58 protein-coding genes, 2 tRNA genes and 1 pseudogene (1 of these 61 only partly in view) are annotated in these 54,636 nt (G+C 63.8%); 24 read left to right on the forward strand and 37 right to left on the reverse strand.

The genetic code is table 11. The annotated features are described in order from the left end of the window. Positions 1–349, reverse strand: a pseudogene (locus tag BLR85_RS00005) (hypothetical protein); the annotation flags it as partial. On the opposite strand from BLR85_RS00005, the gene BLR85_RS00010 reads away from it, so the two are divergent. Continuing rightward, positions 327–545 (forward strand): hypothetical protein, encoded by a 219-nt coding sequence (locus BLR85_RS00010; protein WP_139188272.1) that lies wholly within the window; start codon positions 327–329, stop codon positions 543–545. The pseudogene BLR85_RS00005 and the gene BLR85_RS00010 overlap by 23 nt on opposite strands. A gap of 64 nt (positions 546–609) precedes the next feature. Here BLR85_RS00010 and BLR85_RS00015 read toward each other — a convergent pair whose 3' ends face one another. Continuing rightward, positions 610–1,089 (reverse strand): component of SufBCD complex, encoded by a 480-nt coding sequence (locus tag BLR85_RS00015; RefSeq protein ID WP_093147820.1) that lies wholly within the window; start codon positions 1,087–1,089, stop codon positions 610–612. 218 nt (positions 1,090–1,307) lie between these two features. On the opposite strand from BLR85_RS00015, the gene hemB reads away from it, so the two are divergent. Both hemB and BLR85_RS00025 read left to right on the forward strand, forming a co-directional pair. Continuing rightward, the gene (hemB, locus tag BLR85_RS00020; RefSeq protein WP_093147029.1) at positions 1,308–2,309 is read left to right on the forward strand and encodes a porphobilinogen synthase; all 1,002 of its coding nucleotides are present in this window, start codon (positions 1,308–1,310) and stop codon (positions 2,307–2,309) included. A gap of 413 nt (positions 2,310–2,722) precedes the next feature. Beyond that, positions 2,723–3,292, forward strand: a complete 570-nt coding sequence (locus tag BLR85_RS00025) for a lipid-binding SYLF domain-containing protein (protein WP_093147031.1) — start codon at positions 2,723–2,725, stop codon at positions 3,290–3,292. Positions 3,293–3,309: 17 nt separating this feature from the next. Here the strand turns inward: BLR85_RS00025 and BLR85_RS00030 are convergent, their stop codons facing one another. The 4 genes from BLR85_RS00030 to BLR85_RS00045 form a co-directional block, all read right to left on the reverse strand. Continuing rightward, positions 3,310–4,278 carry a DUF3179 domain-containing protein gene (locus BLR85_RS00030; protein ID WP_093147033.1) on the reverse strand — a complete coding sequence of 323 codons (969 nt, stop codon included), beginning with the start codon at positions 4,276–4,278 and terminating at the stop codon, positions 3,310–3,312. 94 nt (positions 4,279–4,372) lie between these two features. After that, positions 4,373–5,725, reverse strand: coding sequence for an NAD(P)/FAD-dependent oxidoreductase (locus BLR85_RS00035; RefSeq protein ID WP_093147035.1), 1,353 nt, complete (start codon positions 5,723–5,725; stop codon positions 4,373–4,375). 107 nt (positions 5,726–5,832) lie between these two features. Next, a complete protein-coding gene (locus BLR85_RS00040; RefSeq protein ID WP_093147038.1) occupies positions 5,833–6,450 on the reverse strand; it encodes a peptidylprolyl isomerase in 618 nt (205 codons plus the stop codon). Next, positions 6,440–6,943: a peptidylprolyl isomerase gene (locus BLR85_RS00045; protein WP_093147041.1), complete on the reverse strand. Its 504-nt coding sequence runs from the start codon at positions 6,941–6,943 to the stop codon at positions 6,440–6,442. Before BLR85_RS00045 ends, BLR85_RS00040 begins: the two co-directional genes overlap by 11 nt. Before the next feature lie 147 nt (positions 6,944–7,090). On the opposite strand from BLR85_RS00045, the gene BLR85_RS00050 reads away from it, so the two are divergent. The 4 genes from BLR85_RS00050 to ilvN all read left to right on the forward strand — a co-directional run bounded on the left by BLR85_RS00050 (position 7,091) and on the right by ilvN (position 11,561). Further along, positions 7,091–8,266 carry a phosphoglycerate kinase gene (locus BLR85_RS00050; protein WP_093147043.1) on the forward strand — a complete coding sequence of 392 codons (1,176 nt, stop codon included), beginning with the start codon at positions 7,091–7,093 and terminating at the stop codon, positions 8,264–8,266. Positions 8,267–8,565: 299 nt separating this feature from the next. Beyond that, positions 8,566–9,462: a cation diffusion facilitator family transporter gene (locus BLR85_RS00055; protein ID WP_093147045.1), complete on the forward strand. Its 897-nt coding sequence runs from the start codon at positions 8,566–8,568 to the stop codon at positions 9,460–9,462. A 196-nt stretch (positions 9,463–9,658) separates the two neighbouring features. Next, the gene (locus tag BLR85_RS00060; protein WP_093147048.1) at positions 9,659–10,588 is read left to right on the forward strand and encodes a class I fructose-bisphosphate aldolase; all 930 of its coding nucleotides are present in this window, start codon (positions 9,659–9,661) and stop codon (positions 10,586–10,588) included. A gap of 409 nt (positions 10,589–10,997) precedes the next feature. Then, on the forward strand, positions 10,998–11,561 hold the full coding sequence (ilvN, locus tag BLR85_RS00065) for an acetolactate synthase small subunit (protein WP_093147050.1): 564 nt from the start codon (positions 10,998–11,000) through the stop codon (positions 11,559–11,561). Positions 11,562–11,619: 58 nt separating this feature from the next. Here the strand turns inward: ilvN and BLR85_RS00070 are convergent, their stop codons facing one another. The 11 genes from BLR85_RS00070 to yajC form a co-directional block, all read right to left on the reverse strand. After that, positions 11,620–12,306, reverse strand: coding sequence for a fumarylacetoacetate hydrolase family protein (locus BLR85_RS00070; protein WP_093147053.1), 687 nt, complete (start codon positions 12,304–12,306; stop codon positions 11,620–11,622). Positions 12,307–12,337: 31 nt separating this feature from the next. Further along, positions 12,338–12,889, reverse strand: a complete 552-nt coding sequence (locus tag BLR85_RS00075; RefSeq protein WP_244520561.1) for a DsbE family thiol:disulfide interchange protein — start codon at positions 12,887–12,889, stop codon at positions 12,338–12,340. Continuing rightward, entirely contained in the window at positions 12,882–13,064 is a 183-nt protein-coding gene (ccmD, locus tag BLR85_RS00080; RefSeq protein ID WP_093147056.1) for a heme exporter protein CcmD, read from the reverse strand. The genes BLR85_RS00075 and ccmD overlap by 8 nt, the downstream gene beginning before the upstream one ends. Continuing rightward, positions 13,061–13,831, reverse strand: a complete 771-nt coding sequence (locus tag BLR85_RS00085) for a heme ABC transporter permease (RefSeq protein ID WP_093147058.1) — start codon at positions 13,829–13,831, stop codon at positions 13,061–13,063. Before BLR85_RS00085 ends, ccmD begins: the two co-directional genes overlap by 4 nt. 56 nt (positions 13,832–13,887) lie before the next feature. Further along, positions 13,888–14,544: a heme exporter protein CcmB gene (gene ccmB, locus BLR85_RS00090; protein WP_093147060.1), complete on the reverse strand. Its 657-nt coding sequence runs from the start codon at positions 14,542–14,544 to the stop codon at positions 13,888–13,890. Further along, complete coding sequence (ccmA, locus tag BLR85_RS00095) at positions 14,541–15,161, reverse strand: heme ABC exporter ATP-binding protein CcmA (protein ID WP_093147062.1); 621 nt, start codon at positions 15,159–15,161, stop codon at positions 14,541–14,543. Before ccmA ends, ccmB begins: the two co-directional genes overlap by 4 nt. A 302-nt stretch (positions 15,162–15,463) precedes the next feature. Continuing rightward, on the reverse strand, positions 15,464–15,829 hold the full coding sequence (locus BLR85_RS00100) for an Mth938-like domain-containing protein (protein WP_093147065.1): 366 nt from the start codon (positions 15,827–15,829) through the stop codon (positions 15,464–15,466). A 7-nt stretch (positions 15,830–15,836) separates the two neighbouring features. Next, positions 15,837–16,589: a sulfite exporter TauE/SafE family protein gene (locus BLR85_RS00105; RefSeq protein WP_093147068.1), complete on the reverse strand. Its 753-nt coding sequence runs from the start codon at positions 16,587–16,589 to the stop codon at positions 15,837–15,839. Next, complete coding sequence (gene secF, locus BLR85_RS00110) at positions 16,582–17,550, reverse strand: protein translocase subunit SecF (RefSeq protein ID WP_093147072.1); 969 nt, start codon at positions 17,548–17,550, stop codon at positions 16,582–16,584. The genes BLR85_RS00105 and secF overlap by 8 nt, the downstream gene beginning before the upstream one ends. Before the next feature lies 1 nt (position 17,551). Continuing rightward, positions 17,552–19,213, reverse strand: a complete 1,662-nt coding sequence (gene secD, locus BLR85_RS00115) for a protein translocase subunit SecD (protein ID WP_093147074.1) — start codon at positions 19,211–19,213, stop codon at positions 17,552–17,554. Positions 19,214–19,249: 36 nt separating this feature from the next. Further along, positions 19,250–19,579: a preprotein translocase subunit YajC gene (gene yajC / locus BLR85_RS00120; RefSeq protein ID WP_093147077.1), complete on the reverse strand. Its 330-nt coding sequence runs from the start codon at positions 19,577–19,579 to the stop codon at positions 19,250–19,252. A gap of 369 nt (positions 19,580–19,948) precedes the next feature. Here yajC and BLR85_RS00125 point away from each other — a divergent pair, with 369 nt between their 5' ends. Next, the gene (locus BLR85_RS00125) at positions 19,949–21,997 is read left to right on the forward strand and encodes an ASKHA domain-containing protein (protein ID WP_093147829.1); all 2,049 of its coding nucleotides are present in this window, start codon (positions 19,949–19,951) and stop codon (positions 21,995–21,997) included. A 51-nt stretch (positions 21,998–22,048) separates the two neighbouring features. After that, positions 22,049–22,122, forward strand: a tRNA-Gly gene (locus BLR85_RS00130). Between the two features lie 26 nt (positions 22,123–22,148). On the opposite strand, the gene BLR85_RS00135 is transcribed toward BLR85_RS00130, so the two are convergent. Beyond that, a complete protein-coding gene (locus BLR85_RS00135; protein ID WP_139188273.1) occupies positions 22,149–22,778 on the reverse strand; it encodes a TetR/AcrR family transcriptional regulator in 630 nt (209 codons plus the stop codon). A 139-nt stretch (positions 22,779–22,917) separates the two neighbouring features. Here BLR85_RS00135 and BLR85_RS00140 point away from each other — a divergent pair, with 139 nt between their 5' ends. The 8 genes from BLR85_RS00140 (at position 22,918) to BLR85_RS00175 (ending at position 29,609) form a co-directional block, all read left to right on the forward strand. Beyond that, positions 22,918–23,979, forward strand: a complete 1,062-nt coding sequence (locus BLR85_RS00140) for an ABC transporter substrate-binding protein (protein WP_170844400.1) — start codon at positions 22,918–22,920, stop codon at positions 23,977–23,979. A gap of 52 nt (positions 23,980–24,031) precedes the next feature. Further along, complete coding sequence (locus BLR85_RS00145; RefSeq protein WP_093147084.1) at positions 24,032–24,841, forward strand: ABC transporter permease; 810 nt, start codon at positions 24,032–24,034, stop codon at positions 24,839–24,841. Further along, the gene (locus BLR85_RS00150; protein ID WP_093147086.1) at positions 24,841–25,635 is read left to right on the forward strand and encodes an ABC transporter ATP-binding protein; all 795 of its coding nucleotides are present in this window, start codon (positions 24,841–24,843) and stop codon (positions 25,633–25,635) included. Before BLR85_RS00145 ends, BLR85_RS00150 begins: the two co-directional genes overlap by 1 nt. Before the next feature lie 11 nt (positions 25,636–25,646). Further along, positions 25,647–26,414 carry a creatininase gene (locus BLR85_RS00155; protein WP_093147833.1) on the forward strand — a complete coding sequence of 256 codons (768 nt, stop codon included), beginning with the start codon at positions 25,647–25,649 and terminating at the stop codon, positions 26,412–26,414. Next, entirely contained in the window at positions 26,414–27,181 is a 768-nt protein-coding gene (locus BLR85_RS00160; protein ID WP_093147836.1) for an SDR family NAD(P)-dependent oxidoreductase, read from the forward strand. Before BLR85_RS00155 ends, BLR85_RS00160 begins: the two co-directional genes overlap by 1 nt. Further along, a complete protein-coding gene (locus BLR85_RS00165; protein WP_093147089.1) occupies positions 27,178–27,885 on the forward strand; it encodes an SDR family NAD(P)-dependent oxidoreductase in 708 nt (235 codons plus the stop codon). The genes BLR85_RS00160 and BLR85_RS00165 overlap by 4 nt, the downstream gene beginning before the upstream one ends. Before the next feature lie 9 nt (positions 27,886–27,894). Continuing rightward, positions 27,895–28,848, forward strand: coding sequence for an agmatinase (gene speB / locus BLR85_RS00170; protein WP_170844401.1), 954 nt, complete (start codon positions 27,895–27,897; stop codon positions 28,846–28,848). An 80-nt stretch (positions 28,849–28,928) separates the two neighbouring features. Continuing rightward, positions 28,929–29,609 (forward strand): GntR family transcriptional regulator, encoded by a 681-nt coding sequence (locus tag BLR85_RS00175; RefSeq protein ID WP_093147095.1) that lies wholly within the window; start codon positions 28,929–28,931, stop codon positions 29,607–29,609. A gap of 1 nt (position 29,610) precedes the next feature. Here the strand turns inward: BLR85_RS00175 and BLR85_RS00180 are convergent, their stop codons facing one another. The 8 genes from BLR85_RS00180 to BLR85_RS00215 all read right to left on the reverse strand — a co-directional run bounded on the left by BLR85_RS00180 (position 29,611) and on the right by BLR85_RS00215 (position 37,417). Next, entirely contained in the window at positions 29,611–30,438 is an 828-nt protein-coding gene (locus BLR85_RS00180) for a sulfite exporter TauE/SafE family protein (RefSeq protein WP_093147097.1), read from the reverse strand. Positions 30,439–30,442: 4 nt separating this feature from the next. Beyond that, a complete protein-coding gene (locus tag BLR85_RS00185; RefSeq protein WP_093147100.1) occupies positions 30,443–32,029 on the reverse strand; it encodes a gamma-glutamyltransferase family protein in 1,587 nt (528 codons plus the stop codon). Between the two features lie 6 nt (positions 32,030–32,035). Beyond that, positions 32,036–32,392: a TRAP transporter large permease subunit gene (locus BLR85_RS00190; RefSeq protein WP_139188274.1), complete on the reverse strand. Its 357-nt coding sequence runs from the start codon at positions 32,390–32,392 to the stop codon at positions 32,036–32,038. Positions 32,393–32,716: 324 nt separating this feature from the next. Further along, positions 32,717–33,223 (reverse strand): DUF4405 domain-containing protein, encoded by a 507-nt coding sequence (locus BLR85_RS00195; protein ID WP_093147103.1) that lies wholly within the window; start codon positions 33,221–33,223, stop codon positions 32,717–32,719. A 66-nt stretch (positions 33,224–33,289) separates the two neighbouring features. Next, positions 33,290–34,264: an FAD:protein FMN transferase gene (locus BLR85_RS00200; RefSeq protein WP_093147105.1), complete on the reverse strand. Its 975-nt coding sequence runs from the start codon at positions 34,262–34,264 to the stop codon at positions 33,290–33,292. 45 nt (positions 34,265–34,309) lie between these two features. Beyond that, positions 34,310–36,454 carry a PepSY domain-containing protein gene (locus BLR85_RS00205; protein ID WP_342028762.1) on the reverse strand — a complete coding sequence of 715 codons (2,145 nt, stop codon included), beginning with the start codon at positions 36,452–36,454 and terminating at the stop codon, positions 34,310–34,312. A gap of 29 nt (positions 36,455–36,483) precedes the next feature. Then, complete coding sequence (locus tag BLR85_RS00210; protein ID WP_093147839.1) at positions 36,484–36,954, reverse strand: DUF2271 domain-containing protein; 471 nt, start codon at positions 36,952–36,954, stop codon at positions 36,484–36,486. 28 nt (positions 36,955–36,982) lie between these two features. Next, positions 36,983–37,417 (reverse strand): hypothetical protein, encoded by a 435-nt coding sequence (locus BLR85_RS00215; RefSeq protein WP_139188275.1) that lies wholly within the window; start codon positions 37,415–37,417, stop codon positions 36,983–36,985. 139 nt (positions 37,418–37,556) lie between these two features. Between BLR85_RS00215 and BLR85_RS00220 the strand changes: the two genes are divergently transcribed. The 5 genes from BLR85_RS00220 (at position 37,557) to BLR85_RS00240 (ending at position 43,493) form a co-directional block, all read left to right on the forward strand. Beyond that, the gene (locus tag BLR85_RS00220) at positions 37,557–38,216 is read left to right on the forward strand and encodes a response regulator transcription factor (protein WP_093147109.1); all 660 of its coding nucleotides are present in this window, start codon (positions 37,557–37,559) and stop codon (positions 38,214–38,216) included. After that, complete coding sequence (locus BLR85_RS00225; protein ID WP_093147113.1) at positions 38,213–39,583, forward strand: sensor histidine kinase; 1,371 nt, start codon at positions 38,213–38,215, stop codon at positions 39,581–39,583. Before BLR85_RS00220 ends, BLR85_RS00225 begins: the two co-directional genes overlap by 4 nt. Positions 39,584–39,825: 242 nt before the next feature. Next, entirely contained in the window at positions 39,826–41,010 is a 1,185-nt protein-coding gene (locus tag BLR85_RS00230) for a cytochrome c3 family protein (protein WP_212634999.1), read from the forward strand. A 94-nt stretch (positions 41,011–41,104) separates the two neighbouring features. Then, a complete protein-coding gene (locus BLR85_RS00235) occupies positions 41,105–42,871 on the forward strand; it encodes a multiheme c-type cytochrome (RefSeq protein WP_093147116.1) in 1,767 nt (588 codons plus the stop codon). Beyond that, positions 42,864–43,493 carry a cytochrome b/b6 domain-containing protein gene (locus tag BLR85_RS00240; protein WP_093147119.1) on the forward strand — a complete coding sequence of 210 codons (630 nt, stop codon included), beginning with the start codon at positions 42,864–42,866 and terminating at the stop codon, positions 43,491–43,493. Before BLR85_RS00235 ends, BLR85_RS00240 begins: the two co-directional genes overlap by 8 nt. A 42-nt stretch (positions 43,494–43,535) precedes the next feature. On the opposite strand, the gene BLR85_RS00245 is transcribed toward BLR85_RS00240, so the two are convergent. Continuing rightward, positions 43,536–45,611: a YjhG/YagF family D-xylonate dehydratase gene (locus BLR85_RS00245; RefSeq protein ID WP_280138455.1), complete on the reverse strand. Its 2,076-nt coding sequence runs from the start codon at positions 45,609–45,611 to the stop codon at positions 43,536–43,538. A 170-nt stretch (positions 45,612–45,781) separates the two neighbouring features. Between BLR85_RS00245 and BLR85_RS00250 the strand changes: the two genes are divergently transcribed. After that, positions 45,782–46,537: an IclR family transcriptional regulator gene (locus BLR85_RS00250; RefSeq protein WP_093147125.1), complete on the forward strand. Its 756-nt coding sequence runs from the start codon at positions 45,782–45,784 to the stop codon at positions 46,535–46,537. Positions 46,538–46,775: 238 nt separating this feature from the next. On the opposite strand, the gene BLR85_RS00255 is transcribed toward BLR85_RS00250, so the two are convergent. The 6 genes from BLR85_RS00255 to BLR85_RS00280 form a co-directional block, all read right to left on the reverse strand. Further along, positions 46,776–47,015, reverse strand: a complete 240-nt coding sequence (locus tag BLR85_RS00255) for a hypothetical protein (protein WP_139188276.1) — start codon at positions 47,013–47,015, stop codon at positions 46,776–46,778. 296 nt (positions 47,016–47,311) lie between these two features. Next, complete coding sequence (locus BLR85_RS00260) at positions 47,312–47,518, reverse strand: cold-shock protein (protein ID WP_093147131.1); 207 nt, start codon at positions 47,516–47,518, stop codon at positions 47,312–47,314. A gap of 167 nt (positions 47,519–47,685) precedes the next feature. Further along, positions 47,686–47,913: a hypothetical protein gene (locus BLR85_RS00265; protein ID WP_093147134.1), complete on the reverse strand. Its 228-nt coding sequence runs from the start codon at positions 47,911–47,913 to the stop codon at positions 47,686–47,688. A gap of 152 nt (positions 47,914–48,065) precedes the next feature. Beyond that, positions 48,066–48,314 carry a ParB N-terminal domain-containing protein gene (locus tag BLR85_RS00270; RefSeq protein WP_093147137.1) on the reverse strand — a complete coding sequence of 83 codons (249 nt, stop codon included), beginning with the start codon at positions 48,312–48,314 and terminating at the stop codon, positions 48,066–48,068. 88 nt (positions 48,315–48,402) lie between these two features. Beyond that, entirely contained in the window at positions 48,403–49,224 is an 822-nt protein-coding gene (locus BLR85_RS00275; protein WP_093147139.1) for a transglutaminase-like domain-containing protein, read from the reverse strand. A 588-nt stretch (positions 49,225–49,812) separates the two neighbouring features. Further along, positions 49,813–49,889, reverse strand: a tRNA-Arg gene (locus tag BLR85_RS00280). Between the two features lie 167 nt (positions 49,890–50,056). On the opposite strand from BLR85_RS00280, the gene BLR85_RS00285 reads away from it, so the two are divergent. Further along, positions 50,057–51,154 carry a ligand-gated ion channel gene (locus BLR85_RS00285; protein WP_170844402.1) on the forward strand — a complete coding sequence of 366 codons (1,098 nt, stop codon included), beginning with the start codon at positions 50,057–50,059 and terminating at the stop codon, positions 51,152–51,154. Between the two features lie 41 nt (positions 51,155–51,195). On the opposite strand, the gene BLR85_RS00290 is transcribed toward BLR85_RS00285, so the two are convergent. The 4 genes in view from BLR85_RS00290 to BLR85_RS00305 are tightly spaced (at most 10 nt apart) and all read right to left on the reverse strand, a layout consistent with a single transcriptional unit that may run on beyond the window. Next, positions 51,196–52,416: a cysteine desulfurase gene (locus tag BLR85_RS00290; protein ID WP_093147146.1), complete on the reverse strand. Its 1,221-nt coding sequence runs from the start codon at positions 52,414–52,416 to the stop codon at positions 51,196–51,198. Then, positions 52,416–53,024, reverse strand: a complete 609-nt coding sequence (locus tag BLR85_RS00295; RefSeq protein WP_093147149.1) for a YIP1 family protein — start codon at positions 53,022–53,024, stop codon at positions 52,416–52,418. Before BLR85_RS00295 ends, BLR85_RS00290 begins: the two co-directional genes overlap by 1 nt. A 10-nt stretch (positions 53,025–53,034) precedes the next feature. Next, positions 53,035–53,541, reverse strand: coding sequence for a YIP1 family protein (locus BLR85_RS00300; protein WP_139188277.1), 507 nt, complete (start codon positions 53,539–53,541; stop codon positions 53,035–53,037). Between the two features lie 3 nt (positions 53,542–53,544). After that, positions 53,545–54,636: the 3' portion of a SufB/SufD family protein gene (locus tag BLR85_RS00305; RefSeq protein WP_093147156.1), read on the reverse strand. The gene runs 204 nt beyond the window's last position; 1,092 of the gene's 1,296 nt are visible here — the last part of the coding sequence; its start codon lies beyond the right edge, outside the window; its stop codon occupies positions 53,545–53,547.

A 54,636-nucleotide genomic window follows, 5' to 3' on the forward strand; every position in this document is an offset into this window, starting at 1 on the left:
CGCCAGAAATCTCGCCATATGAGCCGCGAACCTCGATTGTGCCGTTCAGCACCAACCGCCCGATCATCCGCGCCGCCGTACTGGCATTGACCTTGTACATGAGCGTCGCGCCGAAGAGATACGTGCCGTCAACGGGTGCCACGAAGCGGTTGTTCACGGCATCAAACATTCCCTGGTCGTTGTAGTCGGTGTTGTTGATGCCGATCTTTGTCCAGGTTTCGACGCCGACATAGTTGTCGTAGTTGGTGTAGGCCTTGAAGCGCGGCAGCTGAGGCTGGTCGACAATGCCGGTGGGGTTGTCACGATTAACGGAAAGTGCCGGATCAATGTCTACCAGAACACAGCCCAAAACTGAAATGCGCCATGCCGTGATCCTGTCGGACGCGGATTGCCTGACCGTCTGGAAGCTCCTCGGCGCCGCGACGCCTGCTCATGTCTATCATCGCGTATTGGCCCTGGGCCGGATGGACCCGAATCTCCAGGCGGCGATGGTGGACGGGCATGAACCCGCGCTGGCTTTCCCCGAGGCCTGGACTGGGATTTGAACCACCGTTGAACCACGGCACTTTTGAACCACGACCAAGATCCTGAACGCCCTTATTTTCATGGCTAGAAGGCGCCATGCGCCATGTTCTGCCACATGCCCCAGAAGGCGGTAACGAAGATCGAGATCATGCCGATCACCTGAACAACGAAACGGTGCAGGTGCAGCTTGCGGTAGAGATCCGCCCCGTCGGCGTCGTGGATCTTGCGCGCGGTGCGCACGCTGAGCCAGGACACGATTCCCATTGGCATGGCCAGCAGGAAGATGGCCTGGGCAAATTCGATTCTGTAATAGAAGCCGAGCATGGCCAGCACCGTGAGGCCGAAGCTGCCGAAGGCAATGATCCAGACGCCGGCCGTCTGGGAGATATACAGGATCCGGTTCACGTTCACGCGGACGATATCATAGAGATCCGCTTCCGCCTCGCCGCCATGGCGCCGGGCGCGGGTAACCATGTCGAAGGGAACTCCGATCACCCAATGACTCGACGTCGACCACAAGACGGCCAGCGCGATCCAGTACCAAAGGTTCGAGAACGACCGCATGTCGATCAGCTCGAACACTGTCAGATACCAGTCCTGCACCAGAATTGCTCCCGTTCCGCCCCGTGCGGTCAACGACCGACAGCGCCATTCGCTTAGCTCTCCTTTTCCGAGGGCGCAAGCCGCTCGGGCCGCGCGCGGTTTGTCGCCCTTGAGATAGCGCCCGATCCGTGCAACCTGACGGGAAGTGCGACCTAAAAACCACATTCGAAGGCCAGATCATGCGTCCCACCATCGCCCCGTTTCCCGCCGCCCGCCCGCGCCGCCTGCGCGCATCCGAGCCGCTGCGCGCGCTTGTGCGCGAGAACGGGCTGAGCCGGGAAGACCTCATCTGGCCGATCTTCGTGCGCGACGGCGAAGGCCAGCTCGAGGAGGTCACCTCCATGCCCGGCGTGATGCGCCGCTCTGTGGACCTGACGGTGGAGGCAGCGGCAGAGGCGGCGGAGCTCGGCATTCCGGCGATCTGCATCTTTCCCTATACCGACCCGTCGTTGAAGACCGAGGGCTGCGAGGAAGCCTGGAACCCGGACAACCTGTCCAACCGGGCGATCCGGGCGATCAAGCAACAGGTGCCGGGCATCGCGGTGATGACCGATGTCGCACTCGACCCGTATAACATCAACGGCCATGACGGTTTCGTACAGGATGGCGAGATCCTCAATGACGAGACCATCGAGGCGCTGGTCAAGATGACCCTGGCCCAGGCCGAGGCCGGCGCCGATATCATAGGCCCCTCCGACATGATGGACGGACGCATCGGCGCCATGCGCGCGGCGTTGGAAGACGCCGGACACCGCAACGTGACGATCATGTCCTATGCGGCGAAATACGCCTCGGCCTTCTACGGACCGTTCCGCGACGCGGTCGGCGCCAGCGGCGCGCTCAAGGGCGACAAGAATACATACCAGATGGATCCGGCCAACAGTGACGAGGCGATGCGCATGATCGCACGCGACCTGTCCGAGGGGGCGGACATGGTGATGGTCAAGCCCGGGATGCCTTATCTCGATATCTGCGCGCGGGTGAAAACCATGTTCGGCACACCGACCTTCGCCTACCAGGTCTCGGGCGAATACGCGATGATCATGGCAGCGGCGGGCAATGGCTGGATCGATGGCGAAAAAGCAATGTTCGAAAGCCTCGTGGCCTTCAAACGCGCCGGATGCGACGGGATCCTGACCTATTTTTCGCCGTGGGTGGCGCGCCTTCTGAAGGAAGGATAAGGGCCGGCAGGATCTCAAGGCGCGAGGCGGCGTGTTTTCCCGAGATATCCACCACCCTCGCGTCTGAGAGACGCCTCTTGTTCAGAAACATACCTTTGCACAACAAAAAAAGGGGGCTTTGCCCCCCGCGCTCTCGCGAGCGCTCCCCTCAGGATATTTGCGGAAAGAAGATGAAACGCGACATTCGTCTTCATCTTTCCCCAAATACCCCTGCCGGAGGCAAGATCCGCAGGATCGTCCCCGCGCGCACAGCGCGCGGCCGGAAATGGAGGCCGGTCCGGTGGCAAAGCCTTGCCGGTCCTTAGAGAAATGAAATGGATGACGTGACACCCTTCCATCATGGGCGTATACAACCTGCAACCGGCCGTTGAGCGCCGGGCAAGGGCAAAACAGGCAGTTCCAGGGGCAGTCTCATGGAAAACAGCAAAACTATCTCTCGTCGCGGCTTTCTCGCGGTGGCAACGGCCGGAACAGCAGTCCTTGCGGGCTGTGCGAATGGCGTGAACTCGCAAGGCGGAAGCCGGATCGATCAACGCATTGACGTAACGCGGAATTTCCTCTTCTCCACTTATCCCGGCACCGCCCAGCTTGAAGCAAAGGCTACCGGCGTGCTGTGGATGCCGCTGATCACCAAGGCGGGGTTCGGTGTTGGAGGAAGCTATGGCACCGGCGCGCTGCGGATCGCGAACTCCACCGTCGATTATTACGAGGCTCTTCAGGCCAATGTCGGTCTCCAGCTCGGCGCGCAGCAATATGCACATGCGTTGTTCTTCATGACGCCGGAGGCGTTGGCGAATTTCCGCACCTCGCACGGTTGGTCGGTCGGCGCGGATGCGGAATATGCGCTGGTGGACCAGGGCGGCAATATCTCGGCCGAAACGCTGACAACGCTGGAGCCTGTCGTGGCGATGGTCTTCGCCCAGGCGGGGCTGATTGCAGGCGCGACGCTGGGTGGCACCAAGTACCGCCGCATCATCCCCTGACAACCGTTTTCGCTTTTCTAGTCCAGCATCCATGTCCCTTCCGGGTGGAAGGCGTGGAAAGCGAAGGCAAAGAGAACGTCATGGGGGACGTCCATTCCCTGCGCATCAAAGACGCGGATCGAGCCCACCTCGCGGCCCCGGGCGATGGAGCCGCTGTCGAGTGCTGAGGCTTGTCCGGGCTGCCAGCGGATAACGAGGCCCGCTTCGCGGAGTTCACCCGCCTGTTCCAGGCGCTCCAGGGGCCAGGCGCGGTTGCCGACCTTGACCACGCGGGCGAGTGCGGGGATTCCATGGGGCGGCATGTCACCATTATACAGGAAAGGCCGGGCGGAGCTGTCATAGCCGGAATAGGGATTGCGGCCATAGGCACGGTTGAACTCCGGTTCGGCCATCACGAGCCCGTCGGGATTGCGGCTGCGGAACTGCTCCCAACTCTCCATCCAACTAGGCAATTGAGTGAGCTCGGCCCCCGTGTGACGACCGACGATCCCGGTGCCGATCGCCTGCTGCCACCAGCTCTCGCTCTGGTGGTCATACATGATCATGTCCGAGTTGCGCAGCTTTCCGGAGACGCCGAAAGTCAGGGTCTCGCCACCGAGCCGCCGGTCGAAAGTGATGCCGGAATTGCAGAGCGGACAGAATGTGACCGCGATGGGGATGCCGGCCACGCTGTCATTTATGATCTCGTGCCAGGTCAGATAGCGGATCGGGTAGGCACGCGGTGCGGCCCCTTCCATCTCTACCGTGATCACCGGCTCACGCGGCCCGAGGCCGGTCTTTTCCGGCACCTCGACGAAGGGCGGTTCGAAGAGCGCCGGGATGCCGTCCCTTGGCGGGCCGCCCGACATGATTTCCACCCAGTTTTCCACGCTGGTCCGCGAAAAATCCGTCCTCGGCCATTCCTGTTTCCAGAAATCCGGAATGGCGGTGGCGGCCTGCGCTACGATCGACAGCAGCGCGGCGGTCAGAATTGGGGCAAGGCGCATGACTTCCTCCTCTGGAAAGAAAGCCTGCCAGAGGCGGCGCGGCCTGCATAGACCGGCTCACGAAGGGTTCAGCGGATGCGAGCGTTGCCCATATTCACAGCGAGGTGCCAACGCGCAGCGGTGTGCCATCGGTGAAACGCGTGAAGCGGAAGCGGGAGAGGTCGTGCTCCGGAGCCTCGCCCAGCACCATCCGCGACAGCACGCGCCCATATCCCGGACCGATGCCGAAACCATGCCCGCTCATGCCGGTGGCCACGATCAGCCCCTCCAGCCCGGGCGCGCGGTCGACAATGGGAACCGCGTCGGGCATGGCGTCGATCATCCCCGCCCATACGGAGAGCGGAAGCGGCGTACTGATCTCCGGAAAACGCTCCGCGAAACGGTCCAGCATCAGCGCGACATAGCTGTCATCCGGTGCAGGCTCCAACACCCGCCGGCGCTCGAAGGGAGATTTTTCCTCCGCGCTCCAGTTGCGTGGCGTGCGCCAGCTGTCGGGGAAACCGGCGGGGGATTTGTAACGCGTATCGGTATGCGCGAAGGTGCGCCGGATCTGCGGCATGTAGAGACGAAGATGGCGGAAGGCATCGGGGCCAAGATAGAAGCCGTGGCGATCTCCAAGGGCGAGGTTGTAGCCGCCATCGGCCCGCAAGCGCAGGGCAAGATCCTCGTCCACCATGTTTGCCTCGGTGAAGCATGGCAGGGGCGCGGTCTGGGCCACGGTGGCGCGAACTGATAGCTGTGGAATGTCGAGCCCATGCGCGCGCAGGAAAAGCGAAGACCAGGCGCCACCGGCGAGAATCACCTGTTCGCAGGCAACACGCGCCGCTTCGGTCAGAACCGCGCTGACGCGCCCCGCGCTACGTTCCAGCCGGCGCACGGCGCAATTCTCGCGAATCAGCGCACCGGATTCCCGCGCCAGCCCCGCCACCGCCGGCACCGCCGTCCACGGCTCGCCACTGGCATCGCTGGGCGTGCGCACGCCGCCGAGCCAGCGCCCGTCGGAATGGCCATTGAAACTGTCGGCGATCTGCCCCTGCGTCATCATTTCGGAATGCAGACCGTGGGCACGGGCGATCTCGACCCATGCCTCGAAATACTCCATCTCCCTCGGCGAGGTGGTCAGGTAATTCACTCCGACCGTCCGAACACCACAGGCACCGCCCGTGCGGTCATTGGCCTCGTGCCAGAGACCGAGCGCCTGCATCATCACCGGCAGTTCATCTACGTCGCGGTCCTGCTGGCGGATCCAGCCCCAGTTGCGCGAGGATTGCTCGCCCGCCACCCTGCCCTTTTCGCAGAGCAAAACCTTCTGCCCGGCCTCGGCGAGGTAGAGCGCGGCGAAGGTGCCGATGACACCGCCTCCGATGATGACGGTATCCACCGCCTCGGGCAGCGGGTCGAAGAAACGGATCGGTGTGTCGATCGTGATGCGGGAGATCTGGGTCATGCGCGATTGCTAGCAAGCCCGCGCGCGGGGAAAAACAAAAAACGCCCCGGCAGCCGCGCCGGGGCGTTGAAAGCGGTTTGCTGCCGTCTTTTCAGGCAGTTGTGAACTCAGCGCTCGACGGTGACCTTCACGATTCGATCCGGATCGGAGACCGACCCATTGGAGGCGCGTTGGCCGCGCTTGATCGAATCCACGACATCCATGCCTTCGATCACCTGGCCGACCACGGTGTATTGGCCATTGAGGTGCGGCGCGGGCGCGAACATGATGAAGAACTGGCTGTTGGCCGAATTCGGATCCTGCGACCGGGCCATGCCGACGACACCACGCTCAAAGGAAACATCCGAGAATTCCGCCGGCAAGTCCGGCAGGGCAGATCCGCCCATGCCCGCATTGCGTGTGTCGCCGCCGGCCTTGCCGAACTGCACGTCACCTGTCTGGGCCATGAAGCCGGCAATCACACGGTGAAAGACGACATTGTCATATTCACCGCCCTCGGCCAGCGCGACAAGGCGCTCGGCATGTTTCGGCGCGGCCTCCGGCAGCAGGTCGATCACGATGGTACCGTTGGCCTCGCCCGCCACCTCGATCACGAGATTCGGGCCGGGGCCATCCTCGGCGGCCAGCGCCGGAGAGCTCGAAACGGTCTGCATCACGGCAAAGCCGCCAACGACCGCCAGGCCCAACCCGAACAACCCACCGGCAAGGAGTCGATCACGCAACATCGATGGCCACCTTCACGGAAATCATCTTGTCGGGATTCGCGGGTGGCTCGCCGCGGGTGATGGCGTCAACGAATTCCATGCCGTCGATCACGCGGCCATAGACGGTGTATTGGCCGTTGAGGAAATCGTTGTCGTTGAAGTTGATGAAGAACTGGCTGTTGGCCGAGTTCGGATTCTGCGAACGGGCCGCGCCGAGCGTGCCGCGCGCATGGGGCAGCTTGGAGAATTCGGCCGGCAGGTCCGACAGGTCCGATCCGCCACGGCCAGCCATGCGGATATCGCCGGTGGACTTGCCGAACTGCACGTCGCCGGTCTGGGCCATGAAGCCCTCGATCACACGGTGGAACACGACGCCATCATAGGCGCCGGAGCGGGCAAGCTCCTTCATCCGCTCGGAATGCTTGGGCGCCACATCGGGCAGCAGCTCGATCAGGACATTGCCGTCCTTCAATTCGATAATGATCGTGTTTTCCGGATCCTTGATCTCGGCCATGTTCGATTCCTTCCTTCGGTCGCATAGCGGGTATTCCTCCCGCGCTCTCGGCGCGACCCTAAACCGCGTTAGCGGAAACCGAAAGCCCATAGCTCGCCGTTAGCGCTTGCGGTATGGGTCCTCCAATTTCATCGAAGGAGCCTTCTCATGAGCTGGAAAACCCTCGACGACATGGACATGGCCGGCAAGACCGTGCTGATCCGCGTCGACATCAACGTCCCCGTAAAGGACGGCGTCGTCACCGACACCACCCGCATCGAACGCATCGTGCCCACCGTCAAGGATGTGCTGGCCGCTGGCGGCAAGCCGGTCCTGATGGCCCATTTCGGTCGCCCCAAGGGCAAGGTTGTCCCCGAAATGAGCCTGGGCCAGATCGTCCCGGCGCTCGAAGCCGCCTTCGGCCAGGAGGTGAAATTCGCCGCCGACGATTTCGAGGCCGCCGCCGCCGACCTGAAGGATGGCGAAATCCTGCTGCTGGAAAACGTGCGCTTCTTCCCCGGCGAGGAGAAGAACGATCCCGAACTGGCCGCCTCGCTCGCCAAGCTCGGTGACATCTATGTCAACGACGCCTTCTCCTGCGCCCACCGCGCCCACTCCACCACCGAAGCCATGGCCCGTGCCCTGCCCGCCGCCGCCGGCCGCCTGATGGGCGCCGAGCTGTCGGCCCTCGAAGCGGCCCTCGGCAATCCCGAGCGCCCGGTCGTCGCCGTTGTCGGCGGCGCCAAGGTCTCGACCAAGCTGGACCTGCTGTCCAACCTGATCGAAAAGGTCGATCACCTCGTGATCGGTGGCGGCATGGCGAACACCTTCCTCGTTGCCAAGGGCGTCGAGATCGGCACCTCGCTGGCCGAGCGCGACATGGCCGACACGGCTCGCGCGATCCTCGAGAAATCCGAGAACACCGGCTGCACCATCCACCTGCCCGTCGATATCGTCGTGGCCGGTGAATTCGCCGCCGGCGCCGCCAACGAGACGCTACCGGTCGACGAATGCCCCGCCGACAAGATGATCCTCGACGCCGGCCCCGCCACCGTCGAGTCGCTCAAGGGCGTGTTCGCAGAGTGCAAGACGCTGATCTGGAACGGCCCGCTCGGCGCCTTCGAGATCGAACCCTTCCATAAGGGCACCTTCGACGCCGCGCTGGCCGCCGCCGCGCTCACGGCCGAAGGCAAGCTCAAGACGGTTGCCGGTGGCGGCGATACCGTCTCCGCGCTCAACAAGTCCGGCGCGGCCGAGAACTTCACCTATATCTCCACCGCTGGCGGAGCCTTCCTCGAATGGATGGAAGGCAAGGAACTGCCGGGTGTTGCAGCCCTCGGCTGAGAGGTCTAGAAACCTTGTCGAAAGGCCGGGCCGCGCGCCCGGCCTTTTCTTTTGGATCGTGGATGCAGATCGGGTCAGGTCGGAATGCGGACAAAACCGACATACGGAGGAACACGCGTCGTGTGCGGGAACGATCCTTCAGATTGTGCCGCCGGCGGAAGTATTTTCCTCCAGGAGAAGCCTGTAACGCGTTCTCAACTTCTTCTGACTCAAAATATCCCGGGGGGTGCGCTCGCAAGAGCGCGGGGGGCAGCGCCCCCCTTCAACGGTTGCAAAGACAATCACGGGTAGGTGGAGAGATGTTGTTGCAGAATACTCCCGACCGCCTCGCGCTGGGCTCGCTGCTCGTTGCCCTCACGGTGCTCGCGCTCAAGATCACGGCCTGGAAAATGACAGGCTCGGTGGCGCTCTATTCGGATGCGATGGAGACGGTCGTCAACGTTGCCGGCGCAATCATTGCCTGGATGGCGATCCGGTTTGCGGCCCGGCCGCCCGACGCCAACCACCCGTTCGGCCACCACAAGGCCGAAAATTTCTCGGCAATCGCCGAGGGCACGCTGATTGTCGTCGCCGCGATCCTGATCCTGCAGCAGGCCATCGCCGCTCTATGGGAGCCCGAGTCGCTGGATCTAAGCGTCGTTGGCCTGTCGGTCAACGCGGCAGCGGCCATGGCTAACCTGCTCTGGTCGCGAGTGTTGATCGGTGCCGGTACGCGCCGTCGTTCTCCTGCGCTCGATGCAAGCGGGCGCCACCTGATGAGCGATGTCTGGACATCGGTCGGTGTGCTGGGTGGCCTTGGTTTCGCCGCGCTTACAGGTTGGGGCTGGCTCGATCCACTCATGGCCGTACTCGTGGCCTTCCTGATCCTGCGAGAGGGATGGAAGGTGATCAAGTCCTCTGCCGACGACCTGATGGATTCGGCCGCGCATTCCCAGGATCGCGAAGTGATCGAAAACGCCGTGCGCGCCTCCTCGGCCGGCGCGCTGCAAATTCACGATCTGCGCACCCGCCGCGCCGGCCAGGCCGTGTTCGTCGAGTTTCACCTCGTCGTGCCGCGAGAGATGAGCGTCGGGGCGGCGCATGACATCTGCGATCGCATCGAGGCCGCAATCGACGAACAGATCGAGCAGGTCCGCACGACCATCCATGTAGAGCCCGACTTCCATATCAAGAAACATGGCTTGGAACCGGATTGATATGCGCCGGGAAGGCCATGCGCGCAAGGCATAGCGGTAATCCCAAATCCGCCCAAAACCCGGTTTCATAGCACTAAAACGCTGTTTTGCAGCGCTCACACTGCGACTTGGCGTCCACTTCGTGCAATCTCGCTTGCGATAATCCCTCCGCTTCCCTAGGTCGCTCGGGACATCCACAAACATAGGGATCGAATCCATGAAAGCCACACGTGCCGTTCAAAAGATCCTCGCCAATTATGAAGGCGAGACTCCCGGCGTGAAGGCCAATCTCTGCCGCATGCTGATGACCGGTAAGCTCGGCGGAACCGGCAAGATGATCGTCTTGCCCGTAGACCAGGGCTTCGAGCACGGCGCCCTCCGTTCCTTCGGCCCGAACCCGGCCGGCTACGACCCGCATTACCACTACCAGCTGGCCATCGACGCCGGCCTGAACGCCTATGCTGCGCCGCTCGCCTCGCTCGAAGCCGGCTCGGACACCTTTGCTGGCCAGATCCCGACGATCTGCAAGATGAACTCCGCCAACTCCCTGATGTCCGGCACCGCCGCCAAGGATCAGGCCGTCACTGCTTCCGTGGACGACGCCCTGCGCATCGGCGCCTCCGCGATCGGCTTCACGATCTACCCCGGCTCCGACGCCATGTTCGACATGTTCGAGGAGATCGTCGAGCTGCGCAAGGAAGCCGCTTCCAAGGGCCTGCCGACCGTGATCTGGTCCTACCCGCGCGGCGAAGGCATCACCAAGGAAGGTGAAACCGCGATCGACGTTGACAGCTACGCCGCCCACATGGCCGCGCTGCTCGGCGCCCACATCATCAAGATCAAGCTGCCCTCCGACCACATCATGCAGGACGAGGCCCGCAAGGTGATCGAAGACACTGGCGTCGACATCTCGACCCAGGCCGCCCGCGTCAAGCATTGCGTCGACGCCTGCTTTGCCGGAAAGCGCATCGTGATCTTCTCCGGCGGCGCCGCGAAGGGCGCCAACGCCGTCTACGACGACGCCCGCGCCATCCGTGACGGTGGAGGCAACGGCTCGATCCTCGGCCGGAACGCCTTCCAGCGTTCGCGCGAAGACGCCCTCAAGCTCTTTGCCGACCTGATCGACATCTACAAGGGCAAGGCCTGATCCTTCGCCTGCGGGCGGTATGACTGCCCGACAATCGAAAATGACCCCGTGCGCAATCGCGTGCGGGGTCTTTCGTTCAAAAAGCGGAAATTGTTGCCGTTTCACGAGGGAGCCAGGAGTCCAGAAGCACGCGCTTCGCGCTCGATAAACGATCCTGCGGATCGTGCCTCCGGCAGGGATATTTCTCGTCAGAAGAAACCGTCAGGCTCACCCGTTTTTCTTCTGACCGGAAATATCCCGGGGGTTTGGGGCAGCGCCCCCAATCTCCGAAATTGGCCTGCTATCACCAGCAGCCGAAATCTTCGGAACGCCCTGTTACCTGCGGCGGAAATATCCTTTCCCCCTCGCTTTCACCGTTGTATGCAAGGCGACGCATCCGCGAAATCTGCGCTAGAACCGAGGAAAGTCCATGTCCGCATTGAAGATCGAGAAAGGCTCGTCGAAGCACTCCGCCTATGATCTGCGCAACCCCAACCAGGAGGTTATCGAAACGCACACCCTGGCCGTGGTAGTGGATAACGAGGCCGGCGTATTGGCACGGGTAATCGGGCTGTTCTCGGGCCGTGGCTACAATATCGAAAGCCTCACCGTGGCCGAGGTGGACCATACCGGCCACCGCTCTCGGATCACCGTAGTCACCACCGGCACGCCGGAAGTGATCGAGCAGATCAAGGCCCAGCTTGGCCGCATGGTGCCGGTGCATGCCGTGCATGATCTGACCATCGAAGGCCCTTCGGTGGAGCGCGAGCTCGCCCTGCTCAAGGTCGCAGGTACCGGTGACAAGCGTGTCGAAGCGTTGCGGCTGGCGGATATCTTCCGCGCCAATGCGGTCGATTCGACGTTGGAGAGCTTCATCTTCTCGATTGCCGGCTCCCCGGAGAAGATCGACGCATTCACTGACCTGATGCGCCCACTCGGGCTTGTCGAGATTGCCCGCACCGGCGTCGCCGCCCTGACGCGTGGCTCCGAATGACGCGGCCAGTCGACTGAATGATAGAGAAATTCCGGAGCCGCGAGGCTCCGGTTTCGTTTCAGACGACCTGAACTTTCATTTCTCCAAGGCCCTCGACCGACGCCTCCAGCAAATCCCCACGCTCGACGGGGCCAACGCCCGAGGGCGTGCCGGTCAGAATGACATCGCCTGCGGAAAGCTCGAAAAACTCCGACAGGTAGGAGATCATCTCTGGCACTTTCCAGATCATCTGTGCGAGGTCGCCCTGCTGGCGCAGCGCTCCGTTCACCTTGAGCGACACCTCCCCCGCGGATGGGTGGCCAATCTCGCTCGCCGGCACCAGCGGACCGACCGGGGCCGAATGCTCAAACGCTTTTCCAATCTCCCAGGGACGCCCCATCTTTTTCATCTGCCCTTGCAGATCGCGCCGCGTCATGTCGAGCGCAACAGCATAGCCGTAAACATGGTCAAGCGCCTGGGCGACCGGGATGTCGCACCCGCCCGACTTCAAGGCGACCAGCATCTCTACCTCGTGATGCACGTCCGCACTCTGCGCGGGAAAGGGAAACTGCCCGGAGGCGTCGAGATTTTCGGCGTTCTTCTGAAAGAAGAAGGGCGGCTCGCGATCCGGGTCATGCCCCATCTCGACGGCATGGTCCGCATAGTTGCGCCCGATGCAATAGACCCGGCGAACCGGAAAGACGCCCTCGGCGCCGCGCACCGGAAGGCCCACAACGGGCGGGGGAGCGATTACGAAACGGGACATGTTTCCCCTTCTGCGACCACTGGGGAAGCGATCACTCCGAAGCCGCGGCCTCGGCAATGGCCGGGCGAATGGTCTTTTCCATCACCGAGCTGGTAATCGGGCCAGCGAAGCGGGTGATGATCTTGCCGCTGGCGTCGATGACGAAGGTCTCCGGCACGCCGTAGACGCCCCAGTCGAGCCCCGTGCGGCCGCTCTTGTCGGAACCGGCAAGCGTGTAGGGGTCGCCAAGACCGGCCAGGAAGGCCGTGCCCTTGGCATCGGTATCCTTGTAATTCACACCGTGGATCTCGATCCCTTCGGCGGCCAGCGCCATCAGGTTGGGATGCTCGACCCGGCAGGGTGCGCACCAGCTTGCCCAGAAATTCACCAGCTTCACACCGCTCTCGCGCAGCGCTTCGTCCGTCAGCATCTGCTTGCCGGCGAAGGGTTCGAGTTGCAACGGGGGGGCGGGCTGCCCTTTCAGAGCCGTCGGTAGCAGATCGGGGTTATCCCGCTGCATTCCGAAGAAGAACAACGCCGCCACGCCGAGAAAGATCACCGGCGGCAGGATCATCATGAAAGAGACGCGTTTCTTCTCAGCCATCCGTGGCACTTCCCTTGCCCGACCTGTTCTTCCGCGCCGCTTCGACATCGCGCAGCGCCCGTCTCGTTCTCGCAGAGTGGCGCAGCGAGATCAGCAGCAAAGCGACCATCAACGCGATTGTGACCGCATAGGCCGAAAGCACTTCGGCGGCGTATTTTCCAAGCTCCGGCATCATGACATCCGCTCCCGCGCCTGAAGCGCTTTCATCCGGCGGGCGCGCACTTCGGTCCGGGTCCGCACGAGGAGCAGCAGAATGAAAAAGCCCACGAAGCCGGCCATGCTAATGAAGAGCGGCACGGCAAAGATGTTGCTGACCCGTTCCTCCGTGTCCCCCGTCACGGCCCCAGCCCGAAGCACCGATGCGCCCTGGTGCAGGCCCTGGTTCCAGAAGGCCAGCGCATAGCGGGAGAGCACGGCAAAAACGGAACCGACAATGCACAGGACGGAGGTAAGCTCGGCGGCCGTGTCGTCATTGTCGATCGCGGCCCAGAGCGCCATGTATCCGAGGTAGAACAGGAACAGCACGAGGAACGAGGTCAGCCGCGGATCCCAGGCCCACCAGGTGCCCCACATCGGCTGCCCCCAGATGGCACCGGTCGCAAGCGCGATAAGCGTCATCGTGGCCCCGACAGGCGCGGCGGCCTTGGCGGCGAGTGCCGAGACGTGGTGGCGCCGGATCAGCCAGATCAGCGAGGCCACGAGCATCATCATCCAGGCATTGATGGCAACCATCGCCGAGGGCACATGGATATAGATGATCTTGACCGTCGATCCCTGTCGATAATCGTCTGGGGTGAAAAAGAATCCCCAGGTCAGGCCAATCAGCAGCGCGACGGCGGTTCCGACCGCCACGAATGGCAGCAGGAAGCCGGAAAGCGCCATGAAACGGCGGGGATTCGCATATTCCCAGAGCGATGTGGGTTTGGGCAGACGTTCAGACATGACGCGGAGCCTATTCATTCCTTATGGACGGCTCAACAGCGCCGTGCTGCACATTTTCAGCGCAGGTTGATGCGGATTGCCGCAGCCGAGGCAAAGGGGAGGAGCGCGACCGTTGCAAGCGTGATGCCTGCCAGCAGCGCCAGTGGCGTATCGGCGGGCATGCCCTGCGTGCCGCGGCGTGCGACTTCGGCCCCGAAGATCAGCGTGGGTACATAGAGCGGCAGCACGATCAGCGAGAGCAGCAGCCCACCCCGCTTGAGCCCAACCGTCAGCGCCGCACCGAAAGTTCCGATCACCGAGAGCGCAGGCGTGCCGATGGCGAGCGAGAGCGTGAGCCAGAAGAATCCTTCCGCCGGCAGATGGAGCAACACCCCGAGCAAGGGTGCGGCGAGCGTCAACGGCAGGCCCGTGGTCAACCAATGGGCGAAGGCCTTGAGCGTGGCCACGCCTTCGAGCGGGATCGGGGCGGTTGCGAGCAGCTCCAGCGAGCCGTCCTCGAAATCGAGTGCGAGGATCCGGTCCAGCGAGAGCAGGCAGGAGAGCAGTGCACCGAGCCAGAGGATACCGGCGGCGATGGTTGCCAGCGTCGCCGAGTTCGGCCCCACGGCGAAAGGGGTGAGAGTGACGACGATCAGGAAGAAGGCCAGCGCGAGGCCGAAGCCGCCGCCCGCGCGCACCGAGAGCGCGAGGTCACGTTTGAGAAGGGCCATCACAGGAAGGCCTCGTGGAAATCTTCATGCGGATCCTCGGGCGCCTCGGCCTTGAAGGGGCCGAGCTGCAGGACCTCGCCGTCAAGTCCGAGATCGATATGGGTGGCGATTACCGCTCTGCCACCCTGCGCCAGGTGCCGCTCGACCGCGCTTGCGAAAAGCGCGACGGAATCGGTGTCAAGCGAAACGGTCGGCTCATCCAACAGCCAGATCGGCCGGCCGGTCACGGCCATCCGCGCCAAACCCAAGCGGCGTTTCTGCCCGGCCGAGAGACTGCCTGCGGGGCGTTCGACTAGGGTTTCCAGGTTGAAATCCCGCAGGGCGTTCGAAATATCGAGCATCCCGTGCAGCTTGGCCCAGAAAGTGAGGTTCTCGCGCACACTGAGCGTCGCCTTGATCCCGTCCGCGTGGGAGGCATAGGCCATGGCCTCGGGTCCGGGCTCCACGCTGCCGGAATCAGCGAGCTGTAGCCCGGCAAGCGTGCGCAAGAGCGTCGTCTTTCCGATACCGTTCGGTCCGCGCAGCACAACGGCCCTGCCCGCCGAGACGCGGAAGCTCACGGCTTCCAACACGCGCATGCCGCCGCGCGTGACGGCGAGATCAGTCACATTCATTTCCATGAAAGCCGGTCTAACGCAGGCTCGCGTGGCGTAAAAGCAGGGAATGCCGAACCGGGTCGGAGCAGCGTTGAAACTGGCGCAATGGCCGCAACCAGGACCCTGCCGTCATTTGCGTGGTCCAGGTCCTGTGTGGGAACGATCCTGCGGATCGTGCCTCCGGCGGGGATATTTGTCGAAAGAGGATGATCATCGGATATAGAGATCTCCTCTTTCGAAAAATATCCTGGGGGGAGCGCTCGCAAGAGCGCGGGGGGCAAAGCCCCCTTTCGCCGCCGGTGGTCGAGACGTCACACCAACCCGTCTTAACAATCCCCCGGCAACGGCAAAACCGCGGCGGCGAGCCGGCGTCCTTCGCTTAGAAGCACGTTGTAGGTCCGGCAGGCCGAGCCGGTCGACATCAGTTCAATCCCGATCCCGGCACCTTCAAGCGCGCGGCGCAGGTCAGCGGGGATCGGTGTCATGTCCGCGCCGGTTCCAAGCAGCACAAAGTCGATCTGCTCTCGCAGGTTCGCGATCGTCGCGCTGTCTGCGAAGCCCGCCCAAGGATGAACCCCCGATGGCGCGACGACAAGGCTACCTTCATGCACCTTGCCCCCGAGGCGAAAGAAACCGGGGCCGTAGCCATCGAAAGGCGTGCCTTGCGGGTAGCTGACTTCCTTGAAATCCATACGATCCTCATCCGAAAATGGGCAGGGCGAGCAATGCCGATGCCGCGATCAGCCCGTGGGCCAAGAAGCGATACATCCTCGCGCGGGCCGGGTCAAAAAGCTGGGCACCGAGCATGTTACCAAGGGTGCTGGGGATCATCAGGATCAGACCCAGAACAACTGCATGAATCTCGAGAAGGCCGCGAAAATGGAGCGCCGCGACTAACAGGATATCGAAAGCGAGGAGGAATAGCAGCGTATTGGCGCGGATTCGGGCGGCGGCGTATTCTCCGCCGAGATAGGCCAGGATCACCGGCGGGCCCGGCTGACCGGTGAAGCCGCCAAGAAAGCCAGACGCCCCGCCGATCCCGGCAAGCGCGGTCCGGCTGAAGGTGACATGGTGGCGCCAGCCGCTGGCCAGAAGCGCCACCATGGCGAGCGCCACCAGCGCCACCACCCAGCGGAAGGCTTCCGGGTCCATCCGTTCGAGCACCATGATCCCGAAGGGAAGGCAGATCGTGCAGCCTAGGGTGAGCGCGCTGACATCGCGCAGCCCGGCATCGCGCAGGGCCCGGGGCGCGAGCGTCATGGCGCCAATGATATCGGCGGTCATGATGACCACGATCACCCAGACCGGCGGGATAAAAAGCGCGGCCAGGGGCACAAAAACAAGGGCCGCGCCGAAACCGGCGAAGCCCCGCACGCAGCCTGCAATGAAGATGATGCCGCAGAGCCAGCCGAGGCCCGGTGTTGCCAGGGCCTCGGCCAGTGCCTCAGGCATCTACATCGGCGAATTGCGTTCCGCCTCCCTGGCTGGGCTTGGACCAGTCACGCTTCACGCCGAGCCAGAGAAGGATCGGCGAGGCCACGAAGATCGACGAATAGGTGCCGACCACGATGCCCCAGATCATCGCGAAGACGAAGCCACGGATCACGTCGCCGCCGAGCGCATAAAGCGCAAACAGCGCGAGCAGCGTCGTGCCGGAGGTCATCACGGTCCGGCTCATCGTCTCGTTGATCGAGATGTTGAGCACTTCCATGAGCTGCATCTTCTTGTAGCGGCGCAGATTCTCGCGCACCCGGTCGAACACGATCACGGTGTCGTTGATCGAGTAACCGACGATGGTCAGAAGCGCCGCGATGATCGTCAGATCGAAGCGGATCTGCAGCAGGCAGAAAACACCGATCGTCAACGTCACGTCATGCACCAGCGCAATCACCGCACCGAGAGAAAACTGCCACTCGAAGCGCAGCCAGATATAGAAAAGCACCGCGGCGATGGAGAACACCACCGCCTGTACGGCCGTCCAGACGAGTTCGTTGGACACTTTGGGACCGACGCTCTCGACCGACGGGAAGGTGATCGCCGGATCGACCGATTTGAGCGCGGCTTCGAGCGCGGCGATGGTCTGCTCGGTGATCGACTCGGCACCTTCCTGGCTCTGGATGCGGACCTGGGCAACATGCTGGTCGGCATCGAAGGAGGCGTCGAAGACCTCGGTGATCGACACGTCTCCGAGGCCGAGCGGCGCGATGGCCTGGCGGTAGAGGCCGACATCGACCTCTTGCGTGGACTCGGTCCGGATCGTCGTGCCGCCCAGAAAGTCGATACCGAAATTCAGGCCGACGGCGAAGAAAAGCACCACCGAGACGACCATGGCCAGCGCGGATGCCCCGAAGGTCAGCTTCCAGCGCTTGAAGAAATCCCAGTTGAAATCGTCGGGAACCAGTTTCAGGCGCATCTCAGACCTCGATTGTTTTCGGACGACGGCGTTCGAACCACATCACGATCAGCATCCGCGTGATATAGATCGCGCAGAAAACCGATGTGAGAATGCCGAGGCCGAGCGTGATCGCGAAACCGCGCACCGGGCCGGAGCCGAGCGCAAAGAGGATCGCAGCGGTGATGAAGGTGGTGACATTGGCGTCGAGGATCGCCGAGAGCGCTTTCTCGTAGCCAAGCTCGATGGCGCGGGACGGACCGCGGGCCGTTTTCAGTTCCTCGCGGATCCGTTCGAAGACCAGCACGTTGGCGTCCACGGCCATGCCGACGGTGAGCACGATACCGGCGATGCCGGGCAGCGTCAGGGTGGCGCCGATGATCGACAGCAGGCCGAAGATCAGGCCCACGTTGATGATCAGCGCGATATTGGCGAAGATTCCGAAGAGCCCATAGGAGAGCCACATGAAGGCCAGCACGGCGATGAAGGCGACGATGGTCGCAATGCGCCCGGCCTCGATGCTGTCGGCGCCAAGCTCCGGGCCGATCGTCCGTTCCTGCAGGAAGGTCATCTCGGCGGGAAGCGCACCCGCGCGCAGCAGCACGGCGAGGTTGGTCGATTCCTCGATGGTGAAATTGCCGGTGATGATGCCGGAGCCGCCCGGGATATGGTCCTGGATGGTCGGCGCCGAGATCACCTCGTTGTCGAGCACGATGGCAAAGGGCGAGCCGATATTGTCCCGCGTGTAGTCGCCGAACTTGCGCGCGCCGGTCGGGTTGAAGCGGAAGCTCACCGCCGGCCGGCCATTCTGGTCGAAGCTCGGCTGCGCATCCGTCAACTCATCGCCGGAGACCACGAAGGTCTCCTCGATGATGTAATAGGTGCCCGACTCGTCCATCGAAGGAACAAGAAGGTTGCGCGCGCCGGGATTGGCTTCCGGGTCGGAGGTGCGCGAGACGACCGGGTGGAAGGTCAGCTTCGCGGTCTGGCCGATCAGGTCCTTGAGCTCCTGCGCGGAGCCGATGCCCGGCACCTGGATGATGATCCTGGTCTCCCCCTGGCGCTGGATCGAAGGTTCGCGGGTGCCGGCCTCGTCCACGCGGCGGCGGACGATTTCGAGCGACTGCTTCACCGTGCGGTCATCGGTGGCGATCTTCTCGGCCTCCGACAACGTCACGATCAGCGTGTCGCCCTGCCCCGTTACCTCAATATCGTTGGAGCCGACCCCGGTCAGGCTCAGAATCGGGCGCGAAACGCCCTTTGCCGTCTCGATGGCCTCGGCCCTCGCCTCGGGGTTGGCGATCTTCACATGCAGCTCACCGGCCGGTCCGTCGACCCGGCGGATGGCCCCGACCGTGTCGCGCTTTTCGCGCAGCGCGTCGCGGACTTCGGGCCAGTAGCCGTTCATCCGTTCGGCATAGACATCCTCGACCTGGACATCGGCGAGCAAGTAAGCGCCACCGCGCAGGTCGAGACCGAGATTGAGCAGGCCGGAAGGCATCCAGGAGGGCCAGGCCGAAACCGCCTCCTGCAGCTCGGGCGTAGCCCCGGCGGCTTCGATCTGCTTGAGCGCGTCGTTATGGCTTTCGACCCGCGGATAGAACAGGTTCGGAACCGCCATGAACAGGATCAGAGCGGTAAACGCCCAGATCAACACGCGTTTCCAGGTAGAAATCTGCAGCATGTGAGGGATCGCCTTCAGCTATTCCAGGCGGGGGCCTCAGCCCTCGGATGCGGGCTCGGTCTTGGAGAGGACCTGGGCGACGGTGGAGCGAACGACCCGCACCTTGGTGCCATCGGCGATCTCGACTTCCAGCTCGTTCTCGTCCTTGACCTTGGACACCTTGGCGATGATGCCGCCCTGCGTGACGATCTGGTCGCCCCGGCGCAGCTCGGAGACCATTTTCTGGTGCTGCTTCACTTTCTTCTGCTGCGGACGGATCAGAAGCAGGTACATGATGGCGAAGATCAGGATCAGCGGCACGAACTGCATGATCGCGCTTCCACCGGCGCCACCGGCGGCCTGAGCATAGGCGGGCGTTGCAAACATAGAGATTCCCCTCGAGTCGGATAGAGGGCCGTGCGGCCCGTCAGAATTGCGCGGAACCTATGTGCCGCGAGCGGCAAAGACAAGGCGAACCCGCGCAAGCGCGAACGCATCCCTTCCGCAACACTGCGTGAGGCCGCATGTTTGCCCCCGATTTCATCGATCCCCGTCCGGATTCGCGCCCGACAGACTTGCCCCTTGCCCGGCACCGGGCGGAGACGGGGCGTTGAATTCACGCCGCTCTTGCCCGATAAGGCCCGACAGCGCGTCGCCACCCTCTCCCTTGTGTCGCAAACGGGAAACCCCGGCGCCGCGCGCTACGTACACTCGCCGGAACACAAGCCGGGCAACCGGGAACAACAGGACCAGATCGTGAGCGAACAGGACCCCCTCGTCATCTTCACCCCCTCCGGCAAGCGCGGACGCTTCCCGGTGGGCACGCCTGTCCTGACCGCGGCGCGGCAGTTGGGCGTGGATCTCGACTCCGTCTGCGGCGGCCGCGGGATCTGTTCCAAGTGCCAGGTCGCCCCGGCCTTCGGCGAGTTTTCCAAGCATGGCGTGACCGTCGCCAAGGATGCGCTGTCGGAATGGAACGCGGTGGAGGCCCGCTACGACGAGAAGCGCGGGTTGAAACCGGGCCGGCGACTCGGCTGCCAGGCAACGATCCAGTCCGATATCGTGATCGACGTGCCACCCGAGAGCCAGGTCCACCGCCAGGTCGTGCGGAAGGCCGCCACCGAGCGGGTGATCGAGATGGATCCGGCCACGCGCCTGGTTCTGGTCGACGTGACCGAGCCGGACATGCACGACCCCTCGGGCGACCTGCAACGGCTGCAAGCGGCGCTGCACGCGGCATGGCAAGTGGATTTGGGCGAGCTTCCCCTGGCCCTTCTGTCCAAGCTCCAGCCGGTCCTGCGCAAGGGTAACTGGCAGGTGACCTGTGCCATCTTCCAGCCGGCGGAGGGCAAGGCGCAACTGCTCGACCTGTGGCCCGGCTATTTCGAAGGCCCGCTCTACGGGCTGGCGATCGACCTCGGCTCGACCACCATGGCGGCGCATCTGTGCGACCTCGCCAATGGGCGCGTGCTCGCCTCCTCCGGCCTGATGAACCCGCAGATCCGCTTCGGCGAAGACCTGATGAGCCGGGTGTCCTACGCGATGATGAACCCGGGCGGCGATGCCGAGATGACGGCGGCCGTGCGCGAGGCGCTGAACCAGCTTGCCGAAGAGATTGCGAAAGAGGCGGAGATCGACCCGAAGCTGATCGTGGAGACGGTTTTCGTCTGCAACCCGGTAATGCACCACCTGCTGCTGGGGATCGACCCGGTGGAACTGGGCCAGGCGCCCTTCGCGCTGGCCACCTCCGATTCCCTGTCGCTCTTCGCCTCCGAGCTTGGCCTCGACGCGATCCACCCGCAGGCGCGCAGCTATATCCTGCCCTGCATCGCCGGCCATGTCGGCGCCGATGCCGCCGCCGTGGCGCTTTCCGAAGCGCCCGGGGAGCAGGACGACCTGACACTTGTTATCGATGTCGGCACCAATGCCGAGATCCTGCTCGGCAACCGCTCCCGCGTATTGGCCTGCTCTTCGCCCACCGGCCCGGCCTTCGAGGGCGCACAGATCAGCTCCGGCCAGCGCGCCGCCCCTGGCGCCATCGAACGCATCGAGATCGACCCCGAGACAAAGGACCCGCGCTTCCGCGTCATCGGCTGCGATCTGTGGTCCGACGATCCGGGCTTCGAGGCCGCCACCGCTGTGACCGGTATCACCGGCATTTGCGGCTCCGGCATCATCGAGGCGGTGGCCGAAATGCGCATGACCGGGCTGCTCGACGCCTCCGGCCTGATCGGGTCTGCCGAGCAGACCGGCACAGTCCGCTGCGAGCCCGACGGGCGCACCCACAGCTACCTGGTGCATGATGGCAGCGCCGATGGCGGGCCGCGCATCACCGTCACCCAAGGCGATATCCGCGCCATCCAGCTGGCGAAATCCGCGCTTTATGCCGGCGCACGGCTGCTGATGGACGAAATGGCGGTGGACACGGTCGACCGCATCGTGCTGGCCGGGGCGTTTGGCGCACATATCAGCCCCAAACACGCGATGGTGCTGGGGATGATCCCCGACGCGCCGCTGAAAGCGGTCACCTCCGCCGGCAATGCCGCCGGAACCGGCGCCCGAATCGCGCTCCTGAACCGCGCGTCGCGCAAGGAAATCGAGACCGTCGTGCGCCAGATCACCAAGGTCGAGACCGCCATTGAGCCGCGTTTCCAGGAACATTTCGTCGCCGCGAACGCCCTGCCCCATGCGAGCGACCCGTTCCCGAACCTCTCGGCGCTGGTGCCGCTGCCCGATTTGAGTTTCAACACCGGCGGCGGGGACGGCACGGAGGGTGGGCGCAGGCGTCGCCGGCGTCGCGGCTGAGTCTTAAAGGCTTGACGCCAACCGCGGCGCTTCGTATGCCGAATATCCGGTGCGGGTGTATCTCAATGGTAGAGAAGCAGCTTCCCAAGCTGATGACGAGGGTTCGATTCCCTTCACCCGCTCCATCTATCTCATCACCGCGATTCCAGCCCTATTCTGCCGCAACCCGGCTCGGTAACGCGTGAAGCAATGCCGACACGTCGCTTCGCAGCTTTTTGGCCGCGTCTTCGTCCGACATCTCGTCCGATGACACGAACTGGATAAAGCGCGTGTTCTGCAGATGGAAAAGCCCCTTGCCCAGGGCGAATGCCGAAATTTCCGCCGAAACCCGGCCTTCCCGCTGTAACCGCTCGACTTCGCGGACAAGCACCATGGAAAGCTTGTGATCCAGTTCGTGATAGGTCTTTGCAAAGCGCGATTCCGAATCGACGATCGTCGCCGCCACGACCTGCCGCCAGATCTGCTTGTTCAGATTCGTGACCGCGTGCTGGCGGACGATCGCGGCGAAATTCAGCAGAAGCTCCAACAGGTCGTCAATGTCCCCGGACAGCGCGGCGCCCATTCTTTCCAGCAGCTTCCGGTCGCTTTCGGCGACAATGGCCAGCAGCACGCCGGCCTTGGTCCCATAGTAGTTGTGAACCGTTACACCGGACAGACCGACCGCAGCCGCGATCCCCTCGATGGTCGTGGCCTCGTACCCCTGCTCCATGAACAGCGCGCGGGCCTCTTCCACGATACGTTTCTGGCGGTCTTGCTTCTGGCGTTCTCTCAAACCAGCCACTGACAGGACTCCTTGATTAAAATTTGTGCACACTGCTCGGTGGCGCTCCCCTCACCTTAGTCGAATGAAATTTTTTATTGAACTAAATTTTTTATCGTGCCTAAGATTTCTCAACAACATGTTCAACAGGGGTGAATCCATGAAAAACCTTGCGCGTACTCTTCTCTTTTCGACACTTTCTGCCGCCGCACTCGCCGCGCCTGCCGCACAAGCGGACTCGGTCAATGTGGGCGTCTGCGTCTCCTGGCCGGGATATGCCATGCTTGAAATTGCCCGTCAGAAAGGCCTGACCGAGGGGCATGACCTGAACATCACCATCTTCGAAGACCCGCTGGGCGGGCACTCGGCCCTCGCCGCCGGACAGCTCGACGTTTATGGCTGCACCGCCGATTACACGCCGCTGATCGTGGATCGCGGCACAGACGTGGTGAATGTTGCCTTCCTGAACCCGTCCTACGGCGTGGACCACGTTATCATGAAGGGCGGCGTCGAGATTGCCGATCTGAAGGGCAAGAAGGTCTCGGCCCCGCAGGCCTATATCGGGCACCTGCTCATGGGCATCTGGCTGGACTCGCAGGGGATCGCACCGGACGAGGTCGAATGGGTCAACCTGAATGCCGACGAGGCCGTGGGGCCGATGCTGTCTGGCGATCTCTCGGCCGCCTACATGTACGAGCCGTGGATCTCCAAGGTTCTGGAGGCCGCGCCCGGTTCGAAAAGCGTGGTCAACACCGCCGATCCGGACGTGCTCAAGACCGGTATCTTCATGGACGGCCTCTACATGAACACCAAGTTCATCGAGGAAAAGCGCGACGTGGCGCTCTCCGTGCTCAAGGCCCGTTGGGAGGGTCTCGGCTACTGGCATGAGAATGTCGAGGAGACCAACCAGCTCCTGGCCGATTTCCTGCAATGGCCGGCCGAGGATATCGGCTACGTGATAGGCACCAATGGCAAGAGCTTCGAGGGCGGCATCTACATGTACGACTTCGACGAATCCGCCCGCGCCTGTGGCGTGCTGGAGGGCGAGCCGCCCTTTGGCCTTCCCAATGGCGGCATGGTGGATGCCATCGCGCTGACCAATGACTGGTGGATCAAGCTGGGCCTGATGGAGAACAAGATCGATGCCGCCGCCGGCATCGACTGCTCCCTGATGGGCGACCTGGTCGAGGCCGGCTACCGCCAGACCTTCACGGCCAACTGAGCCAACCGGCGCGCCCCGCTGCGGGCGCGCCGCCATTTCACGGACGAGCCCCATGCCAACTCCGCATCAAGCGCGCCACTTCCTCGAAATCCGCAAACCCGTGTCGCGCCCGCAGGCCATCTTGTCGGCGTTTGGCATCTGGGCCGTGTTCTTCGGGATCTGGAGCGTTGCCGCACATTCCGGTTGGGTAAATGCCCTTCTGGTCCCGCCCCCCGACCAGGTCTTTGCGACCACCTGGGACCTCTTCGCCAGCCGTGGCTTTGCCAGCGACGTGCTGATCTCGATCACCCGCGTGCTGGTCTCCTTCGCCATGGCCTGCGCCGTGGCCATTCCGCTCGGCGTGATGATGGGAACCTTCCCCTCGGTCGAGGCGATCTTCAACCCTTTCGTCGGCGCCTGGCGTTACCTGCCGGCACCCTCCTTCATCCCGATCCTGCTGATGTGGTTCGGCACTGGCGAGGCGCCGAAACTGGCGCTGCTGTTCATCGGGGTGGTGTTCTTCCTGATCACGCTGGTCATGGACCACACCAAGAACGTGCGCAAGGAGCTGATCGAAACCGCCCTCACGCTCGGCGCCAGCCGTCAAGTAACGGTGATGCAGGTGGTCTTTCCCGCCGCGCTGCCGGACATCTTCACCGCCATGCGCCAGATGCTGGCGATGGCCTGGACCTACCTGGTGATCGCCGAGATCGTCGCCTCCACCACCGGTATCGGCGCAATGATGATGCGGGCGCGGCGCTTCCTTAAAACCGACGAGATCCTCTCGGGCATCATCGTCATCGGGGCGCTCGGGCTGTTCTTCGACCTGGCTTTCGGGCGGCTGCACCGATGGCTCTTCCCCTATCGCAAGGAAACACGCTGATGAGCGAGGCACTCTTGCATCTGGACGCCGTCTCGAAAGTCTTCCCGATTTCGGGTGGAGAATCCGTCCAGGCGGTGGACCACGTCACCTTCGACGTCGAGGAAAACCGCATCTGTGTGCTGCTTGGGCCCTCGGGCTGCGGAAAATCCACAATTCTGCGCATGATCGCAGGGCTGGAGGCCCCCTCAGATGGCGCGGTCACGCTGCACGGCAAGCCGGTCATCGGCCCTGCCCGCGACCGGGGCATGGTGTTTCAGGCCTACACCTCCTTCGACTGGCTCTCTGTGCGCAGGAATGTCGAGTTCGGCATGAAGGTGAACGGCGTGCCACACGCAGAGCGCCGGGAGCGGGCTGCGCATTTCATCGATCTGGTCGGGCTGACGAAATTCGCCGAGGCCTATCCGTCGCAGCTCTCTGGCGGCATGCGCCAGCGCGTTGCGATTGCCCGAACGCTCGCCAACGGGCCGGAACTGCTGCTGATGGACGAGCCCTTCGGCGCGCTCGACGCCGAGACCCGCTGGCATATGCAGGAGCTGATGATCGACATCGCCCGGCAGGAAAACACCACCATGGTGATCGTGACCCACGACATCGAGGAAGCGATTTTCCTGGCCGACAAGATCATCTTCCTTTCGAGCCACCCCGGACGGCTAAAGGAAGTGATCGTTCCGGAGTTCAAGCACGGCGCCCGGATCGACGACAAGGAACATATCGTGCAGCTGCCGGGCTATGCCGAGCTGGAACAGAAGATCATGCGGTTGATGCGCGAAGAAGGCTCCCGCGAAGAACAATGAAGGAAACCCCGATGAGAACCGTGATGATGCCGGAGATGACCTGGCCGGAATATGCCGAGGCGCTAGAGTCCAACCCGGTGGTCTTCCTGCCCACCGGCACGCTGGAACAGCACGGGCCGCACCTGCCGATGGGGCTGGACTACCTGCTGCCCTATGCCATCTCGCGCGAGATCGCCGAGGAAGTGGGCGGCGTGGTCGCGGCTCCCGTCACCTATGGCTACAAGTCCATGACCCGCTCCGCCGGCGGGCCGTTCTTTCCCGGCAGCACCGGGCTCGACGGCAACACGTTGAGCTGCGTCATCCGCGACGTGATCCGCGAGCTGGTGCGCCACGGCGCGCGTCGGATCTGCGTGCTGGACGGCAATTACGAGAACCTGTGGTTCCTCAACGAAGGCATCGACCTGGCCATGCGCGAGGTTGGCGACAAGGGCGTGCGCATCATGTGCCTCCAGCACTGGGAGTTCCTGACCGAAGAGACGCTCGCACAGGTCTTCCCCGACGGCTATCCTGGCATCGAGCTGGAACATGCCGCGGTGCTGGAGACCTCGCTGATGATGAATTTCCACCCCGAACTCGTGCGGTTCGACCTCGTGCCGGACAACGCGGCCGCCGAGGCGCCCTGCTACGATGTCTGGCCGCCGCGCCGGGAATGGGTGGCGCCCGAGGGCTCGCTGATCTCGGCCAAGGGGGCCACGCCCGAGAAGGGCGCGCTGATCGCCGCGCAATACCGGCGCGACATTACCGCCGCCATCCGGCGCGAATTCTACGAGCTGGGATGATGCGCGCGCTCTTTGACTACTCCGGCCACCGCGTTCTGGTAACGGGGGCGGCCGGGGGGATCGGCCGCGCCGTGGCCGAGGGTTTCGCGGCCGCCGGGGCGAACCTGGTCATCGTGGACCTGGACCCGGCCGTTCAGGCGGTCGCCGAAGAAATCGGGGGCGATGTCACCGCGATTCACTGCGACATCGCCGATGGCGAGGCCGTGCGCGCCGCACTTGGCGGGCTCGGCCCTATCGATGTGCTGGTCAACAATGCCGGGCTGGAGCGCCCTACCCCTCTGGCCGGCCCGGACCCGGAAACCGACGAGATCTTCGACCTCATTATCGACGTGAACATTCGCGGCACCCGCAATGTCACCCGCGCGCTGCTGCCCGCGATGCAGCCCGGCGCGCGCATCCTGCTGACCGCGTCGATCTGGGGCCGCACGGCGGTGCCGGATTTCTCGGCCTATGTCGCCTCCAAGCACGCGATCATCGGACTGGCGCGGACATGGGCGCAGGAACTCGGGCCGCGCGGCATCCGCGTCAACGCGATCTGCCCGGGCTGGGTGCGCACGAAACAGGCCATGGGCTCGCTTGCGCGGATGGCGGAAGCACGGGGGTGCAGCGAACAGGAGCTTCTGGCGGAGGTCTCCGACGCGCAGGCGCTCGAAGGCGTGATGGAGCCGGCCGATGTGGCCGGGCTCTACCTGTTCCTAGGCAGCGACGCCGCCGCGAATATTACCGGGCAGGCGATCAACGTGGACCGTGGCGAGGTGATGTCGTGACGCTGCAAGGCAAGGTCGCGTTGGTCACCGGCGGCTCGCGCGGCATAGGCCGGGCCATCGCCGAGGTGCTCACCGCCGCGGGCGCCAAGGTGGCGATCTGCCATGCCGACGACGATGCCGAGACCGTTCCGGTCGCGCTTTCGGTGCGCGCGGACGTGTCCAGCGAAGCCGATGTCATCAGCCTCTTCGATCGTATCGAAGCGGAACTCGGCACGCCCGAGATCGTGGTCAACAATGCCGGTATTCTGCACGAGGCTCCGCTCGCCGAGACCACCTTGGCCGATTTTGACCGGGTGATTGCGGTCAACCTGCGCGGTGGCTTTCTCGTCGCGCGCGAAGCGGCGCGGCGGATGGAGAGCGGGCGCATCCTCAACATCGCCTCCGATCTCGGGCTGCTGGGCCGCGAGAACATGGCGGCCTACAGCGCCTCCAAGGGCGGGATCATCGCGTTGACCCGCTCCATGGCACGAGAGCTGGCACCGAAGATCCTCGTGAATGCCATCGCCCCCGGCCCGATCGATACCGACATGACCAGCCCCGGCGCGATGAGCCCCGAGGCGCTGGCCAAGGACCTTGATACCCCGCTGGCCCGCTTCGGCCGCCCCGAGGAAGTGGCCGCGCTCGCCACCTTCCTTGCCGGTCCGCAGGCGGGCTTCATCACCGGGCAATGCTACGGGGTGAATGGCGGCAGCGTGATGACCTGACAGGAGACGATGATGAGCGATCCCTTCTTCCAGCCGGTGTCCGGCTTCGACCTGCCGCGCTACGCGGGCGTACCGACCTTCATGCGGCTACCGCATGTCCCGCTGGAGGACGAACGCCTCGGCCAGGTCGATGTCGGTCTGATCGGCGTGCCCTGGGACAGCGGCACCACCAACCGCCCCGGCCCGCGCCACGGCCCCCGCCAGTTGCGCGACATGTCGACGATGATGCGGGCCGAGAACGGCGCCACCGGCATCCGTCCCTTCGAGGCGATGAACTGCGCCGATCTCGGCGACGTGCCGCCGAACCCGGCGGATATCCAGGAGTCGATGGCCCGGATCACCGCCTTCTACAATCGTGTCCTCGCCGCCGGAATCCGCCCGCTCACCGCTGGCGGAGACCATCTGACCTCGCTTCCGGTGCTGCGCGCGCTGGCGGCAAAAGAGCCGCTCGGCATGGTGCATTTCGACAGCCACACGGACCTCTTCCACAGCTATTTCGGCGGCACGATGTATACCCACGGCACGCCCTTCCGCCGCGCCGTCGAAGAGCGCCTGCTGGACCCGAAACGCGTGGTGCAGATCGGTATTCGCGGCACCACCTATGACCGCGAGGACCGGGACTTCGCCGATTCCGTCGGCATCCGCGTGATCCCGATCGAGGAATTCCACGCGCGCGGAGTCGAGGACGTGATGGCCGAGGCGCGCGAGATCGTCGGCACCGCGCCGACCTATGTCTCCTACGATATCGACTTCGTTGATCCGGCTTTTGCCCCCGGCACCGGCACGCCGGAGATCGGTGGCCCGAACTCCTTCCAGGCGCTGCAGGTGGTCCGCTCGCTGAAGGGGTGCAATATCGTCGGCGCCGATCTGGTCGAAGTGTCTCCCCCCTTCGACGCCTCTGGCGGCACGGCCTATCTCGGCGCGACACTCCTGTTTGAATTACTTTGCGTGATGGCGGGTTGAATGGTCGGATCGGGCTGACAAATCCGGATCTGGGTTGCTATTGTATACCACATCCAAGAATTTGGCCCCGATTGACGACAATGAGTCCCGATGCCAATCCCGACGACCCCGCCGGAAAGGCCCAGCCACGCGAGTTGCATTCAACCGTGATCGCCTCCCAACTCGAGGCCGAGATCGTGGCCGGGGAGTTGAAGGCGGGAACGAAGCTCGACGAGAAGACTCTGACCGAGCGTTTCGGCGTTTCCCGGACACCAATCCGGGAAGCGCTGCATGTGCTGGTCGCCCGGTCGCTCGCCGAGCGCGTCCCCTATCGCGGGGTTGTCGTTGTCGATATCACCCGGGACCGGATCGAACAGATGTTCGAGGCGATGGGCGAGATCGAGGCGCTCTGTGGACGCATCGCTGCCGAGCGCATGCAAACCAGCGAGAGGATTGCACTCGAAACGCTTCACCGACGCATGTCGGAACAGGCAAAGGCGGGCGATGCCGAGAATTACGAAAGCGCGAATATCGAGTTCCACGAGCGGATCTTTCGCGGAACCCATAATGACGACCTGATCCAGCTGGCAAACACGCTGCGGCTCAAACTGGCGCCGTTCCGCAAATCCCAGCTGCGCAGCGCCCGGCGCGTGGAGCGATCGAACGAGGAGCATGACGAGATCGTCAACGCGATCCTCGACCGCGACCCGAAGCGGACCGAGAAAGCGTTGCGGCGGCACCTCGTCAGTGCCGCGCGCGAAGTGCTTTCCCGGATCGATTAGGTCACGTCAGCCCAGCCGACAGCATCCGGATCGCGGTGATGCCCAGAAACAGCGCGAAGGCGCGCTTGATCCATTTCCCGTCAAGCTTGTGCGCGAGCGAAGCCCCCACGGGGGCGAAACTGACCGTGAAGGGCAGGATCAGAAGGGCGGCGGGCAGGCTGATGAAGCCGAGCGAGAATGGCGGCCGGCCGGGCACGCCCCAGCCGGAAATCACGAAACCGATCACCGCCGGAACCGCGATCAGGAACCCGAAGGCGGCGGCCGTGCCGACGGCCCGCTTGATCTCAACCGAACAGGCGCTGAGGATCGGGACCGACAGGGTTCCGCCGCCGATGCCCATCAGCGAACTGAAGGTTCCAACCACGTAGGAAATAACCGCGTTGCCCGCCCGCCCCGACGGCAGGGACTTGCTCAGAACGATCGTCTTTGGATTGGCCATGTTGATGGCGACCAGCAGGGCGATCCCGCCAAAGATGAGCTTCAGCCCGTCGGCATTGATATATTTCGCCAGTAGCCCGCCGCTCAGCGCCCCCAGAATGATGCCAGGCCCCCAGAGCTTGAGAAGGGCCGTGTCGACCGATCCGCGCCGGTGATGCGCCCGCGCCGAGGAGACCGAGGTGAAGACGATTGTCATCAGCGAGGTCGCGACCGACATGTGCATGGCCAGCTCGGGCGGGAAATCCGTCAGCGACAAGATCCAGAACAGCATCGGGACGAGGACGATCCCGCCTCCGACCCCGAGCAGGCCGGCGAGAATCCCCGCGATAATGGAGGTCACGACGACGCCGAGCAGGATCGGCAGGATTTGCATCAGTGTAAAGTCTGTCATCTTTTCAGTAGCTCACGGCTGCACCGTCCGAACGCGGGTCTGACGCCGCTTCAAGAAGGCCGTTGGGGTGTAGAAGGACCGCGCCTGCATGGCCGGCGAGATCGGAGAAGGCTGGTATCATTTCAACATCATGTCCCGCGGCCCGCAGCGCACCGACCAGTTTCGGATCGAACCGGTCCTCCAGTTTCAGGGACGTGGTGGCATCGCCCCAGGTTTTGCCAAGCAGCCAGCGCGGCGCTGTCACCGCCGCCTGAAGGTCCATGCCGAACTGGACATGGCGCGAGAACACCGCCGATTGCGTTTGCGGCTGTCCCTCGCCGCCCATCGTGCCATAGGCCAGTACGCGCCCATCATCAAGCTGCGCAAGCGCGGGATTGAGGGTGTGGAACGGGCGCTTGCCGGGCGCCAGCTGGTTCGGGCCGGGCGAGAGCGAGAAACCCGCGCCCCGGTTCTGGAAGAAGACGCCGGTTTGCGGGCAGACGAGCCCCGATCCGAACTCCCAGAACACGCTCTGGATGAAGCTCACGACCGTGCCATCGGCATCCGCGGCCCCCATCCAGATCGTGTCGCCCTCCTTCGGCTCGTGCGGCCAGGGCAAGGCCCGCTTGCGGTCGATCCGAGCGGCCATTGCGTCGAGACGCGCATTCTGCAACCAGTCCTGAGCCGGCTCCGCCATGCTGTCCGGATCGCCCAGGTCGGCGTTGCGCAGCACGAAGGCCTGCTTGGTCGCCTCGATCAACCCGTGCAGGTGATCGAAGCTTTCCCCCTCAGCGACATTCAACCGGTCGAACAGCGCGAGAATTATCAGCGAGGCGACCCCCTGCGTCGGCGCGACCATGTTGAAGAGCTTTCCGTGAGTGGTGGTCACGCTGAGAGGAAAAACGGTACGGGGCTGATATGCCCGGAAATCTTCGAGCCGTAGCGGGCTGCCCTGAGCTTCCAGATAGCGCGCGTGGGTCGCCGCGATAGGGCCGTCATGGAAGCCGCGCAGACCATCCCGTGCGAGGGTCGCGAGCGTTTCGGCCAGCGCGGCCTGCCTCAGCCGGTGGCCCGGCGCGGGTGGGTGGCCGTCGACAAGGAACGTCTCGGCAAAGCCGGGAATGTCTTTCAGAGCCTCCAGCTTTTCTGCCGTCATGCGCGACTGGTTGCCGGTGACCGCAATCCCGTCCCGCGCATAGGCGATGGCGTTGCCCAGCAGGCGCTCAAGCGGCAGACGGCGCGCTTCCGGGACCAACGAAAGCGCCGCCTCCCACCCCCCGATCGTGCCGGGAACCGTCAAGGCGGCCAGCCCGCCACGTGCCGGGATGGCGTCGCGATGACCATGTGCGGCGTACCAGTCCGGCGTGGCCAGCCCCGCCGCCTGCCCGCAGGCGGAAATGCCGACCGGCTCCATGCCGGGCCGATGGATGAGCCAGAACCCGTCGCCGCCGATCCCGTTCATATGCGGGTAGGTCACGGCAATAGTGGCCGCCGCGGCGACCATCGCCTCGATCGCCGTGCCCCCGGCCTCCAGAATATCCCGCCCCGCCAGGGCGGCAGCGCGATGTGGCGCGGAAAACGCGCCCCTAAAGCCAAGTGCGGAATGCAGCATGTTTTACTACCCGATCGCTTCGGGCAGCCAGTTGGCAAGGCCCGGAAAGAAGAAGACCATCGCGAGCCCGAAGAGCTGAAGGCCGATGAAAGGGACCACGCCGCGATAGATATCGGCGGTCGTGACCGAGGACAGCGCTACGCCCTTGAGAAAGAGCAGCGCCCAGCCGAAGGGCGGCGTCAGGAACGAGGTTTCCAGTTTCTCCGCCACGAGAATCGCGATCCTTTCGAGGAAGAAGCCGAGCACGAAGAGCAGCGGCAGGACGACGATTTGACCATTCAGTCCGCCGGGCACCATCGAGAGGGCGTCGTGCACCGGCCAACGTGACACCGGCAGCAGTGAATTTGCGTCTGTCCATGACATTTCCTTTCGCGGGCATTCGAATATGGGTCCACGAAAGTCTCTCGGCCTTGCAGCTCAAGATAATTGGGTTCCACACGGATCGCGGTCGCGTGCTTTGTATACAATCGTAGATTATATTTTCAATATCGAATACAAAAACAGGCGGCGTGTGAAGGCACGGCAGGCGCGCACGGGCTGCTTCCCCTGCTGATCTCGTTGCGAGCGGGACAGCGAAAGGCGACCACTTCCCCTTGCCCGACGGAGATAGCCAGTGAGAGCCCTCCCCCAACCGGGAGGGAGAGCTATTCTTATGGGCTTGTTCCGGGGAAATCGGCCAGTCGTGGCCTAATGAGCGGGCAGGCTCACCAGCACGCCGGCGATGTCCATTTCCGCCTTGCCGGAGGCCTGCGCGACCTCGAGTAATGTTTCGTCGGGCGAGGCGACGGAAAAGCCCGCCGCTTCCAGCGACGATTGCAGGCCGGAGGCGTCGAGCCCGAGCAGCGGGGCGACATCGCAGACGCTGCCTTCCAGCACCATGTGCGAGAGCGCGAATTGCGGCGGGCGGCCGCCGGACTCGACGGAACCGACAGGCATCAGGAAGAAACCTGCGGCGACCACGGATTCCCCAAGGGCCAACACCATCGGCAAGCGTTTGAAATAGTTTAGAAACGGACGCCAGTTGCGCCAGATATGCAGCACGAAGGGAACGATGAGCGCGATGCTGAGCCATTCATGCATGCCGTGGAAACCACCCGGTCCGACATGGAAAAACAGCGCGACGCCTGAGACGAGCGAGACGATGAAAAGCCCGGTGGTAAGCGGTGTGGCGTAGCGGTTGAGCAGAGAGAGCAAGGGGGGAGTTCCTTTTGATATATTTCAATTGCGGCTTAACGCGGGGAGGTGAAGAAGTCGTTTCGTTCAGCCCGGAACCGGCTCGGGCGCATGGGCGGCGAAGGCGGGGCCGGACGGCGTGACATGCAAGCCATCGCCCGCGCGCTCCAGGAACAGGACGGACAGGCCGATCCGCCGCGCGAGGCGGTCGCCTGCCTCTCGCCCGAGCACCATCATCGCGGTGGCCCAGGCATCGGCCATCATGCAGGTGGGCGCCACGACGGTGACCGAGGCCGGACCGCGCTGCAGCGGTGCGCCGTGCACCGGGTCCATCGTGTGCGAGAACCGGGTTCCCATCAGCTCGACCCAGTGGCGATAGTCGCCCGAGGTTGCCACGGCGGCGTTTTCGAGGGTGAGCAGCGAATGGGCGTCCCTACGATCGGGATCAGGGCGTTCGACCGCGATCGCCCACGGGGCGCCGTTCAGCTGTCCGCCAAGCGCGCGCAGCTCGCCGTCGATGGAGAGCAGCCCATGTTCGATGCCGAAATCGCGCACGATCTCGGCCAGCCGGTCGACACCATAGCCCTTGGCTATACCGCAAAGATCGAGCGTGAGCGGGCCATGCTTGCGAACACGGGCGTTTTCCAGTTCGATTTCGAGCAACTCATACGCGGGTCGGCGTTCAGCGCGCAGTGCGGCGCAGATGCTGGCTGGGCTGGCCTGACCCGCCGAAAAGCCCCAGGCGGAAACCGCATCGCCCATGCCGATGTCGAACGCGCCACCCGACGCGATGCCGATGGCGAGCCCGGCTTCGAGCACGGTTACAAGCCGTTCCGGAACGGGCACCCAGTGTCCGACCGGCGCGCGGTTGAGGCGCATCAGGTCGCTCTCGGGCTTCCAGGTCGACATCTGCCGGTCGACTTCTTCCACCGCCTGTTGCAGGGCCTTGCGCAGCGGTGCGGGGTCGATCCCCGGCGCGGCGAGCAGGGTCGCCGACCAGCGGGTGCCCATGGTCGGGCCGTTCAACGCGAGGCGGGTAAACTCAGTAGACATCTTCAACATAACGTCCCTCGGCTTTCAGGGTGACGGGGCTCAGCGCCGCCGGGGTCAGGTTTCGGCAAGCGCCTCGGCCACGCCCGCGCCCATGTCTCGTCCGCCGCAGACCATGATCCGCGCACCTTGCAGGACCAGCCGGCGCAGGCGTTCGGCATCATTGCGCAAGGCGTCCTGCACGTAGAGACGGCTGGCATCCCGGGAGAAAGCGGTGGTGAGCGAGGCGAGCTTGCCCTCCTGCTGCCAATGGGCAAACTCATCGCCATAGAGCAGGTCGCTGCTGGCCGAGCGGGCGCCGAAATAGAGATGCATCGGGCGTCGATCCGCGTTGGCGCGGACGAACCCGGCGAGCGGGCCGATACCGGCGCCGGCACCGATCAGGATCAGCGGGGAGTTGTCCGCCGCCGGGTGGAAGCCGGGGTTGCGGCGCAGGAAGGCGCGGATCGTCTGGCCCGGCGCAAGATCCATCAATTGGCTCGAGCAGAGCCCGCCCGGCTGCTTGCGGACGCAGATTGCGACGAACCCGTCCTGTCCGCTCGATGCGAGCGAGTAGAAGCGCGGCTGCGTGTCGCCTTCCGGGATCACGCCGATCAGGTCACCGGCCTCGAAACAGGCTAAGCCACGTGCGGTCAGCCGGCGCCAGAGCGTGCAGCGCGGAATGGTGAAGCGCAGGATCGCGATCGGGGTCTGAACCGCCTGCCCGTAGTCGCGGCGCGAGACGAGCGGCAGGTCGAGCAGCTTCGGCGCGGCCTGCGCGGTGTCGAGCGTAATTTCGATGCCGGTAATCTCGGCAAGCGCGGCAACCCAGGCGGCAAATGTTTCCTCGGACTGGCGGTCAACCTGTTCGGGCGGCATCAACTCCGGCCAGCCGGCGGTTCGGGCGGCGTCGCAAACGGTCGAGGCATAGGCGCAAAAACGCGGGTAGTTGCGGTCTCCGAAGCCAAGGATCGCGAAGGGTGCGGCGGGCGGCTGCGCCATCTCCGCGAGCCGGTCCATAAAGCCCCAGGCAGAGCTCGGCGAATCGCCATCGCCGGAGGTCGCAGCCAGGATCAGGATGCGCTCGGCCTTTCGGTAACGGTCGGGGACGAAGTCTGATAGGGAGGCGACATGGACGAGCTGTCCCGCGCGGTCGAAAGAGCGAGCGAGACGTTCGGCGAAGGAAAAGGTGGTGCCGCCTTCGGAACCGACGAGGATCACCGTATGGGCGGCGGAAGCGGCAACCTTGCGGCGATTCCGGCGGAACCGTGCAGGCAGAATCGAGCGGCCTGATTGTTGAAGGTAGCCGGTCACCGACAGAACGGGAACACTCAGCGAGGCCAGCCCGAGGATCAGCCCGAGCAGCGCCGCGCCCTCGCCCGTGTGCAGCATGTGGATCACGTCGGAGAGGCGGTCGAGCGTGCTGCGGGCAGACCAGGCAATCATCTCGCCAGTCCCCTGGTCGACATAGCCGGTGCCGGAGCTGGTCTGGAGCGTGAAGACGTCGCGCAGGTTGCCTGCGCGTGGGAAGGTCAGTTCGCGCAGATCGGAGACCGCGATCTCCTTCAGCCCCGACATCTCGGCAGGCGACAGCCCGCCCGTTCCGCTGACCATAGGGAAGGCCGGCAGGGCGCTGGATTCGGAGATCAGCCCAACGGTGAGTGCGAAAAGCCAGAGGCCCGTCAGCGCCGAGAACATCAGGGCGATCCCGCCGAGACGGCCCAGTTCGAGATGCAGCCGGTTTGCCAGCGGTCCGCTAAGACGCCCGAACAGCCTTCGCCAGCCGCCAAGCCGTCGGGCGGCGAGCAGGAAACCAGAGGCCGAAAGCACGATCATCGCAAGGCTCGCAACAGCGGCGGCGTAGCGGCCCGTCTCGCCGGCGAGAAAGGCGCGGTGCAGGTCCAGCACCCAGCTCTCGAAAGCAGACTGGGTCGCGGGGGAAAGCACCGCCCCCGTTCCGGGATCGTCGATCCATTGCGAGGCCACCCCGCCCTCAAAGGCGAAGGCCGTGATCTGCCCGGTCGCGGCGCGCCGGATCTGCTCCAGCCCCGGCACCGCCTCCTGCACGCGGGCGGTGAAGGCGGCGAGGTCAAGCTCCGGGCCGGCCCGGATGGCGAAACTCTCCATGGCCGGGTAAAGCGCCAGGATCGCCCCGCTCAACGCGGTCACGGAAACCACGAGGGCGAGGGCGAGACCAACCCAGCGGTGCAACGGACGGATCATCTTGTTCTTCCTTACTCTTTACGGTCGGCTCACATGTCGTAACTGAAGCTGGCGATGTAGCTGGAGCCCAGCACCGCCTGCCCCGCGCCGTTGCTGGTCAGCGGCACGACGATCTCGGAGGGGCTGTAGCGCATGTCCTCGACGGAGCTGTCGATATGCAGCTCGTAGCCGGCATCGAAGAGGGCATCGGCGAGGTCGAAGCTGATCGTCAGCGATTTGCCGGACCCGACGGAGGCGCCGGTGATCCCGTTCACCTCGCCGACATTTCCGCCGGTAAAGCGGTACCAGTCCGAGAGGCTGTCGTAGTACTTGGCCTTGGTGCCGGCCATCCAGAGCGAGCCGACATAGGCGCCGCTGGCATCGGTGACGTAATAGGCGAGGTAAGCTTCCTTGCCCCCGTAATTCGTGAGCTGGGTATTGAAGGTCACCTCCCTCGCCATGGCGAGGCCGGGGACGACGAGGGCCGTGGTGAGGGCAAGGGCGGCAAGTAGTCTTTTCATCTCATTTGTTCCGTTCATGCGGTCAGGGTCATTTCACCTGCGCCTTGGGCGCGGCGCCGTTATTGAACAGCCCATTCGCGGGCGGCGTGGTGCTGCCCGAGGTGGCCGGGTTCTGAACCGAACCGCGATAATTCCGGCCGCGATCGTCGTCATCGTCGTCGTCATCCCAGTCCCAGTGCCAGTTCCAGCCGAGCAGACGGAAACCGTCATGGTCGTGATCACGACCTTTCCGGTGACCTTCGCGGTGGCCATACCGGTTGCCGCCGCCATAGCTGTCCGCGCCGGCCGCCCGCGACGTGCCGGCAATCGGCTGGCGTGGGGCGATTACGGGCTGTGCCGTCTCGCTCGCGGCGGCCTGAGGAGCGAGGGTCTCGCTGGCATCTCCGGCGGTTTGCGCCTGCGAAAGGCCGGTGAGTGCCAACGCTGCGACCGTCGCGGCGAAAAACGTTGTCTTCCTGTTCATCTGTCTCTCCATCTCGGGGTCGATGCCGTAGATCTGGGGCCCGCGCCTGATCGCTTCCTGACGGAGAGACAGAAGTCGCTTCAGCTTCCCGTAAGGAAAAAGCCGCATTAGGGTCGGCGAGACTTCCCGGTAGGACGAAATGCGTATCCTGCTGATCGAGGACGACACGGTACTGGGCGCTGCGGTGCACGACCAGTTGAAGGCGGACAGCCATTCTGCCGACTGGGCGAAACGGCTGGACGAGGCGGGCGACGCGCTGGCCGCGGGCGCTTTCGAGCTGGTGCTGCTCGACTTGATGTTGCCAGACGGGCATGGCGTGCCCTTCCTGAAGACGCTCCGCGCCAGGGGCGACGTGACTCCGGTCATCATCCTGACCGCGCTCGACCAGGTGTCGGACCGCATCGTCGGCCTAAATGCCGGGGCGGACGATTACATGGTCAAGCCGTTCGACCTGCACGAGCTTTCGGCCCGGATCGGCTCGGTGGCCCGGCGCTACACCGGCAATCCGAACCCGCTCATCGAACAGGGTGAGCTGCTGATCGACCTCGCCGGCCGCACCGTCCGCCGCGCTGGCAAGCCGGTGGAGCTGACGGCGCGGGAATGGGCGCTGTTCGAGGCCTTCATCCTGGCACCGGGCCGCGTGCTGTCCCGAGCGCAACTCGAAGAACATCTCTACAATTTCGATGCCGCCATCGAGAGCAACACAATCGAGGTGCATGTCAGCCGGCTGCGCAAGAAACTCGGGCGCGACAGCATCGAAACCGAGCGCGGCCTCGGCTACCGGCTGGGCCGGCCATGAGGGGGCCGCGATCGCTTCAGCTGCGCCTCGCCCTGGCGCTCGGGCTTGCGGTCACGGTGATGTGGCTGCTCGCGGCCGGGCTGACCGCACAGCGGCTCCGCCATGAGCTCGACATGGAGTTCGACTCGGCGCTGCGCGATACGGCGCACCGGCTGCTGCCGCTGGTCGGCCGCGAGGAACCGGACCGGCGCGAGCGCAACCGCAAACATGGCGAGGAGTGGTGGGGCCGTCACGAGCGGGACGACGAGGAAGAGTTCGACGACGATCCGGATCGGTTCAGCTACGTCATCCGTGACGCCGAAGGCAGTACCCTCCTGCTGTCTGAGGGGGCCGACGCGGCGGATTTCCCGCCCTTCGAACGGGAAGGTTTCCTGCGTACGGAGAGCCAGACCTTCTTTTACGACCGTGCACGCCGTGCGGACAGTTTCATCACCATCGCGGTGGCCGAACCGCTCACCCACCGGGTGACCACCGTGCGCGAAATGACGATGAGCCTGAGCTTGCCGCTGCTGCTGGTGATCCAGCTGAGCCTGGTGGCGATTTTCCTCGTTGTTCGCTACAGCCTCGCACCGATGCGACGGCTGCGCGACGATTTGGGCCGGCGCAGCGCGCATAACCTTGCCCCCGTCGGCGATACCGGCCTGCCGAGCGAATTGAGACCGGTGGTGGGCTCCATCAACGCCCTGCTCGCCCGGCTCGGCGCCGCCTTCGAGGCCGAACGCAGCTTCGCCGCCAATGCCGTGCACGAGCTGCGCACGCCGGTGGCCGGCGCCATCGCGCAGGCGCAGCGGCTGAAAGCGGAGACGGCGGATACCGCCGCCGCCGCCCGCGCCGGTGAAATCGAGTCGACGCTGAAGCGGCTGAACAGCCTGTCGGAAAAGCTGATGCAGCTGGCCCGGGCGGAAGGCGCGCGGCTGACGATGGACGAGGCCACGGACCTGCGGCCGATCCTGCGCATGATCGTGGGAGATTTCGAGCGCCTCGGCGCGGCGGAACGGATCGAGCTTGTCCTGCCCGAGCAGCCGGTCCTGTCGAAACTCGACCCGGACGGCTTCGGCATCCTCGCCCGCAACCTGATCGAAAACGCCTTGAAACACGGCGCAGCGGGCGAGCCGGTCAAGGTCGCGCTCACGCCGCCGGCGGTGCTGAGGGTCTGCAATTGCGGAGTGGTGATCCCGCCCGACGAACTGGACAAGCTGACCGGGCGCTTCGTGCGCTCGAACGGCACGGTGAAGGGCAGCGGCCTTGGCCTCGCCATCGTGCGCACCATCGCAGAACGCGCCGGGGCAACGCTCGAGCTACGCTCGCCCGTCCCCGGCACGACCGAGGGTGTCGAGGTACGGGTCGCGCTTCCGGGAACAGGTTAAGACCGCCCTTCCGACAAAAAGACTCGCACATCTGCCCGGCATGGAAGGCCCGGCCTCCCGCTTCGCGTACCGCTATGTCCGGGATCACGCTGCTTGCCTACCGGCAGATCAACCAGAGGGTGATCGGTCCATTTGCCTCATCCTACAGTTGTCAGATTTTGTTGTCAGACCGCCGAACACAGGTTTACCATAAGGAAGAAGCCACGAGTTTCTCGTGGCTTGCGCGAACGGGAGGAACACCGATGAGACTTGTGATGCGTGCCACCATCCTGGTGGCTCTGACAACGTATTTGACCGTATGTGGCGGCCCAGAGCGGCTGTCAATGGCACTTGCTCAGGAAAGCTCCGACACGGCGGCGATCACGCCGGCCACCCTCATGCCGGAAATCCCGAGCCTTGAGGCGTGGCGTAACTCGCCGCATGCCGACATCACCAAGGAGGCCTTTCGCCACTGGGATGAGGAAGATGACAAGATGATCCCGGAAGCCTGCTCGCAGTGCCATTCCACGGCAGGCTTCCTTGACTATCTCGGCGCTGACGGCAGCGAGGCTGGCGTCGTCGATACGAAACATTCCCCCGACCCGGCGATGGCCCCGGGCATCGCCTGCATGGCGTGCCACAGCATGGAGGCACAGGAACGGACCGTCGTGACCTTCCCCTCGGGCATCGAGCAGGAGGTCTTCACCGACGATATCCGCTGCATGACCTGCCATGGCGGCCGCAACTCGAAGGTCCAGGTCCTGGCCAAGATCGAGGACGCCGGCGCGCCCGCTGACGACACGACCTCGGCGGATCTCAGCTTCGTCAACATCCACTATCGCGCCGCCGCCGCCAGCCGGTTCGGTGGCGATGTCCAGGGTGGCTTCGAATATGACGGCAAGGACTACGTTGGTTACTACTTCCACGACCAGGTCTCGCAGACATGCAATGACTGCCACAATCCGCATACGCTGGAGGTAAAGGTCGAGACCTGCACCGACTGCCATGACCAGGTGATGACCGACAACAAGGACACGATGCACCTCGTCCGGACGTCCAAGCCCGATTACGATGGCGATGGCGACACCTCCGAAGGCATCGAGGCCGAAATCCAGGAGCTTCACGGCAAGCTGTTGGAAGCGATCATCGGCTACGGCGAGAACACCGCCGGCACCGCCATCGGTTACGAGTCGCATTCCTACCCGTATTTCTTCGCCGATGGCGACGGCAGTGGTGCGATCGAGGAAGGCGAGGCCAAGTACCCGAACCGGTACCAAGCCTGGACACCGCGCCTGTTGAAAGCCGCGTATAACTACCAGGTCGTGGCCAAGGACCCGGGGATCTACACCCACAATCCCCATTACGCGTTGCAGCTGCTGCACGACAGCATCGCCGATCTGGCGGAAGCTGGGAGCGGCGTCGACGTGACCGGGGAACGCCCGCAGTGATCGGCGCGTTTCGCTGATATCCCGACGAACGGACCGGCCGTTTTCCGCGGCCGGTCCAGCCAATTCTTCGAGATCCGAAAAAGGGACGGCAAACATGCCAGGACATGTGTTCCTCCGCCTGACTGTGGCGGTGGGTCTGGCCGCGACACTCGCCACAACAGCGTTGGCACAGTCCGACACTCCGGCACAAGATCCCGCCGTGTCACCGCCCGCCACCGCAGCGGCTGTCCCGGTCTCAACCGCCGATCACAGCCGGTTCGACGCGCTGGCAGGCCCCTTCACGACCGCACAGGAGGTCAACGAGGCTTGCCTGCCGTGCCATAATACCGGGCCCGAGCAGCTCCACGGCACGCTCCATTTCTCCTGGTCCTGGCCTGCTGCGAGCTCCGGACAAGCGGCCGATGCCAGCGCTATGGCCGGCGGCATGCTGCATGTCGCCAACGGTTTCCTGCTCTCCACGCCGTCGAACCTCGACGCCTGCAGCTCCTGCCACATCGCAGGAACCCGCTTCGAGGATCCGGCTGTGCTCGACGCTTCCAGCGCCCCGGTGGCGCCGGTCGACTGCATGAGCTGCCACGAGCCGACGGGCCAATGGACCGTCGCCAATTTCCACGAGGACGGCGCGGCCTGCTCGATGTGCCATGACGAACGGCTTCGCGGCGATACACCGGAGGTGAAGGATTTCGTCTTGGCGGCCAAATCGGTCGGCCCCTCCACCAATGCAAGCTGCGGCGCCTGCCATTTCAATGCCGATGGCGGCCAGGGCGTCAAGCATGGCGACCTCAACGCCGATCTGCTCGCCCCCCCGCCAACGCTCGACGTGCACATGGCGGCAGCGCCCGAAGGCGCCGGTTTCACCTGCAGCACCTGCCACACCACGACCGAGCACGCCCTTGCCGGAAGCCGCTACGCCGGTGGGCCGGGCGCGAGGCCGGAAAGCCCGGCATTGGTCGGGGCCGCGGCCTCCTGCCAGGGCTGCCATGGAGCCATGCCACATGACGCGATCAAGCGCGGCGTGCGGCTTGACCGGCATATCAGCACCGTCGCCTGCGAGACCTGCCACATCCCGTCCATCGCACGCGGCGAAACGGCCACGCGCGTCTTCTGGGACTGGTCGACGGTCGGCAAGCTGGGCCGTGACCGCAAGCCGATGGCGCAAAAGCAGAAGGACGGCCGCATCACCTACACGACCGAGAAAGGTCATCTCGAGGTCGCCCGCTCCTTTGCTCCGGACTATATCTGGTCCGACGGCATGCTCGACATGCATCGCCCCGGCACGCCGCTTCCGGCCACCGGAGCGACAGAAATCGACGGCGTCGAGCCTGGCAGGGACGCCAGCACCGAGCTCGCGCTCATCAAGGACGCTTTCGCCGACGCGCCCTGGATCGCCTCCTATTCGGGCGAGCCGGTCTCGGAGGATGCGCGGATCGTCCCGGTCAAGATCATGCATTCGGTGGTGCCCATCGACGCCGAAAACCGCGCCCTCGCGTCGGTGAAGTTCTCCGGCCGCAGCGGCGACGCGTTATGGAACCGCTTCCGCTGGGAGAACGCGGTCGAGGCCGGCATGGAGGCGGCCGGCCAGCCCTTCAGCGGCGAAGTCGCCTTCACGCCTGTCCGGCAGATGATCCCGGTCAACCACATGGTTGCCCCCGCTGAAGTGGCGCTGCAATGCCCCGCCTGCCATAGCTCGGACGGGCTGCTGGAGGAGCTTCCCGGCGGTTTCCTGCCCGGGCGCGACCGGTATGACTGGCTCGACAAGGCAGGGCTGCTGCTGCTTGCAGGAACGCTTGGCGCGGTCCTGTTCCATCTTGTTCTGCGGCTCGGTTTCGCACTGTTCCACAGGGGGAAGCGTCATGGCTGATACGTCTCAGAACCCCCGGGGTGTCTATATCTTCCACCGTTTCGAACGGTTCTGGCACTGGTCGCAAGCGGCGCTGATCCTGTTCCTGATGGCGACCGGGGCCGAGATTCACGGGTACTGGAGCTGGCTCGGTTTCGAACGCGCACTGGAACTGCACATCGTTGCCGCTTTCACGCTGATTGTCCTTTGGGCTTTTGCCATCTTCTGGCATCTCGTTGCCGGTGAGTGGCGTCACTACGTGCCGACCACCAAGGGGTTGTGGAAGGTGATTTCCTTCTATGCAACGGGCATTTTCTTCGGCGAACCGCATCCGTTCCGACCGAGCCCCAAGCGCAAGCACAACCCGATGCAGACCATAGCCTACCTGAGTTTCAAGGTATTGATGGCGCCCGCGCTCTGGATCTCGGGCCTGATCCTGTGGGCCTATAGCAGGTATCCCGAGATCTATCCTGAAGCGTTGCCGATAATCTGGGTCAACGCCCTGCACGTTGCCGGAGCTTTCCTCATCGCCGCGTTCCTGATTGCGCATCTCTACCTGATCACAACCGGCGAGACGGTGTTCGCGCAGCTCAGGGCGATGATCACGGGCTGGGATCGGCACGCCCAGGACGAGGAAGACTGATCTTCAAGCGCGGCGTATCGCGCGGCACCGCTGCGGGCGGCCTCACACGGCGGGTTCTGATGCCGCCCTGGCCTCCAGAGCCTTCCGGCCGGCTGCCAGCACCTCTACTATTCGGTCGGTATCGAAGACGCAGCCGCGCCAGGTTCCACCGCTTGCGGCCTGAAGCGCGGCCCAGAGACGCGTGTCCTCCGGCAGCTTGCCCGCCGGGGAAAGCTCTGGATGGGGCGGGCGCGCGGCGAGGATCGCGGCGCCCTTCCCGGGACTCACTTCCGTTTCGGGGCCGCCGAGGAAGTTGACGCTCCCCTCAAGTTTCACACAATCGACGACGATTTCGATCAGGTCGCCATCCCGGAGCTTGCCGAGCGGCCCGCCCGCCAGCGCCTCCGGCCCGACATGGCCGATGCAGGCGCCGGTGGACACGCCCGAGAAGCGCGCATCGGTGATCAGCGAGACATGCTTGCCCCAGGAGACATGCTTGAGCGCGGCGGTGAGCTGGTAGGCTTCCTCCATGCCGGTTCCCGAGGGGCCACCGCCCATCACCACCATGATGTCGCCGGGCGCGATATCCCCGCCCTTGATGGCGCGGATCGCGGCGTTCTCGGAGGTAAAGACCTTGGCCTGCCCCTTGTGATGAAAGACCCCGTCCGCGTCGATCTTGGAAGGGTCGATGGCCGTCGATTTGATGACCGACCCCTCCGGGGCGATATTGCCGACCGGGAAGGTGATGGTGGAGGTCAACCCGCGCGCCTTCGCCTGTGCGGGGCTCATGATAACGTCATCGGGTTCGACCCGGTCCCGCGCGAGGAGTTGCTCGCGGAAGCGGCGGCGCCGCTCGGAGGCCTCCCACCAGTCGAGATTCTCGCCCAGCGTCCTGCCAGTCACCGTCAGCGCGTCCAGGTGCAACAGGCCGAGCGTGCGCAGATGGAGCATCACTTCGGGCGCCCCGCCCGCCAGAAAGGCCCGCACCGTCGGGTGATAGACCGGCCCGTTCGGGATCACAGAGACGAGCCGCGGCACGCGGCGGTTGATCCGCGTCCAGTCCGTCACATCGGGGGTCTTGCATCCCGCGGCGTGGGCGATGGCCGGGAGGTGCAGCAACAGGTTGGTGGAACCGCCGAAGGCCGCGTGGACCACCATCGCGTTCTCAATGGCCTTGTCTGTCAGGATGTCCTTCGTGCGCACCCCCTTCGCGTCGAGCGCGATGGCCGCGCGTGCAGCGGCGCGGGCGTGGTCGAACCAGCCAGGCTGGCCGGAGGGGGCCAGCGCGGAATGCGGCAGCGCCATGCCGAGCGCTTCGGCGACCACCTGCGAGGTGCCCGCCGTGCCGAGGAACTGGCAGCCGCCGCCGGGCGAGGCACAGGCCTTGCAGCCGAGCCATGCGGCATCTTCCAGCGACAGCTCGTTATTGGCAAAGCGCGCGCCGATGGTCTGGACCTTGCCGGCGTCATCTCCCTTCGTCGGCGGCAGGGCCGATCCGCCGGGGACGACGATCGTGGTGTGATCGCGCATCGCGGCCAGTGCCATCATCAGCGCCGGCAGGCCCTTGTCACAGGAGGCGACGCCGACCACGACATTGCATGTTGGCAACGAGCGGATGAGCCGCCGAAAGACGATGGCGGAGTCGTTGCGATAGGGCAGCGAGTCGAACATGCCCGTGGTGCCCTCGGTCCGCCCGTCACAGGGGTCGGACACGAAGGCGGCATGTGGCAGCCGCCCGGCCTCGGCGATCACACCGGCCGCTTCGGCCATCAATTCCTGAATCTCGTAGTGGCCGGTATGCAGGCCAAGCGCTATCGGCGAGCCGTCCGGGTTGCGAATGCCGCCGGTGGTGCCGATCAACAGGACTTCCCGCCGGGTCAGCTCCTCCGGTTTCCAGCCCATGCCCGCGTTCAGCGTCATCGCGAAGACATCGCCCGACGGGTGGTCGCGCAAAAGCTCCGACGTCAGCGGCAGCACGCCCTCGGGGCCCGGCGCATGGGTCTTCACGTTATAGATATCGTCGCGGGACTGATCGATAAGCTCGTCCATGGACATGCCATTTTCCTCGAACTGGAGCGTCGCGGGCCGGTATGGGCTCGGCTCGGAGGTGACATGCCCTGCCCCGCTTCCCGCCGACATCTTTACCGGCTTGCCGGCCATTTGTTCTATATTATAGAACTTGATTTTGTATTACAGAACGTATTATCAAGGCCTCGGGACACGAAAGGCTCACCGCTTCTGGCGGTCACTTTGCCGCAATTCCGGGCCGCATCTCCGTGGCGTTCGCCGCCACCTGTCACAGGTAGAGCATGCCAATCATCCAATCCGTGCAGCGCGCGCTTCAGATCCTCGACCTTTACGACGAGGCCACGCCCGAACTGAAGATCACCGAGATCAGCAACCGGCTGGGCCTGCACAAGAGCACCCTGCACGCGCTGCTCAAGACCCTGCAGGAACAGGGATATATCGACCAGAACGCGGAGAACGGCAAATATCGGCTGGGGTTGAAGCTGGTCGAGCGCGGCACGCTGGTGGTGAATTCCATCGACCTTCGGGGCCGGGCCAACCCGTTCCTCGCCGCGTTGTCGCGGCGCACAGGAAAGACCACCCATCTGGGCATTCTCGATGGCAGGGATGGGGTCTATTTCGACAAGATCGAGGGCCGGGGCGAGTTGATCGCCTATTCCCGCATCGGGCGGCGTCTTCCGGTGCATTGCACCGCAATCGGCAAATCTCTGCTGGCGTGGCGTCCCCTCGAAGAGGTCCGCAACCTGTTGATGGATCATTCGTTCAGCGCGGAAACGGAGAACACGATCTCCGGTCTCGACGCATTTCTGGCTGAACTCGGCAAGGTCCGCGCGCAGGGGTTCGCCCTTGACGAGGAAGAACTCCGCAACGGTGTGCTTTGCGTGGCGGCGCCCATTTTCGATCACGCGGGGCATGTCGCGGCGGCCGCTTCGCTTTCGACGCTGACGCTGGACACGACGCGACGGCAGTTCGACGCACTGATCCCGGAGGTCCGGGACTGCGCAAGGGCGATCTCGGAAGCGATTGGCCGGGGATAGCGCTCGGTTCGGGCGACTGAAACCCGGGCTCCGTAGGGACCGCCTGCCCTCTTCCAGCCCGCACCGCATGTGTGGTGGCATTGCCCTCGGAGGGAACCGTCAGGCCGCGGTCTACTGACTGGAAACCGAAGCGGTCAGACCCGAAGAGCGGGAGCAGACGGCAGCCTAGAGCGCATCAGATAATGACCGACGCTCTGGGAACAGTTCGGGGATCGGCAAAATGCCGATCCGGCGCCGATCACGTCCAGCTGGCTTCGCGTTCCAGGGCATCGGCGGGCTCAAGACCGCACCAATAGCATACCGCGGCCAGCGCGTTGGCGCGCAGGTTGTTGGCGAAACGGATTTCCGTGTAAATGTCGCAAGCCTCGTCTACCGGCCGCGGCTCCGAAGGTGCCGGGCCAAGGCGCGCGATGAGGCGCGAGAGTTCGAAGTGAATGTTCTTGATAGTGCTCTGATTTTTCAATTTTTTTCCGTTCATCGTTGGAATGGGTACAGGCCGTGAAGTGCCGGCCCGTGGAATAGGTCATCAGCTATTTGGATGGCTATTGAGTGTCGGAGGCGCTTGCGTTGTGTCGCCGCTCCGAGAGGTCGCTATCCGCCGAGATGTCGGCCGACGCGTTCCATTTGAATGCCACTGCCAGGATGATGAGAAGTACGAGAACGATCTGAGGCGCGAGATCCGCGTGGCGATGGTTCAAGTTTGCCCTTTCGCTGAGCATCTGTTCTCACGGGGCAGTAGGCGGAGCTGGGGCGCTCAGTGAGCGCCCCGGCAAATCAGGCAAGAGCCAGATTGGTAGCGGACTCACGTCCGTCGCGGCCGGATTCGATGTCGAAGGTTACCTTCTGACCATCGTCAAGGGCCGACAGACCGGCGCGCTCAAGGGCGCTGATGTGGACGAACACGTCGCGTTTGCCACCTTCGGGCTCGATGAAGCCGAAACCTTTAGTTGCGTTGAACCATTTTACGGTGCCATTAGCCATCGTAAAGTCTCCTGTTATTTTGCTGCCCGCGGAAATGCGGCAGCCCGGCTCAGTAACATCAATTTCGATACTGAAGCCGTGTGAGGGAGACAGAGGTCAAAGAGATAACGTCGCTCAGATCAAATGGGGCGTATTGATCCCAAAAGCAAGGGCTAATAGCGAATTGGTCAAAAATCGAGTTTGATTTCCTCGAACCCGATCATCTTTTCGAAATCGGCAATCGCCGTCGCCACGTCGCCATAGGTTCCCATCAGGCGGTCCCTGTGGTCGCGGAGTTCGACGGTACCGCCGCTAACCTCCACCACGGATCCAACGACCGCACCGTCGATGATAAGTTTCTGGGTGTTGGCCATTTGCGCCGTCTTCACGACGCTGATCTGCTTTCGAGGTGCCATGTCTCATCTCCCGGGTTGAAACCGGCCCGAAGAATCAGGGCAAGCCAATTCCCCAAGAACACATCCGGCTCGACAACACCACCGGATTCACGCGAGGGCTTGCCGGGCAATACATAAACACCGAGGCCCAGGCCCGTGCCGTTTCGCGCCGCTCAGTGCAGGCGCGCGCCCACGAGGTACCCGACGATCGACTCCTCTCCGAGCGAGCGGAGCGCTTCGAGGCGGTGGAAACCCTCGATCAGGATGAACCTCTCGCCGTCTTTGCGAACGCGGATCGGCGTGGTCTGTCCGTTCTCCAAAATGCTCTCGGCGATTTCCAGAACCTTCTCCTGGTCCAGGGTTTTGATCCGTTTGACCGGAACATGGATCTTGGCGATCGGGAAGGAGGTTTTCTTCAGCATTTCTTCATCCCCTTAAAAACTGGACAATCTGGATCGGTCCGGGCCGCAGCCGCGTGCCCGGCTCCGCGTATGCGCGTCTGGTCGCAGGTCATGCCAAGGGCCCGCCATCCGCCTGGTCGATCCAAACCTGGAAACCCGAAAGCTGATGCTCGCCGAAACTGTGCGTCAGTGGCACGTCGGCCGCATCGCGCCCCCGCGCGATCAGAACCCGGCCGAAACGCGTGTCATTGTTGCGTGGATCGAAAACCCACCACTGCCCGCCGAGATAGACTTCCATCCAGGCCGCGAAATCCATTGGCGCATAAGGCGGAGCCTGGCCGACATCACTGATATACCCCGTGCAGTAGCGTGCCGGGATGTTGAGGCAGCGGCATAGCGTTATGGCAAGGTGGGTGAAGTCGCGGCAGACGCCGACGCTTTCATTCAAGGTTTCCGCTGCCGTGCGCGTTGCCCGGGAATGCTGGTATCCGAAGCTCACCCGTTCATGGACGAAATCGCAGACCGCCTGAACCCGTTGCCACCCCAGCGGTTCCTGGCCGAACTGTTTCCACGCAAAGGGGGACAGGATATCCGTTTCGCAATAGCGGCTCGGCAGCAGAAATGTCAGTACGTTGCTCGGCAAGCTTTCGACGGAAATCTGCTCGGCATTGAAGCCCGTTGGATCGGATGCTCCCGAATCCCGGATCGTGGCGGCCGTGGACACCGAGAAAGGTCCGGCGGGCGCGAGCAGCCGATTACACCAGTTCCCGAAACTATCGCGATAGCTCTCGATTGGAACGGCCGGCTCGGTGATAAGCCGGTCCGGCTGTTCCAGATCGCTGACCCTTGAATAATGGACATTCAGGAGCAGGATCATCGGTGTCGCTGACGGCAGCCAAAAGCTGAGCCGACAGCCGAGTTGCAGGCGCATAGGGATAAACTTTCTCGCCGATGCCAAGGAAGGAATGATCGGCGGTTACGGTGTCGATAGCCTTAGCACATCGATTTGTCGCTGTCGCGGAAGTCGTTCTTCGCTGCGACGCGCAGCCGGCCTCATTGGGATGGGAGCCGGTGGCAGCCGCCAACATTTCTCACGACCGGACCCAATCTGTACTCATCCAGTCGACCTCCGCTCGCACGCGGCGCGTCCAAGACGTTCAACCGCCCGCAGGCGCTGGACGGGTTCACTACGAAGAATTCCTCTTCCAGCAGAAGGGCCGAAGCCGGGGAAGCGCTGCTGTGACTGCTTTCGCCTCCTGATGGCGGGATGGAAACGCCCATCAAATGGCCGACCGTCTTGCCGGCATTACAGTCGTTGCCCCTGAGGTAGACTTGGATCGCAAAATCGCCGTTCGGGCGTCGGAGGCTCCGCCCCACCGTCGGCCTCGCGATTCCGGATACGACAACGCGGCGCCGAATTCTTGCGCGTTCCGGCCGAAGGTGGGGGAACCACTGGGGGAACGAGCCCCCAGGCGGCTCAAAGCTCCAACCAAAAACAATAGCTTAATGGATTTTCGCATGGCGGTCGCTACAGGATTCGAACCTGTGACCTTCGCCTTCGGAGGGCGACACTCTATCCAGCTGAGCTAAGCGACCGTGAGCCGGGACCTAGCAACTCGCGCGCGGCTTTGCAAGCGGTTCGCGACGCCGCGTCGGCAATAGGCACAGGACGTGACAATCCATCTTCTCGACGAAGAGCAGGCTTGCAATATGGACCCGGATCATCTGATCTGACGGAAAGCTGGCAAACGATGGATCTTGTTGTGCTTTCCTTACTTCGCGCCGCCTGCGGCATTTTTCTGGTCGCCGCAATTGGCGTCCTCTATCCCGCACCGGTCAAGGCGCAGGATGATCCTCTGACCGGCCTGGACGCGATGCTCGACGAGGCCGCCCCGGAAGAACCCCTGCGCGTTGGTGTCGGGGTCAAGATTACCCAGATCACCGGCGTCGACCAGAGGGCCGAGAATTACGGCGTCGTCGCCCGGGTACGCATGAAATGGAAAGACGAAGCGCTCGCCTTCGATGCAGAAGAAGTCGGGCGCTCGATCAAGACCCTTTCGGCGAAAAATTTCGCCGAAAAAGCCCGCGAACTCGGCGTGAATATTCCCGCGGCCACCATCGAGAACCAGCAAAGTCGCAGCTTCGTCAAATCCGCCACCGTCTCCTGGTTTCCCGATGGCACGGCGCTCTACAATGTAGAGGTCATCCTGACGCTGCAGGCCCCCGATTTCGATTTCCGGCGCTTCCCCTTCGACCACCAGAATTTCTATTTCCGCATCATCGGCAACGCCCCCACGGATTTCATCCAGTTCGAGCCGCTGGCCGAGGCCAGCGGCTTGGGCGACACGCTGGGCGAGGAAGAATGGGTGATCACCAATTACTGGACCGAGGTGGACGAGGCCGAGGGCATCTCCGGCTTCACCTCCTCGCGTTTCTCGCTCGGCTTCTCGGCCCATCGCCACCTGTTCTACTACTGGGCGCGGATCTTCGTGCCGGTGATCCTGATCATCATCATCGGCTGGGCAAACCTGTTCCTTGAGGAATACCGCCGCCGGATCGACATTGCCTCAGGCAACCTGCTCGCCTTCATCGCCTATAACTTCACCATTTCAGGGGAGTTGCCGCGGCTTGGCTACGTGACCTTCATCGATTCGTTGATGATGGCTGTCTTTGTCATATCGGTAGCGTCGGTCGTCTACAACGTTGCTCTGCGACGCCTGTCGATGGCTGGCATGGAAGAAAGGGCGCGCGCCATAGACTGGCACACGACCCATTGGGGGTATCCGGTGCTATTCATCGGCACCATTCTGGTTCTGCGGCAGATCTTCTTCGTGGAGAGCACGCTGATCGCTGTTCTCTGACCGCTTTCCCATGCCTCGAACAGGGCCTGCTCACGTCCCGATCAGGCAAAAAGCTCGTGGCAAAGCTCCAGCGCCTCGATCAGGGTATCGACCTCTTCGGTCGTGTTGTAGAGCCCGAAGGAGGCCCGGCAGGTCGCCGTCAGGCCCAGATGGTCCATCAGAGGGCCGGCGCAATGATGGCCCGCGCGCACGGCCACGCCCTTCTTGTCGAGCACGGTCGAGATGTCGTGCGGGTGCGCGCCCCCCTGCAGCGTGAAGGAGAATATCGCGCCCTTGGTCGCGGAATTGCCCTGCACGTTGAGCCAGTTCAGCCCGTCGAACCGGGAGCGGGCGTAATCGCACAAGGCACGCTCATGGGCGGCGACATTCTCCATGCCCAGCCCCATCATGTATTCCAACGCCACGCCAAGGCCGATCTGCTGGACGATCCCCGGGGTGCCGGCTTCGAATTTCATCGGCGGATCGTTATACTCGATCTGGTCCTTGTGGACATGGCGGATCATGTCGCCACCGCCGAGGAAGGGGCGCATCTCGGCCATCCGCTCCTTGCGGATATGGATCGCGCCGGAGCCGGAGGGGCCATAGAGCTTGTGGCCGGTGATGGCATAGAAATCGGCGCCGATCTCCTCGACATCCACCGGGGAATGCACGCAGGCCTGCGAACCGTCTACCACCACAGGAACGCCCTTCTCATGTGCGCCCTCCACGATGGTCTTCACGTCCACGACCGTGCCCAGAACGTTGGACATATGCGTGATCGCCACCAGCTTGGTCTTCGGTCCGATCGCGTCGATCACCGCCTGCGGGTCCAGGTCGCCATTGACGTCGATATCGACCCATTTCAGCACCACACCCTGCCGCTCCCGCAGGAAATGCCATGGCACGATATTGGCGTGGTGCTCCATGACCGAGAGCACGATCTCGTCGCCCGCTTTCAGCCGCGGCATGGCCCAGCTATAGGCGACAAGGTTCAGCCCCTCGGTGGAGCCGGAGGTCATGACGATCTCGTCGGGGTCCTTCGCGCCGAGAAACCGCGCCACGATCCCGCGCACACCCTCGTATTTCTCGGTGGCGAGGTTGGAGAGGTAATGCAGGCCCCGGTGCACGTTGGCATATTCCTCGGCGTAACCGCGCGTGACCGCGTCGATCACCGCCTGCGGCTTCTGTGCGGAGGCGCCATTGTCGAGATAGACAAGCGGCTTGCCGTTCACTTCGCGCGACAGGATCGGAAAATCGCGGCGGACCGTCTGGACGTCGTACATCAGGGCGTAACTCCAAAGAACAGCGCGGAGATGAACCCGGTCAGCACCGCGACCAGCACCAACAACGTCAAGAAAGCGATGATGATACCGAAAAAGACAACCATGGCGTTCTCGAACCCGTGCAAGGCGCAGACGAACTGCGTCAGCACGAAGAAATAAAGAACGATCATGGCAATGAGCAGCATGGACAGCACCGCCGGCAGGACGAGCCCTAGGGCCATCCCCGCAAGCGCCATGAACAGCAGAAAGAACTGGTGCCAGGCCACGAGCGCCAGAGCGCCGTCAAGTGTTCCCCTGCCCCCGAGCCACTGGCCCAGGAAGGTGATCGCATAGACGGTCACGACCGAACTGATCAGCTGTCCGATCGCCACCGGGATCGGGCGGGCGTACATTTCCTGCATTGCGACAGAGGCAGGGTCCGTCGGATCGGCCGGCACCGCCAGCACCAGCCCGACCACCAGAACAACCGTCAGCAGCACAGCCGCAACCAGCGCCTCCCACAGATTTCGCCGCGGGATATCCAGCGCAAGGATATATTCGGCCGTCCGGCGCGGAGCGCGGATCGTCTCATAGACAAGTCTGGGAATGCCGGGAAGGGTGTTGCTCATGTCGGTGCTTTCAGCTCGCCGGGGCCGTTTCAGCCTCGAAGAGCGATATGGACCATAGGGCACAGAACGCAAGCCCTACAACGAAATCAACGGCCAAGAGCTCTGTTCCCGGCCCGAAACCGGTCTCGACCATGCCGCGCAGCAACATCAGCGGCGATACGGCCAGCACGGTCCAGAACAGAGCCGCGCGGGAGCCCAGATTGCTGCCCTTGCCGCCGAAGAGCCGCACCACTAGATGCGAGATCGCCGCCAACAGGTAAAAGATCAGCGGCCAGACGAAGAGCCAGGCGAAAAAGGTGATCCCCAGAAGCGCCTCGCGCGGCGGCGCGTCGGGCGCCGTGATCGGCATGTTCAGAAGCCCCGGCACCTGGCCGATGAAGATGATGAGACATCCCGTAAGCAGGTAAATCATCACCCGCGCCTCCGGCCTGTGATCGCAGGCCAATCTCTCCAACAGGCGCCGCATCACCCGACGCGGCGCCCGGTAGGTACGCAGGATTTCTTGCGTGGCTGACAAGGCTTATCCCCGGCGACGCTGCAGCCAGCTTTCGAGCCGGCTCAGCACATCGGCGGCAATCGCTTCGTCCTCGATCTCCTCCAGCGCCTCGGCAACGAAAGCGATGACCATCAGGTCGGTCGCGATGTCCTTGGGCACCCCGCGCGAGCGCAGGTAGAAGAGCCCTTCCTCGTCGATCGCGCCCGAGGTGGAGCCGTGCGAACAGACCACGTCATCGGCATAGATCTCCAGTTCCGGCTTGGCGAGGAACTGGCTGTCATCGTCGAGCAACAGCGACTGGCTGATCTGGTAGCCATCGGTTTTCTGCGCGCCGTCCTTCACCAGGATCTTTCCCTGGAACACGCCCACGGCGCCGTTGCGAAGAACCTTCTTGTAGACCTGCCGGCTCTCGCAGTTCTCCGCGTCATGGGTGATGAACACGGTGTCGTCATGGTGGAAGTCGCCGGTGGCGCCATCGCCGAGCGCGGCGCCTGCCACATGGGCCACGGCGTCGTCGCCCGTCAGCTCGATCACCGCCTCGTTGCGCGTCAGCGCACCGTTGACCGTCAGCGTGAAGCTCTTGAACACGCTCTCCTTGCCGAGGCGGGCAAAGATATGCGTCGCCGCGCGCCGCTCATGCGCCCGGCCCTGCGTGCGTACATGGTGGAAGGCGCCGCCATCGGCGATCTCCACTTCCATCACCTTGTTGAGCCGCGCTGCTGCCGGACCGTTTTCCAGCAGCGTCAGATCCGCGCCAGCTTCGATCTTCACAACGTGATGGAAGATCGCGTCCGAAGAGGTCGATTCCTGAAGATATACCAGGCTGACCGGCTTCTCGGCCTTGCCGGTTACCCGGATCACCATCCCGTCGGCAGCATAGGCCGTGTTCAGCGCCGCAAGCGGGCGCTCGACCGGCGACTGCCCACGCGTTTCCAGAACGCCATAAAGATCGCGCGCCCAGTGGATGTCCTTCGCCCCGGCCTCGGACAGCGGTTCGATCTCGACCCCGGCCAGCGACAGCTCGTCCGAGGCCTCCGCATCATAGACACCATCGACGAAGACGATCTTCAACCGGTCGATCTCGCCGAAAACGGTCGGCTCATAGGTCTCGAATGT

It is taken from the genome of Aliiruegeria lutimaris (assembly GCF_900099935.1).
Classification (GTDB): Bacteria; Pseudomonadota; Alphaproteobacteria; order Rhodobacterales; family Rhodobacteraceae; genus Tropicimonas; species Tropicimonas lutimaris.

Bases quoted from the DNA above. Each gene is read 5' to 3' on its own strand.
- BLR85_RS00255 (WP_139188276.1), bottom strand. From the start codon at position 47,015: ATGAACGGAAAAAAATTGAAAAATCAGAGCACTATCAAGAACATTCAC.
- BLR85_RS00240 (WP_093147119.1), top strand. From the start codon at position 42,864: ATGGCTGATACGTCTCAGAACCCCCGGGGTGTCTATATCTTCCACCGT.
- BLR85_RS00185 (WP_093147100.1), bottom strand. From the start codon at position 32,029: ATGCTGCATTCCGCACTTGGCTTTAGGGGCGCGTTTTCCGCGCCACAT.
- BLR85_RS00050 (WP_093147043.1), top strand. From the start codon at position 7,091: ATGAGCTGGAAAACCCTCGACGACATGGACATGGCCGGCAAGACCGTG.
- BLR85_RS00295 (WP_093147149.1), bottom strand. From the start codon at position 53,024: ATGAGCAACACCCTTCCCGGCATTCCCAGACTTGTCTATGAGACGATC.
- BLR85_RS00230 (WP_212634999.1), top strand. From the start codon at position 39,826: ATGAGACTTGTGATGCGTGCCACCATCCTGGTGGCTCTGACAACGTAT.
- BLR85_RS00045 (WP_093147041.1), bottom strand. From the start codon at position 6,943: ATGGCCGAGATCAAGGATCCGGAAAACACGATCATTATCGAATTGAAG.
- secD (WP_093147074.1), bottom strand. From the start codon at position 19,213: ATGCTGCAGATTTCTACCTGGAAACGCGTGTTGATCTGGGCGTTTACC.
- hemB (WP_093147029.1), top strand. From the start codon at position 1,308: ATGCGTCCCACCATCGCCCCGTTTCCCGCCGCCCGCCCGCGCCGCCTG.
- BLR85_RS00060 (WP_093147048.1), top strand. From the start codon at position 9,659: ATGAAAGCCACACGTGCCGTTCAAAAGATCCTCGCCAATTATGAAGGC.
- BLR85_RS00015 (WP_093147820.1), bottom strand. From the start codon at position 1,089: ATGCGGTCGTTCTCGAACCTTTGGTACTGGATCGCGCTGGCCGTCTTG.
- BLR85_RS00035 (WP_093147035.1), bottom strand. From the start codon at position 5,725: ATGACCCAGATCTCCCGCATCACGATCGACACACCGATCCGTTTCTTC.
- secF (WP_093147072.1), bottom strand. From the start codon at position 17,550: ATGCGCCTGAAACTGGTTCCCGACGATTTCAACTGGGATTTCTTCAAG.
- BLR85_RS00220 (WP_093147109.1), top strand. From the start codon at position 37,557: ATGCGTATCCTGCTGATCGAGGACGACACGGTACTGGGCGCTGCGGTG.
- BLR85_RS00205 (WP_342028762.1), bottom strand. From the start codon at position 36,454: ATGATCCGTCCGTTGCACCGCTGGGTTGGTCTCGCCCTCGCCCTCGTG.
- BLR85_RS00040 (WP_093147038.1), bottom strand. From the start codon at position 6,450: ATGTTGCGTGATCGACTCCTTGCCGGTGGGTTGTTCGGGTTGGGCCTG.
- BLR85_RS00265 (WP_093147134.1), bottom strand. From the start codon at position 47,913: ATGGCACCTCGAAAGCAGATCAGCGTCGTGAAGACGGCGCAAATGGCC.
- BLR85_RS00160 (WP_093147836.1), top strand. From the start codon at position 26,414: ATGCGCGCGCTCTTTGACTACTCCGGCCACCGCGTTCTGGTAACGGGG.
- BLR85_RS00270 (WP_093147137.1), bottom strand. From the start codon at position 48,314: ATGCTGAAGAAAACCTCCTTCCCGATCGCCAAGATCCATGTTCCGGTC.
- BLR85_RS00175 (WP_093147095.1), top strand. From the start codon at position 28,929: ATGAGTCCCGATGCCAATCCCGACGACCCCGCCGGAAAGGCCCAGCCA.
- BLR85_RS00155 (WP_093147833.1), top strand. From the start codon at position 25,647: ATGAGAACCGTGATGATGCCGGAGATGACCTGGCCGGAATATGCCGAG.
- BLR85_RS00030 (WP_093147033.1), bottom strand. From the start codon at position 4,278: ATGCGCCTTGCCCCAATTCTGACCGCCGCGCTGCTGTCGATCGTAGCG.
- ccmD (WP_093147056.1), bottom strand. From the start codon at position 13,064: ATGATGCCGGAGCTTGGAAAATACGCCGCCGAAGTGCTTTCGGCCTAT.
- BLR85_RS00275 (WP_093147139.1), bottom strand. From the start codon at position 49,224: ATGCGCCTGCAACTCGGCTGTCGGCTCAGCTTTTGGCTGCCGTCAGCG.
- speB (WP_170844401.1), top strand. From the start codon at position 27,895: ATGATGAGCGATCCCTTCTTCCAGCCGGTGTCCGGCTTCGACCTGCCG.
- BLR85_RS00140 (WP_170844400.1), top strand. From the start codon at position 22,918: ATGAAAAACCTTGCGCGTACTCTTCTCTTTTCGACACTTTCTGCCGCC.
- BLR85_RS00180 (WP_093147097.1), bottom strand. From the start codon at position 30,438: ATGACAGACTTTACACTGATGCAAATCCTGCCGATCCTGCTCGGCGTC.
- BLR85_RS00235 (WP_093147116.1), top strand. From the start codon at position 41,105: ATGCCAGGACATGTGTTCCTCCGCCTGACTGTGGCGGTGGGTCTGGCC.
- BLR85_RS00145 (WP_093147084.1), top strand. From the start codon at position 24,032: ATGCCAACTCCGCATCAAGCGCGCCACTTCCTCGAAATCCGCAAACCC.
- BLR85_RS00225 (WP_093147113.1), top strand. From the start codon at position 38,213: ATGAGGGGGCCGCGATCGCTTCAGCTGCGCCTCGCCCTGGCGCTCGGG.
- BLR85_RS00260 (WP_093147131.1), bottom strand. From the start codon at position 47,518: ATGGCTAATGGCACCGTAAAATGGTTCAACGCAACTAAAGGTTTCGGC.
- yajC (WP_093147077.1), bottom strand. From the start codon at position 19,579: ATGTTTGCAACGCCCGCCTATGCTCAGGCCGCCGGTGGCGCCGGTGGA.
- BLR85_RS00025 (WP_093147031.1), top strand. From the start codon at position 2,723: ATGGAAAACAGCAAAACTATCTCTCGTCGCGGCTTTCTCGCGGTGGCA.
- BLR85_RS00245 (WP_280138455.1), bottom strand. From the start codon at position 45,611: ATGTCGGCGGGAAGCGGGGCAGGGCATGTCACCTCCGAGCCGAGCCCA.
- BLR85_RS00290 (WP_093147146.1), bottom strand. From the start codon at position 52,416: ATGTACGACGTCCAGACGGTCCGCCGCGATTTTCCGATCCTGTCGCGC.
- BLR85_RS00055 (WP_093147045.1), top strand. From the start codon at position 8,566: ATGTTGTTGCAGAATACTCCCGACCGCCTCGCGCTGGGCTCGCTGCTC.
- BLR85_RS00210 (WP_093147839.1), bottom strand. From the start codon at position 36,954: ATGAAAAGACTACTTGCCGCCCTTGCCCTCACCACGGCCCTCGTCGTC.
- ccmA (WP_093147062.1), bottom strand. From the start codon at position 15,161: ATGGAAATGAATGTGACTGATCTCGCCGTCACGCGCGGCGGCATGCGC.
- BLR85_RS00075 (WP_244520561.1), bottom strand. From the start codon at position 12,889: ATGGCTGAGAAGAAACGCGTCTCTTTCATGATGATCCTGCCGCCGGTG.
- BLR85_RS00100 (WP_093147065.1), bottom strand. From the start codon at position 15,829: ATGGATTTCAAGGAAGTCAGCTACCCGCAAGGCACGCCTTTCGATGGC.
- BLR85_RS00105 (WP_093147068.1), bottom strand. From the start codon at position 16,589: ATGCCTGAGGCACTGGCCGAGGCCCTGGCAACACCGGGCCTCGGCTGG.
- BLR85_RS00215 (WP_139188275.1), bottom strand. From the start codon at position 37,417: ATGAACAGGAAGACAACGTTTTTCGCCGCGACGGTCGCAGCGTTGGCA.
- BLR85_RS00200 (WP_093147105.1), bottom strand. From the start codon at position 34,264: ATGTTGAAGATGTCTACTGAGTTTACCCGCCTCGCGTTGAACGGCCCG.
- BLR85_RS00250 (WP_093147125.1), top strand. From the start codon at position 45,782: ATGCCAATCATCCAATCCGTGCAGCGCGCGCTTCAGATCCTCGACCTT.
- ilvN (WP_093147050.1), top strand. From the start codon at position 10,998: ATGTCCGCATTGAAGATCGAGAAAGGCTCGTCGAAGCACTCCGCCTAT.
- BLR85_RS00070 (WP_093147053.1), bottom strand. From the start codon at position 12,306: ATGTCCCGTTTCGTAATCGCTCCCCCGCCCGTTGTGGGCCTTCCGGTG.
- BLR85_RS00010 (WP_139188272.1), top strand. From the start codon at position 327: ATGTCTACCAGAACACAGCCCAAAACTGAAATGCGCCATGCCGTGATC.
- BLR85_RS00190 (WP_139188274.1), bottom strand. From the start codon at position 32,392: ATGTCATGGACAGACGCAAATTCACTGCTGCCGGTGTCACGTTGGCCG.
- BLR85_RS00150 (WP_093147086.1), top strand. From the start codon at position 24,841: ATGAGCGAGGCACTCTTGCATCTGGACGCCGTCTCGAAAGTCTTCCCG.
- BLR85_RS00085 (WP_093147058.1), bottom strand. From the start codon at position 13,831: ATGTCTGAACGTCTGCCCAAACCCACATCGCTCTGGGAATATGCGAAT.